The 53,971-nt window shown below is 69.6% G+C and carries 51 protein-coding genes, 1 tRNA gene, 1 pseudogene and 1 riboswitch; of the genes and pseudogenes, 29 read left to right on the top strand and 24 right to left on the bottom strand.

What is annotated here, in order from left to right; translation table 11 throughout:
- Positions 1–122: 122 nt before the first annotated feature.
- Positions 123–527: a hypothetical protein gene (locus ACZ6SA_RS40700; protein ID WP_465834290.1), complete on the bottom strand. Its 405-nt coding sequence runs from the start codon at positions 525–527 to the stop codon at positions 123–125.
- Positions 528–781: 254 nt separating this feature from the next.
- Here ACZ6SA_RS40700 and ACZ6SA_RS40695 point away from each other — a divergent pair, with 254 nt between their 5' ends.
- The gene (locus ACZ6SA_RS40695; protein ID WP_347645920.1) at positions 782–1,321 is read left to right on the top strand and encodes a peptidylprolyl isomerase; all 540 of its coding nucleotides are present in this window, start codon (positions 782–784) and stop codon (positions 1,319–1,321) included.
- A 178-nt stretch (positions 1,322–1,499) separates the two neighbouring features.
- Entirely contained in the window at positions 1,500–2,363 is an 864-nt protein-coding gene (locus ACZ6SA_RS40690) for a rhomboid family intramembrane serine protease (protein ID WP_347645921.1), read from the top strand.
- A gap of 35 nt (positions 2,364–2,398) precedes the next feature.
- On the opposite strand, the gene ACZ6SA_RS40685 is transcribed toward ACZ6SA_RS40690, so the two are convergent.
- Positions 2,399–2,644, bottom strand: coding sequence for a cell division protein CrgA (locus ACZ6SA_RS40685; protein WP_132590961.1), 246 nt, complete (start codon positions 2,642–2,644; stop codon positions 2,399–2,401).
- Positions 2,645–2,801: 157 nt separating this feature from the next.
- Between ACZ6SA_RS40685 and ACZ6SA_RS40680 the strand changes: the two genes are divergently transcribed.
- From ACZ6SA_RS40680 to ACZ6SA_RS40670, 3 genes are read left to right on the top strand one after another with little or no spacing between them, the layout of a single operon-like run.
- Positions 2,802–3,419: a class E sortase gene (locus ACZ6SA_RS40680; RefSeq protein WP_347645922.1), complete on the top strand. Its 618-nt coding sequence runs from the start codon at positions 2,802–2,804 to the stop codon at positions 3,417–3,419.
- Between the two features lies 1 nt (position 3,420).
- Positions 3,421–3,579, top strand: a complete 159-nt coding sequence (locus ACZ6SA_RS40675) for a hypothetical protein (protein ID WP_347645923.1) — start codon at positions 3,421–3,423, stop codon at positions 3,577–3,579.
- Entirely contained in the window at positions 3,576–4,148 is a 573-nt protein-coding gene (locus tag ACZ6SA_RS40670; protein WP_347645924.1) for an anthranilate synthase component II, read from the top strand. Before ACZ6SA_RS40675 ends, ACZ6SA_RS40670 begins: the two co-directional genes overlap by 4 nt.
- A 138-nt stretch (positions 4,149–4,286) precedes the next feature.
- On the opposite strand, the gene pknB is transcribed toward ACZ6SA_RS40670, so the two are convergent.
- From pknB to ACZ6SA_RS40635, 7 genes are all read right to left on the bottom strand, one after another.
- Positions 4,287–6,152, bottom strand: a complete 1,866-nt coding sequence (gene pknB, locus ACZ6SA_RS40665) for a Stk1 family PASTA domain-containing Ser/Thr kinase (RefSeq protein ID WP_465834286.1) — start codon at positions 6,150–6,152, stop codon at positions 4,287–4,289.
- 83 nt (positions 6,153–6,235) lie between these two features.
- The gene (locus tag ACZ6SA_RS40660; RefSeq protein WP_347645926.1) at positions 6,236–7,606 is read right to left on the bottom strand and encodes a protein kinase domain-containing protein; all 1,371 of its coding nucleotides are present in this window, start codon (positions 7,604–7,606) and stop codon (positions 6,236–6,238) included.
- Positions 7,607–7,627: 21 nt separating this feature from the next.
- Positions 7,628–9,088, bottom strand: coding sequence for a peptidoglycan D,D-transpeptidase FtsI family protein (locus ACZ6SA_RS40655; protein ID WP_347645927.1), 1,461 nt, complete (start codon positions 9,086–9,088; stop codon positions 7,628–7,630).
- Positions 9,085–10,503, bottom strand: a complete 1,419-nt coding sequence (locus tag ACZ6SA_RS40650; RefSeq protein ID WP_347645928.1) for an FtsW/RodA/SpoVE family cell cycle protein — start codon at positions 10,501–10,503, stop codon at positions 9,085–9,087. The genes ACZ6SA_RS40655 and ACZ6SA_RS40650 overlap by 4 nt, the downstream gene beginning before the upstream one ends.
- Positions 10,504–11,802, bottom strand: coding sequence for a Stp1/IreP family PP2C-type Ser/Thr phosphatase (locus ACZ6SA_RS40645; protein ID WP_465834283.1), 1,299 nt, complete (start codon positions 11,800–11,802; stop codon positions 10,504–10,506).
- On the bottom strand, positions 11,799–12,269 hold the full coding sequence (locus tag ACZ6SA_RS40640) for an FHA domain-containing protein FhaB/FipA (RefSeq protein WP_132590700.1): 471 nt from the start codon (positions 12,267–12,269) through the stop codon (positions 11,799–11,801). Before ACZ6SA_RS40640 ends, ACZ6SA_RS40645 begins: the two co-directional genes overlap by 4 nt.
- Positions 12,270–12,286: 17 nt before the next feature.
- A complete protein-coding gene (locus ACZ6SA_RS40635; RefSeq protein ID WP_132630681.1) occupies positions 12,287–13,027 on the bottom strand; it encodes an FhaA domain-containing protein in 741 nt (246 codons plus the stop codon).
- Positions 13,028–13,226: 199 nt separating this feature from the next.
- Between ACZ6SA_RS40635 and ACZ6SA_RS40630 the strand changes: the two genes are divergently transcribed.
- A tRNA-Leu gene (locus tag ACZ6SA_RS40630) sits at positions 13,227–13,309 on the top strand.
- 417 nt (positions 13,310–13,726) lie between these two features.
- Here ACZ6SA_RS40630 and ACZ6SA_RS40625 read toward each other — a convergent pair.
- Both ACZ6SA_RS40625 and ACZ6SA_RS40620 read right to left on the bottom strand, forming a co-directional pair.
- Positions 13,727–14,743, bottom strand: coding sequence for a hemolysin family protein (locus tag ACZ6SA_RS40625; protein ID WP_347645930.1), 1,017 nt, complete (start codon positions 14,741–14,743; stop codon positions 13,727–13,729).
- Positions 14,740–16,086 carry a hemolysin family protein gene (locus ACZ6SA_RS40620; RefSeq protein ID WP_347645931.1) on the bottom strand — a complete coding sequence of 449 codons (1,347 nt, stop codon included), beginning with the start codon at positions 16,084–16,086 and terminating at the stop codon, positions 14,740–14,742. Before ACZ6SA_RS40620 ends, ACZ6SA_RS40625 begins: the two co-directional genes overlap by 4 nt.
- 292 nt (positions 16,087–16,378) lie before the next feature.
- On the opposite strand from ACZ6SA_RS40620, the gene ACZ6SA_RS40615 reads away from it, so the two are divergent.
- Positions 16,379–17,644 (top strand): LCP family protein, encoded by a 1,266-nt coding sequence (locus ACZ6SA_RS40615; protein WP_347645932.1) that lies wholly within the window; start codon positions 16,379–16,381, stop codon positions 17,642–17,644.
- 5 nt (positions 17,645–17,649) lie between these two features.
- Here the strand turns inward: ACZ6SA_RS40615 and ACZ6SA_RS40610 are convergent, their stop codons facing one another.
- Positions 17,650–18,312, bottom strand: a complete 663-nt coding sequence (locus tag ACZ6SA_RS40610; protein ID WP_347645933.1) for a GOLPH3/VPS74 family protein — start codon at positions 18,310–18,312, stop codon at positions 17,650–17,652.
- A gap of 23 nt (positions 18,313–18,335) precedes the next feature.
- On the opposite strand from ACZ6SA_RS40610, the gene ACZ6SA_RS40605 reads away from it, so the two are divergent.
- Both ACZ6SA_RS40605 and ACZ6SA_RS40600 read left to right on the top strand, forming a co-directional pair.
- Positions 18,336–18,941, top strand: a complete 606-nt coding sequence (locus ACZ6SA_RS40605; protein WP_347645934.1) for a TenA family protein — start codon at positions 18,336–18,338, stop codon at positions 18,939–18,941.
- Positions 18,942–18,987: 46 nt separating this feature from the next.
- Positions 18,988–19,866, top strand: coding sequence for an Fpg/Nei family DNA glycosylase (locus ACZ6SA_RS40600; RefSeq protein ID WP_347645935.1), 879 nt, complete (start codon positions 18,988–18,990; stop codon positions 19,864–19,866).
- 57 nt (positions 19,867–19,923) lie between these two features.
- Here the strand turns inward: ACZ6SA_RS40600 and ACZ6SA_RS40595 are convergent, their stop codons facing one another.
- The gene (locus ACZ6SA_RS40595) at positions 19,924–21,441 is read right to left on the bottom strand and encodes an MFS transporter (RefSeq protein WP_465834278.1); all 1,518 of its coding nucleotides are present in this window, start codon (positions 21,439–21,441) and stop codon (positions 19,924–19,926) included.
- 75 nt (positions 21,442–21,516) lie between these two features.
- Here ACZ6SA_RS40595 and ACZ6SA_RS40590 point away from each other — a divergent pair, with 75 nt between their 5' ends.
- From ACZ6SA_RS40590 to ACZ6SA_RS40570, 5 genes are all read left to right on the top strand, one after another.
- Positions 21,517–21,951, top strand: coding sequence for a winged helix-turn-helix transcriptional regulator (locus ACZ6SA_RS40590; protein ID WP_347645937.1), 435 nt, complete (start codon positions 21,517–21,519; stop codon positions 21,949–21,951).
- A gap of 198 nt (positions 21,952–22,149) precedes the next feature.
- Entirely contained in the window at positions 22,150–22,473 is a 324-nt protein-coding gene (locus ACZ6SA_RS40585; RefSeq protein WP_347645938.1) for a rhodanese-like domain-containing protein, read from the top strand.
- Positions 22,474–23,192: 719 nt separating this feature from the next.
- Positions 23,193–23,636 (top strand): peptidase inhibitor family I36 protein, encoded by a 444-nt coding sequence (locus ACZ6SA_RS40580; protein WP_465834275.1) that lies wholly within the window; start codon positions 23,193–23,195, stop codon positions 23,634–23,636.
- Between the two features lie 72 nt (positions 23,637–23,708).
- Entirely contained in the window at positions 23,709–24,551 is an 843-nt protein-coding gene (locus tag ACZ6SA_RS40575; protein ID WP_465834273.1) for a hypothetical protein, read from the top strand.
- A 330-nt stretch (positions 24,552–24,881) separates the two neighbouring features.
- Positions 24,882–24,994: riboswitch (TPP riboswitch) on the top strand.
- On the top strand, positions 24,985–26,319 hold the full coding sequence (locus ACZ6SA_RS40570; RefSeq protein ID WP_465834271.1) for a purine-cytosine permease family protein: 1,335 nt from the start codon (positions 24,985–24,987) through the stop codon (positions 26,317–26,319). Its footprint overlaps the riboswitch before it by 10 nt.
- On the opposite strand, the gene ACZ6SA_RS40565 is transcribed toward ACZ6SA_RS40570, so the two are convergent.
- The gene (locus tag ACZ6SA_RS40565) at positions 26,282–26,857 is read right to left on the bottom strand and encodes a methylated-DNA--[protein]-cysteine S-methyltransferase (protein WP_347645942.1); all 576 of its coding nucleotides are present in this window, start codon (positions 26,855–26,857) and stop codon (positions 26,282–26,284) included. The genes ACZ6SA_RS40570 and ACZ6SA_RS40565 overlap by 38 nt on opposite strands.
- A 96-nt stretch (positions 26,858–26,953) precedes the next feature.
- Between ACZ6SA_RS40565 and ACZ6SA_RS40560 the strand changes: the two genes are divergently transcribed.
- Positions 26,954–28,834: a sensor histidine kinase gene (locus ACZ6SA_RS40560; protein ID WP_465834269.1), complete on the top strand. Its 1,881-nt coding sequence runs from the start codon at positions 26,954–26,956 to the stop codon at positions 28,832–28,834.
- Positions 28,835–28,947: 113 nt separating this feature from the next.
- Positions 28,948–29,391 carry an ATP-binding protein gene (locus tag ACZ6SA_RS40555; protein WP_443154406.1) on the top strand — a complete coding sequence of 148 codons (444 nt, stop codon included), beginning with the start codon at positions 28,948–28,950 and terminating at the stop codon, positions 29,389–29,391.
- Here ACZ6SA_RS40555 and ACZ6SA_RS40550 read toward each other — a convergent pair.
- From ACZ6SA_RS40550 to ACZ6SA_RS40540, 3 genes are all read right to left on the bottom strand, one after another.
- Positions 29,375–30,016, bottom strand: a complete 642-nt coding sequence (locus ACZ6SA_RS40550) for a YidC/Oxa1 family membrane protein insertase (RefSeq protein ID WP_465834266.1) — start codon at positions 30,014–30,016, stop codon at positions 29,375–29,377. The genes ACZ6SA_RS40555 and ACZ6SA_RS40550 overlap by 17 nt on opposite strands.
- Positions 30,017–30,097: 81 nt before the next feature.
- The gene (locus ACZ6SA_RS40545) at positions 30,098–30,298 is read right to left on the bottom strand and encodes a DUF6412 domain-containing protein (protein WP_132505839.1); all 201 of its coding nucleotides are present in this window, start codon (positions 30,296–30,298) and stop codon (positions 30,098–30,100) included.
- 4 nt (positions 30,299–30,302) lie between these two features.
- Positions 30,303–30,476 carry a hypothetical protein gene (locus ACZ6SA_RS40540; RefSeq protein ID WP_161714338.1) on the bottom strand — a complete coding sequence of 58 codons (174 nt, stop codon included), beginning with the start codon at positions 30,474–30,476 and terminating at the stop codon, positions 30,303–30,305.
- A gap of 94 nt (positions 30,477–30,570) precedes the next feature.
- Here ACZ6SA_RS40540 and ACZ6SA_RS40535 point away from each other — a divergent pair, with 94 nt between their 5' ends.
- Positions 30,571–31,269, top strand: a complete 699-nt coding sequence (locus tag ACZ6SA_RS40535; protein WP_347645946.1) for a response regulator transcription factor — start codon at positions 30,571–30,573, stop codon at positions 31,267–31,269.
- Positions 31,269–32,402, top strand: coding sequence for a sensor histidine kinase (locus tag ACZ6SA_RS40530; RefSeq protein WP_347645947.1), 1,134 nt, complete (start codon positions 31,269–31,271; stop codon positions 32,400–32,402). Before ACZ6SA_RS40535 ends, ACZ6SA_RS40530 begins: the two co-directional genes overlap by 1 nt.
- Positions 32,403–32,414: 12 nt before the next feature.
- On the opposite strand, the gene ACZ6SA_RS40525 is transcribed toward ACZ6SA_RS40530, so the two are convergent.
- On the bottom strand, positions 32,415–32,696 hold the full coding sequence (locus tag ACZ6SA_RS40525) for a hypothetical protein (RefSeq protein WP_347617572.1): 282 nt from the start codon (positions 32,694–32,696) through the stop codon (positions 32,415–32,417).
- A 312-nt stretch (positions 32,697–33,008) separates the two neighbouring features.
- Here ACZ6SA_RS40525 and ACZ6SA_RS40520 point away from each other — a divergent pair, with 312 nt between their 5' ends.
- The 3 genes and pseudogenes from ACZ6SA_RS40520 to mptB form a co-directional block, all read left to right on the top strand.
- Positions 33,009–33,356: an STAS domain-containing protein gene (locus tag ACZ6SA_RS40520; protein ID WP_132328427.1), complete on the top strand. Its 348-nt coding sequence runs from the start codon at positions 33,009–33,011 to the stop codon at positions 33,354–33,356.
- A gap of 30 nt (positions 33,357–33,386) precedes the next feature.
- Positions 33,387–34,115 (top strand): glycosyltransferase family 2 protein, encoded by a 729-nt coding sequence (locus tag ACZ6SA_RS40515; protein WP_347645948.1) that lies wholly within the window; start codon positions 33,387–33,389, stop codon positions 34,113–34,115.
- A gap of 91 nt (positions 34,116–34,206) precedes the next feature.
- Positions 34,207–35,052, top strand: a pseudogene (gene mptB, locus ACZ6SA_RS40510) (polyprenol phosphomannose-dependent alpha 1,6 mannosyltransferase MptB); the annotation flags it as partial.
- A 559-nt stretch (positions 35,053–35,611) separates the two neighbouring features.
- Here the strand turns inward: mptB and ACZ6SA_RS40505 are convergent.
- Complete coding sequence (locus ACZ6SA_RS40505) at positions 35,612–37,885, bottom strand: hypothetical protein (RefSeq protein ID WP_465834262.1); 2,274 nt, start codon at positions 37,883–37,885, stop codon at positions 35,612–35,614.
- A gap of 473 nt (positions 37,886–38,358) precedes the next feature.
- Between ACZ6SA_RS40505 and ACZ6SA_RS40500 the strand changes: the two genes are divergently transcribed.
- The 4 genes from ACZ6SA_RS40500 to serS all read left to right on the top strand — a co-directional run bounded on the left by ACZ6SA_RS40500 (position 38,359) and on the right by serS (position 42,352).
- Positions 38,359–39,549, top strand: coding sequence for a glycosyltransferase 87 family protein (locus ACZ6SA_RS40500; protein ID WP_465834260.1), 1,191 nt, complete (start codon positions 38,359–38,361; stop codon positions 39,547–39,549).
- Between the two features lie 22 nt (positions 39,550–39,571).
- The gene (locus ACZ6SA_RS40495) at positions 39,572–39,991 is read left to right on the top strand and encodes a DUF4446 family protein (protein ID WP_465834258.1); all 420 of its coding nucleotides are present in this window, start codon (positions 39,572–39,574) and stop codon (positions 39,989–39,991) included.
- 68 nt (positions 39,992–40,059) lie between these two features.
- Positions 40,060–40,980: a prephenate dehydratase gene (gene pheA, locus ACZ6SA_RS40490; RefSeq protein ID WP_347645952.1), complete on the top strand. Its 921-nt coding sequence runs from the start codon at positions 40,060–40,062 to the stop codon at positions 40,978–40,980.
- A 109-nt stretch (positions 40,981–41,089) separates the two neighbouring features.
- The gene (gene serS / locus ACZ6SA_RS40485; protein ID WP_347645953.1) at positions 41,090–42,352 is read left to right on the top strand and encodes a serine--tRNA ligase; all 1,263 of its coding nucleotides are present in this window, start codon (positions 41,090–41,092) and stop codon (positions 42,350–42,352) included.
- 9 nt (positions 42,353–42,361) lie between these two features.
- Here serS and ACZ6SA_RS40480 read toward each other — a convergent pair whose 3' ends face one another.
- The 3 genes from ACZ6SA_RS40480 to ACZ6SA_RS40470 all read right to left on the bottom strand — a co-directional run bounded on the left by ACZ6SA_RS40480 (position 42,362) and on the right by ACZ6SA_RS40470 (position 45,288).
- The gene (locus ACZ6SA_RS40480) at positions 42,362–43,525 is read right to left on the bottom strand and encodes an FAD-dependent monooxygenase (protein ID WP_443154401.1); all 1,164 of its coding nucleotides are present in this window, start codon (positions 43,523–43,525) and stop codon (positions 42,362–42,364) included.
- 71 nt (positions 43,526–43,596) lie between these two features.
- The gene (locus ACZ6SA_RS40475) at positions 43,597–44,922 is read right to left on the bottom strand and encodes a hypothetical protein (protein WP_465834255.1); all 1,326 of its coding nucleotides are present in this window, start codon (positions 44,920–44,922) and stop codon (positions 43,597–43,599) included.
- A 162-nt stretch (positions 44,923–45,084) separates the two neighbouring features.
- Complete coding sequence (locus ACZ6SA_RS40470; RefSeq protein ID WP_043619750.1) at positions 45,085–45,288, bottom strand: cold-shock protein; 204 nt, start codon at positions 45,286–45,288, stop codon at positions 45,085–45,087.
- A gap of 250 nt (positions 45,289–45,538) precedes the next feature.
- Between ACZ6SA_RS40470 and ACZ6SA_RS40465 the strand changes: the two genes are divergently transcribed.
- A complete protein-coding gene (locus ACZ6SA_RS40465) occupies positions 45,539–46,309 on the top strand; it encodes an HAD family hydrolase (RefSeq protein WP_465834252.1) in 771 nt (256 codons plus the stop codon).
- Here ACZ6SA_RS40465 and ACZ6SA_RS40460 read toward each other — a convergent pair.
- Together ACZ6SA_RS40460 and ACZ6SA_RS40455 are read right to left on the bottom strand one after the other, a co-directional pair.
- Positions 46,300–46,818, bottom strand: a complete 519-nt coding sequence (locus ACZ6SA_RS40460) for a bacterial proteasome activator family protein (protein ID WP_132505806.1) — start codon at positions 46,816–46,818, stop codon at positions 46,300–46,302. The genes ACZ6SA_RS40465 and ACZ6SA_RS40460 overlap by 10 nt on opposite strands.
- A 5-nt stretch (positions 46,819–46,823) precedes the next feature.
- On the bottom strand, positions 46,824–47,780 hold the full coding sequence (locus tag ACZ6SA_RS40455; RefSeq protein ID WP_347645957.1) for an NAD(P)H-quinone oxidoreductase: 957 nt from the start codon (positions 47,778–47,780) through the stop codon (positions 46,824–46,826).
- 114 nt (positions 47,781–47,894) lie between these two features.
- On the opposite strand from ACZ6SA_RS40455, the gene ACZ6SA_RS40450 reads away from it, so the two are divergent.
- The 3 genes from ACZ6SA_RS40450 to ACZ6SA_RS40440 form a co-directional block, all read left to right on the top strand.
- Positions 47,895–50,078 (top strand): MinD/ParA family ATP-binding protein, encoded by a 2,184-nt coding sequence (locus ACZ6SA_RS40450; protein WP_465834249.1) that lies wholly within the window; start codon positions 47,895–47,897, stop codon positions 50,076–50,078.
- 94 nt (positions 50,079–50,172) lie between these two features.
- Positions 50,173–53,724: a DNA polymerase III subunit alpha gene (gene dnaE, locus ACZ6SA_RS40445; protein WP_347645959.1), complete on the top strand. Its 3,552-nt coding sequence runs from the start codon at positions 50,173–50,175 to the stop codon at positions 53,722–53,724.
- 122 nt (positions 53,725–53,846) lie between these two features.
- Positions 53,847–53,971, top strand: a 125-nt coding sequence (locus tag ACZ6SA_RS40440; protein WP_465834387.1) for a TrfB-related DNA-binding protein, incomplete at its 3' end; no start/stop codon positions are given.

The raw sequence follows: 53,971 nt of genomic DNA, 5'->3' as shown, positions 1-53,971 counted from the left end.
TCTTCGACGATCGTGGCGACGGCGCCCTCCCACGCGAGGTCCATCCCGCCACCCCCCCCCCCCCCCCCCCGCCACCCCCCCCCCCCCCCCCCCCCCCACCCCCCCCCCGCTTCCCAGCGGGATCAGGACATCTTGCGAGACGCCTCATCCGCCTTGTCGGACGCCTTCGTGGCCATCCGGTCCGCCGACTCCGCGGTCTTGTTCGCACTCTCGTTGACCCAGCGTGACGCATCGGAAGCGGAGTCCTTCATGTGTTCGGTCCACTGCTGGGCGTTTCGGCGGTAGAACATGTAGCCGATCGACCCCACCGTGAGGCCGGTCAGCAGCATGAGCATCGGCCATCGCCGCGACCGCTCGGGCTTGGGGTCGATCTTCCTGGCCGCCGTGGTCAGCATGTGGCTGACCTTGGGGGCGAGTTGCTCCTCGAACCCGTGTGCCGCGGACTCCAGCCGCGGCGCCGCCCAGTAGCGGGCGTCCTCGATGCGCCGGGCGGTGACCACTCTGGCCTGGTCCGCCATCGGCGCCATACGGTGGCCCGTACGGACGGCCTGGGCCCGCATTCGGCCCACCCATGTGGCGGGAATCTCCACTACCACGCGGCGTCTTTTCATTGTCAGGGACACGTCAACCTCCCCTGTCGTTGGGTGCCCGAGCCTGACCTTCCCTGGACAAGGCGGCTCAATCATTGCCGTCCGTGGGAGGATGGCCCGGAAAGGCCGTACGGCCATAGTCCTCAGAACATGACGAATCGACCCTGTACATAGAGGGGGGCAGCTGTCTCGTGGCTGAGAAGCTGATCGCTAACCTGCAGACCAATCGCGGCACCATCAAAATAGAGCTCTTTCCCAACAAGGCCCCGAAAACGGTGCGAAACTTCGTCGAGCTCGCCGAGGGCACGCGCGAGTGGACCCACCCGGGCACCGGCGAGAAGGGCGTCGGCCCCTACTACGACGGCACGATCTTTCACCGGGTGATCTCCGGCTTCATGATCCAGGGCGGTGACCCGCTGGGCCAGGGCGTCGGCGGCCCCGGCTACGAGTTCGACGACGAGATCCACCCCGAGCTCCTCTTCGACCGCCCCTACCTGCTGGCCATGGCCAACGCGGGCATCCGCTTCGGCAAGGGCACCAACGGCTCGCAGTTCTTCGTGACGGTCCACGCGCCGTTGCGGCACCTCAACGGCAAGCACACCATCTTCGGCGAGGTCGTCGAGGGCCGGGACGTCGTCGACGCCATCTCGAAGACCCGCACCGGCGCCAACGACCGCCCCGTGGAGGACGTCGTCCTGGAGTCGGTCACCATCGACCGCGTCCCGGCCTGACCCAGCACCATGCTCCGGCGCTCCGAGGCCGCCCGATCCGCGGCGGCCTCGCCGGGGTTCGGGCCCCGCGGCCGGCTGCATGCCCGCACCGGCCTCAGCCCGGCGGCCGCACGGCACGTCCGCACCGGCCTCGGGCGGCGGTCACGCGGCATCCCCGCACAAGCCATAGGCTTCGGTCATGACCAGCCAGCCGCCGAGCCCGCCCCCGCAGCCCGAGCAGCCTGCTGAGGCGGTGCCCACCTGCTTCCGGCACCCCGACAAGGAGACCTGGGTACGCTGCCAGCGGTGCGAGCGTCCCATCTGCCCCGACTGCATGCGTGACGCGGCGGTCGGCTTCCAGTGCCCCGAGTGCGTGGCCGAGGGCAACAAGGGCATCCGCCAGGCCAAGTCCACCTTCGGCGGCGGCATCGTGCGCACGCCGATCGTGACGTACACGATCCTCGTGATCAACGTCCTGGTCTTCGGCGCCCAATATCTCACCGACACGGTCACCAGGCAGCTGGCCATGTGGCCCGCCGGCGTGGCCCTGCTGGACGAATATCACCGCCTGCTCACGGCGGCGTTCGTGCACAGCGGCGTGTTCCACATCCTGTTCAACTGCTGGGCGCTCTATGTCATCGGCCCCTACCTGGAGCGCGCCTTCGGCCATGTCCGATTCGTCGCCCTCTACCTGATCAGCGCGCTCGGCGGCTCGGTGCTCGGCCTCTGGATCGACCCGATCGCCCAGCCCACGGTCGGCGCGTCCGGAGCCATCTTCGGCCTGTTCGGGGCGGTGTTCGTGGTGGGCCGCAAGCTCAACATGGACGTGCGCGGCATCGCCGTGCTCATCGTGATCAACCTGGTGATCACCTTCGTCTTCCCCAACATCAGCTGGACAGGACACATCGGCGGGCTGATCACGGGCTCGCTGCTGGCGGGGGCGCTGGCCTACGCCCCCAAGAACAACAGGACCCTGTGGCAAGGGCTGGCGATCGGCGGAGCGCTGATCCTGCTGGCCGTGCTCGTGCTGGTCAGGGTGTCGGCCATCCTGGCCATGAGCTGAGCTTCCCCAGGCTGTGGAAAAGACTGTGGAAAGAACTAACGCCAGCGGGTGGAAAGCACCACACCGAAGATGATGAAAACAAACCCGATCAGCAGATTCCAGTTCTGGAGGTCGCCGATGAAGGGCGTCGTCGGTGCGACGTAATAGACGGCGATCCACAGGATGCCGATGATCCACGCCGTGACCATGGTGGGCGCCAGCCAGCGGGGGCTGACCTTGACCTGCTGGGACCTCTGCGGCGGGGTGTAAACCGCCTTCTTGCGAGCCTTCGACTTGGGCACTGGGTAACTCCTGCTGAGGGCCTGGGCTTCCGGATCGTCCACAGGCCTTTCGGTAAGCGTAGTTCAAGCACAGTAGTGCGAGCGTGCCAAGGATAGTCGCCACGCGCATGACATGGCGATCCCTGGAGCCCGCATCGTCCAGGAATACCCTGATCGCATGCGGGCCATGCTCCGGGCCGTGGGGGAGACGAGCATCACCGCGGGCCTCATCCTCATGTTGTTCTGCGCCTACCTGCTCTGGGGCACCGGCGCCTACACCCAGAGGCAGCAGCTGCTGCTCCAGCGCGAGCTGGCGGCCGACCGGGCGGCGCAGGAGCGCCTGCGCACGGTCAGCCCGGGCCAGGCCCTCGCCGTGCTGCGCATCCCCCGGCTGGGCCACGACTACGAGTACGCCATCGTCGAAGGCGTCGGCGCCACCCACCTGAAACGCGGCCCGGGCCACTACCCCGACAGCGCCATGCCCGGCCAGGTCGGCAACTTCGTGCTGTCGGGACACCGCACCACGTACGCGGCCCCGTTCAACGAGATCGACGAGCTCGAACGCGACGACGAGATCGTCGTGGAGAGCCGCGAGGCCCGCTACACCTACCGCGTCACCTCCCAGGACATCGTGCGGCCCGACGAGGTCGACGTGCTCGCCCCCGTGCCCGGCAAGCCCGGCATCCGCCCCGTGCGCGCCTTCATCACCCTGACCACCTGCCACCCCGAATACTCGGCCGCCGAGCGCCTCATCGTGTACGGCGTGCTCAAGGAGACCGAACCTAGAGAGGAGTGACATGTACGCCTGGCTCTGGCGCAAGTTGCCCGGCACCCCGCGCACCAGGGTGCTGACGGCCCTGGTGCTGGTCGCGGCGGCGGTGGCCGTACTCTGGTTCGTGGTGTTCCCGCTCTTCGAGCCCGTGGTGACGCTGGACGAGGTGACCGTCAGAAGATGACCCGTGTGCTGGTGGTGGACAACCACGACAGCTTCGTCCACACCATCGTGCAGTACCTGCGCGAGCTGGGCGCCGACTGCGACGTGCGGCCGCGCGACGACGTGGACGTGAGCGACGCCGACGGCTTCGACGGCGTCCTCGTCAGCCCTGGCCCCGGCACGCCCGAGGCGGCCGGCGTGAGCGTTCCTCTGGTCCGACACGCGGTCGAGCGCGGCCTGCCGCTGCTCGGCGTCTGCCTCGGCCACCAGGCCATCGCCATCGCCTGCGGCGCCACCGTGGCCCGCGCGCCCGAGCTCTTCCACGGGCAGACCAGCGCCGTCGTCCACGACGGCCAGGGCGTGTTCGAGGCGCTGCCCTCCCCCGTGCGGATGACCCGCTACCACTCGCTCGCCGTGCTGCCCGCCACGGTGCCCGACGTGCTCGACGTGAGCGCCCGCACCGGCGACGGCGTCATCATGGGCCTGCGCCACCGCCTGGCGCCCGTCGAAGGCATCCAGTTCCACCCCGAGTCCGTGCTGTCGGAGCACGGCCACCGCCTGCTGGGCAATTGGCTGCGCCGGATCCTGTAACAAACCTCTCGCGGCGAGCGACAGACAAGTGAGCGTCCCCGCCGTTGCCCCCGAGCGGCGGGGGCGTTCTTGCGTGCGCGACATGACGAAGGGCCGTCCACCCCCCACGGGGATGGACGGCCCTGTCACGTGCGAGGCTCAGTTGAAGCCGCCGTCGCCGATCGGGTTGTCGTCGGCCGGCGGCTCGTCCTCTGTCGGGAAGTCGTCGGTCGGCGCGTCGTCCGTCGGGACATCGTCCGTCGGGAAGTCGTCCGTGGGCGGCGCCTCGTCGGTGACCGAGGGACCGGTGGACACCACGATCGTGATCGTCGTGTCCTGCGGCAGCTTGGTGCCCTCGCCCGGGTTCTGCTGGATGACCGTGCCCTCGGGCTGCTCGTTGGGCTGCTCGGAGACCTTGACCTTGAACCCGGCGCCCCTGATCTGCTTGGTCGCGTCCTCCTGGGTGAGCCCGATCACGCTGGGCACCTCGGCGAGGTCCTTCGGCACGTAGAGGGTGACGGTGCCGCCCTTCTCCAGCGACTCGCCGGCCTTCGGCCTGGTGTCGATGACCGTGCCCTGCTCCTTGGTGGAGTTTCGGGTCTTGACCGTGCCGCGCAGCCCCGCCGCCTCCAGAGCCGCCATGGCATCGGCCTGCTGCTGGCCGACGAGGCCGTCGGGCACCTTCACCCGCTCGGTGCCCTTGGACACGAACAGCTGGACGCTGGAGCCCTTGTCGACCTTGGTGCCGGGGGCGGGCTCCGTCCTGATCACGGTGCCCTTCTCGACGTCGGAGCTGAACTCCTGCACCGTCTGGACGGTGAGCCCCAGACCCTTGAGCTGTTGCTCGGCGAACGTGCCCTTCTGCGTGGTGAGCTCGGGAATCGCCACCTGGGTCTCGGCCGGTGTGTCCTTGGAGCCGAACACCAGGTAGCCGGCCGTGATGAACCCGCCGATGATCAGCAGCGGAATGATGATCCACATCGCGGTCTTGACCGCGTTGCCGCCACCGCCGCTGGAAGCCCTGCGCCGGCCGCCCCGGCCGCCGCCGTCGCCGTCGTCGTACTCGTAGGGCGGAATGGCTCCGCTGCGCTGCGTGGCCGGCCCGCCGGACGTCTGGGGCGAGGCCATCATGCGCGTGCCCTGGCCGTAGTCGCCGGTCATCGCCATCGTCTGGGCGTCGACCGGCATGCCGGACATCGCCCGCTGGATGTCGGCCCGCATCTCGCCCGCGCTCTGATAGCGGTGCGCAGGATCCTTCGCCATGGCCTTCAGCACGATCGCGTCGGCCCACGGCGGGATCTCGCGGTCGATCTGGGAGGGCGGGATCGGCTCCTCGCGCACGTGCTGGTAGGCGATCGCGACAGGCGAGTCACCGGTGAACGGCGGCTGGCCCGTCAGCAGCTCGTAGAGCACGCAGCCGGTGGAGTAGATGTCGCTGCGGGCGTCGACCCGCTCGCCCCGCGCCTGTTCGGGCGAGAGGTATTGGGCGGTGCCGATCACCTGGGCCGTCTGCGTCATGGTGGCCGCGGAGTCGGCCATGGCCCGCGCGATGCCGAAGTCCATCACCTTGACGTCGCCCGCCCTCGTGATCATCACGTTGGCCGGCTTGATGTCGCGGTGCACGATGCCGCCGCGGTGGCTGTAGTCGAGGGCCCGCAGGATGCCGTCGACCAGCTCGACCGCGCGCTCGGGGAGCAACCGCCGATCCTGGCGCAGCAGGTCGCGCAGCGTCCGGCCGTCGACGTATTCCATCACGATGTACGGCACGGGGGTGCCGTCGGTGACGTCTTCGCCGGTGTCGTAGACGGCGACCACGGCAGGGTGGTTGAGTGAGGCCGCCGACTGCGCCTCACGGCGGAATCGGGCCTGGAAGGTGTGGTCGCGAGCCAGGTCGGACCGGAGCGTCTTGATCGCGACTATGCGGTCCAGCCGGATGTCTCGGGCGCGATACACCTCGGCCATGCCGCCGCGCCCGACGACACCGTCGAGCTCGTAACGACCTCCGAGTAGCCGAGGCTGAGTCATTTCCTGCACTGTCCCTTACCGTTCATCTTGGGTACCGGCCTGCTCGGGGGGCCGCCGGTGTCCATCATCGACCCCATTGCGCGTCACGTCTGCTCCTTGGGTGGGTTTGTCTCACCCGGGTCCGGCGAGGCGGTGGGTGTCGGGGTAGTGGGTGTGGTGGTGGGCGTCGGGGTTGGCGTGGGCGTAGGGGTCCGCGTCGTCCGTGTCGGGGTCGGTTTCGGCGTCGGCTTCTTGCTGGGAGTTGCCGACTTGCTTACGGTAGCCGACCGAGAGGGTATAGGCCGCTGCGACTTCACCGGAAGCGCCGGTGGCCGCTTGGTGCGCTTTTTCTTCGTGGGCTCGGCCTGCTGCGGCGTCGGCGGCGGCGACTCGCGCGGCTCGGCCACGTCAGGCGTCGGCGCGGGCGGCGGCCGGTTGGCGAAGGTGACGGCGCTGAGCCCGACCGCGGCCGCGCAGCCCGCCGTGGCGACCACAACCAGCGCCCTGGCGCCCTTACGGCGCCTGCGGGCCGGCGGGGCATGGGGCTCGGTGGCCGGGGCGATGCGGTCGGTCGCCTGCTGGTCCTCGGGCTCAGGCTCGCGTACGCGGAAGCCGCCCGGGTCGGTCAGCATGCTGAGGTCGGCGCCGGACCGGGCGCCGGACCGGGTGCCCGCCAGCGACTCGCGCAGCGCATGGGCCCGCTCGGCCAGCTCGAGCGCCGTGGCCGGGCGCTGGCCCGGCTCCTTCGCCAGCAGCGCCATGACGAGCGCGCGCACCTGCGAGGGAACGTCCACACCGAGCGGCTGCGGTTGCTCGTTGAGGTGCTGCAGGGCGATCGCCACCTGGGTGTCGCCGCGGAACGGCGTGCGCCCCGCCAGGCACTCGTAGGCCACCACGCCGAGTGAGTAGAGATCGGTGGCGGGCGTGAGCGGGAAACCCTGCGCCTGCTCGGGGCTGACGTACTGGGCGGTGCCCACCACCGTGCCCGTCTGCGTCACCGGCGCCGCCTCCAGCGCCCGCGCGATGCCGAAGTCGGTCACCTTGATGGAGCCCTCGGGCGTGACCAGCAGGTTGCCGGGCTTGATGTCGCGGTGGATGATCCCGGAGGAGTGGGCGGCGTGCAGCGCCCTGGCGGTCTGGTGCACGACGTCGAGCGCCACCTCGGCCCCGAGCGCGCCGTTGCGCGCCAGGATGGCCGACAGCGGCTCGCCCTGCACCAGCTCCATCACCAGATAGGCGAGGTCGCTCTCCTCGCCGTAGTCGAAGATCTGGGCCACCCCGGGGTCGGCCAGCGCCGCGGTGAGCCGCGCCTCGTTGCGGAACCGCTCGCGGAAGGTGGGGTCGGCGTGGATGTGGCTGCGCAGGATCTTCACCGCGACCTCGCGCCCGAGCAGCTCGTCGCGGGCACGCCAGACCTCTCCCATACCGCCGGTGGCGATGCGGGAGATCAGGAGGTAGCGGTTACGGAGCCGCATGGTCCAGCAGGTTACCGTCTCTCACTTGTTCAGCACCGCCTCCATCACGGCCTTGCCGATCGGCGCGGCGGTGCCGCCGCCCGTGGCCTCCGCGCCGACGTTGGCCGCACCGGACTCGACGATGACCGCCAGGGCCACCTTGGGATCCTCGGCCGGCGCGAAGGAGATGAACCAGGCGTGCGGAGGCTGGTTGTCGGACGTCTCCGCGGTGCCCGTCTTGCCCGCTACTTGGACGCCCGGCACCTGCGCCCGGTTGGCGGTGCCGTTGCTGACGACGCTCACCATCATGTCGCGCAGCTTGGCCGCCGTCTCGGTGCTGACCGCCTCGCTCAGCTCTTCCTGCTCGGCCTCTTCGATCGAGTCGCCCTGGGCGTCGGTGACCTTCTTCACGAGGTACGGCTTCATCACCGTGCCCTCGTTGGCGATGCCCGCGGAGATCATGGCCATCTGCAGCGGCGTCATCTGGTTGCTGCGCTGCCCGATGGAGGCCATCGCGACGGCCGCTTCGTCCTCACGGGGGCCGAAGTCGCTCTGGGCCACGGGCATCGGGATCGCGAGCTGCTCGCCCATGCCGAACTTGACCGACTGCTCCTGCACCTTGTCGTAGCCCAGGTCGATGCCCATCTTGCCGAACGGCGTGTTGCACGACCTCTCCAGCGCGAAGACCAGCGTGACCTGGCCGCTGCCGCAGGCGGCGCCGCCGTAGTTGGGCAGGCTGATGTTCGTGTTGGGCAGCGGGAGCCGCTGCGGCGCCTCCACGGTGGTCTGCGGCCCCCGTGAGGTGTCGTCCTCGAGGTAGGCCGCCATGGTCACGACCTTGAACGTCGAGCCGGGCGGGTAGGTGCGGTCGATGGTGCGGTTGAGCAGCGGCTGGTTCTTCTGCTTGGCCAGCTCGTCGTAGCGCGGGAAAACCTTGCTCTTGTCGGTCAGCGACAGCTCGGCGGGGTCGTAGGTCGGCAGCGACACCATCGCGAGGATCGCGCCCGTCTTCGGCTCGAGCGCGACGACGGCGCCGCGCTTGCCGCTCTGGCGCAGCGCGTCGTAGGCGGCCTTCTGCACCTTGGGGTCGATCGTGACCTCGACGTTGGCGCCCTTGGTCGGCTCGCCGGTGAACAGGTCGATGCTCCGCCTCAGCAACAGGTCGGCGCTGGAGCCGTCGAGCAGCTTGTTCTGGGTGCCCTCGATGGCGCTCGCGCTCTCCGGCGAGAAGAAGCCGGTGACGTGCGCGTAGAGCTCGCCCTCGGGGTATTTCCTGACGAACCTGAACCGCGTGCTGTCGGTCTCGACGGACTGCGCGATCACCTTGCCGCCGGCGGTGATGCGGCCGCGCTCGATGGCGTAACGGTCGTAGTAGTTACGGGTGTTACGGGCATCGGTGCTCAGGCCTTCTGCCCTCACGGCCTGCAGGTAGTTCACATTGATCATCAGAAGCGCGAACATGGCCAGGCAGGCCACGGCCGTGCGCTTGAGCGTGCTGTTCATCGCTGGAACACCTGCGTCATCCCTTCGTTCTGGATCGCCTGAGGAGGAGGCTTACGCGCCGCATCAGACATGCGTACCAATAGCGCGATAAGGATCCAGTTAGCCAGCAGCGCCGAGCCACCCTGCGACATGAACGGCGTCACCAGGCCGGTCAGGGGAATCAGGTTGGTCACGCCGCCCACGATGATGAACACCTGCCAGGCGAGGATGAACGACAGGCCGCCCGCGAGCAGCTTGGAGAACGGGTCACGGGCCGCCAGCGAGGTGCGCAGGCCCCGCTGCACCACCAGGGCGTAGAGCATGAGCAGCGCCATCAGCCCGGTCAGGCCCAGCTCCTCACCCGTCGCGGCGAAGATGAAGTCGGAGAACGACAGCGGGATCAGCTCGGGATGGCCCTGCCCCAGGCCGGTGCCGAGGATGCCGCCCGCGCCGAACCCGAACAGGCTCTGCATGATCTGGTAGCTCTTGCCGCACATCGCGTCGCTCGGCGGATCCGTCTGGCAGACGGCGTCGTTGCCGTAGTAGATCGGGTTGGCCGGGTCGAGCCACGAGTCGAAACGCGCGCCGACATGGTCGAAGACCTGCCCGGCGAGGAAGGCGCCGCCGACGAAGAGCAGGATGCCGATCAGGACCCACGACGTGCGCTGGGTGGCGATGTAGAGCATCGCGACGAACGTGCCGAACAGCAGCAGCGACGTGCCCAGGTCCTTCTCGAAGACCAGGACGAGCAGGCTGAGCACCCAGGTGGCGAGGACGGGACCGAGGTCTCTCGCCCTCGGCAGGTCGATGAAGAGCAGTCGCCGGCCGGCCAGGGCCAGCACGTCACGCTTGGCCACCAGATAGCCGGCGAAGAAGACGACCAGCGCCAGCTTGGCGAACTCGCCCGGCTGGATGGAGAAACCGCCGATGCGGATCCAGATCTTGGCGCCCTGCACCTCGCTCAGCGAGCCTGGCAGCACCGCCGGGATGGCGAGCAGCACCAGGCCGACCGCGCCCGCGGTGTAGGTGAGGCGCTGCAACATGCGGTGGTCACGCAGCACGATCAGGGTGGCCGAGAACATCACGACGCCGAGGCCCGTCCACATGATCTGGCTGGTCGAGGACGCGCCGCCCATGCCGGCGGACTCCAGCCGGTAGATCATCGCCAGGCCCAGGCCGTTGATCACCGTCACCAGCGGCAGGATCAGCGGGTCGGCCCACGGCGCGAACTTCGCCAGCACCGCGTAGGCGGCCAGCATCAGAGCCCCCAGGCCCAGCCCGTACGTCAGCATGCCGGCCGGGATCTGGCCGTCGACCGCCAGGCCCACGTTGGCGTACGCGCCCATGACGATCAGCACCGCGAGAGCGAGCATGACCAGCTGAGCCCCGCGGCGCTTGGCCGGCATCGGGACCGGTTCGGCGGCGACTTCGCTCATCTACTGCTGCTGTTTCGTCTTGGTCGCGCTCGCGGTCGGCGTGGGCGACGTGGTGGCTGACGGGGACGTTTCGCTCTGCTGGTCCTCGGAGAACTTCAACGCGTTGATCCTCGTGATGCCTTCGTCGACGGTGGTGACGGGGAAGGTGCTCTTGATGAGCTCCTGATCCGCCTCCGACAGCTGGGAGAGCTGCCGGCCAGTGGGCCGCGAGACCTCGAAGAGCTGGAAGGGGCCCACCTCGACCTTGATCCCCTGGAACACGACCACCTCGTCGCCCCTCGCACCGACGAAGAACTGGTCCTGGGTCCACTGGTATCCAAAGTAACCGCCGACACCGACGGCGAGCGTTCCGATGCCGAGCACGGTGACCAGCACGGGCCACAGACGACGGCGGCCCGACCGGCGGGTCGCCTGCGCGACCGGCTCGTCGAAGTCACCGTCGTCCGCGATCACCGGCTGGGGTGCGGTCACCGCGCTGGCTCGCCCCGGCGGTTCCGCCTCCTGCGCGGCGCCCCGCAGGCGGTTCATGCCCGCGGCGCCCACCACGGCGGCGTCGGCCGGCACCTGCTGCCCATCGGTGATCTCGAGCACGTCGGCCAGCACACACGTGATGTTGTCGGGCCCGCCGCCTCGGTTCGCCAGGTCGATGAGCTGGCGGACGACCTCTTCAGGATCGTCGATGTTGGTGAGCGTGGCGTGCATCGTCTCCGCGCTCACCACGCCCGACAGGCCGTCGGAACACAGGAGGTAGCGGTCGCCCACCTGCGCCTCGCGGAGCGTGAGGTCGGGATCGACCTCGCCGCTGCCGTCGAGCGCGCGCAGCAGGATCGACCGCTGCGGGTGCGTGGCCGCCTCCTCCGGCGTGATGCGCCCGTCGTCGACGAGCTGCTGGACCAGGGTGTGGTCATGGGTGATCTGGTAGAGCTCCCCGCGCCTGAGCAGGTAGGCGCGCGAGTCGCCGACGTGCACCAAAGCGACCTGGGTGCCGTGCCAGAGCATGGCCGTGAGAGTCGTGCCCATGCCTTTGAGGCTGGGATCCCGCCCCACCATCTCGTGCAGCTTGCGGTTGGCGTCGCGTACGGCTGCCTCGATGGCGTTGAGCAGGTCACCCCCCTGTTGAGCCTCTTCCAGAGAGGCCATGGCGTCGATGGCGACTGAGCTCGCCACCTCGCCGTGTGCGTGCCCGCCCATGCCGTCGGCGACGGCGAGCAGGCGGCCGCTGGCGTACGCCGAGTCCTCGTTCCCTTCACGGAGGAGGCCGACGTCCGAGCGGGCGGCGTAGCGGAGTGCGATGGTCATTTGCGCAATTCAATGACTGTCTTGCCGACGCGGATCGGAACACCGAGCGGCACCGGGGTCGGGCGGGTGACTTTCGAGCGGTCGAGATACGTGCCGTTCGTCGAACCGAGATCTTCCACGATCCACTGACCGTCCTGAGGGAAGAGCCGGGCATGCCGGCTGGATGCGTAGTCGTCGCTGACTACCAGCGTGGCGTCGTTCGCCCGGCCAATGGTGATGGGCGTCTCCGTGAGGTTAATGGTGGTGCCTTGCAGGGGGCCACCGGTAACGACGAGCTGGCGTGGCTCACCCTTCTTGCTCTTGGGCTTGGCCACGGGTTTGGCGGGTTTCACGCCCTTGCGTGGGCCCGCGGGAGCCGTGCGTGAACCGAACAAGTCAGTCCGGATCACGCCGACTGCGGCAATGACGAAAAACCACAGCACCGCCAGGAAGGCGAGCCGGATCAGCAGCAGCGTGAGCTCGGACATGGACCGTCTGTCTACCTCTAATCGCGCCGGAACACCAGAGTCGTGCGCCCCAACGTCACTCGCGTGCCGTTCTGGAGCTCGATCCTGCGTACCGGCTGGCCGTTGACAAAAGTGCCGTTCGTCGACCCGAGATCGACGAGAGCCACGAGCTGGCCCTCGACACGCAGCTCCGCGTGATGACGCGAAACGCCCGGATCGACCAGACGAAGATCGCAGTCGGTGCCCCTGCCTAGCAAGGTCACCGGAGTGGTGAGCTCGTAGGAACGGTCGCCCTGCGGGTCGTCCTGGGTGGAGACGAGCAGCCTGGGCCGCCCCTGGAACGCGTGCGGCCTCGACGGAGGCAGGTCGCTCGCCGGGTGGCGAATCTCGTCCTGCTCCACCGTGGCGCCGCGGATGACGCCTGACCTGATGCGGAACAGCCCGACAGCCAGGTCGCCGGCCGTCTCGAAACGCACCCGGACCGGTCCCACGAAGGAGTAGCCCTGCTCCTTGGCGTACTCCCTGGCGAGGTTGGCCAGTTCGTGGCTGATGCTGTCGGCGTAGACCTCAAGCCGCTCGCTGTCGGTCGTGGACAGCTCAACCACGAAGTCGTTGGGCACGAGTGTGCGGCCTTGGGCGACGATCGCCGCACGCTCATCCATCTCCCGCTGAACCGCGCTGGCGACCTCGACCGGCTGAAGGTCAGATTTGAACGCCCGCGCAAAGGCTCCCTCAACCAAGCCTTCGAGCCTTCGCTCGAAGCGCTGAAGGACTCCCACCGGGTACCTCCCTTCCTCCGTGCATATGATCGCGGCCCCCAGGCGCCCGTGGCGCCCGGTCTCCGCTCGTTCCACTTCACGGCGTCCCTGGCGCTCGTCAGCTGTCGCGCCCAGCTCCTCCGCTCCCGTGTCTTATGCGATCGTATCCGGGTTCAGTACCAGTGACTGTTCCGTGCTACTGTTCTTTCCGCACCCACAAGGGCGGGTGGCGGAACGGCAGACGCGCACGGTTCAGGTCCGTGTGTCCGAAAGGACGTGAGGGTTCAAATCCCTCCTCGCCCACTCGTTGACAGGGGATCCTTGGTCGCAAGCCTTTCAGGCGTTGCTCCCTGGGGTCCCCTCGTCGTGTCTCCCGGGGGATAACCCCCGGACCCCCAGGCAGGTCGCTGGCGCTCCCGGGGGAGACCCCCGGGCCCCCGTCACAACCCCGTTGTGGCTGGTGTTCGACCAGGGCCTTTTGTGGTGGTGTCGGACCTTTCCCCTCGTGGGTGGTGTTCGGCCTTCCCTCTGTGGGTGTCCGGTGGTGTTCCTGGGTTCTTTTGTGCAGACCCACATTGGCGAAGCTCGTTGCGGATCGCAAGGGTCGGGGTCTTCCTTTTCGAGAATCTGTCGGTGATGGGGGCTCTCGGGACCGTACGCCTTGGTGGTTGCAAGATGCTTTCTGGTCGCTTGACCGTTGGTGTGTGTTTTAGTTCACAGTCAGGCTGCTTTGGTTCTGGTGTCCAGGAGTTCGCCCACCAGGTCCGTGAGGCTCACCATCCCGATGACCGCGTCCTGCTGGTCCGTGACCAGGGCGAGGTGGGCTCTGGCCTCCTGGAGGGCCGTCACCGCCTCGGGGATCTGGGTGGTGCTGCGGAGCCTCGGCACCTCCCTGGCCAGCTCGCGTGCCGTCTTGCCGGGGTTGAGAAGGGCGTCCCTGGCGTGCAGGGCGCCTTCCAGGGCCGACTCGTTCTCCACCAGGAGGCGCAGGTGGTTCGTGGCCACCGCTGTCTGCTTGATCTCAGAAGCGCTGGCCGTGGGGGCGACCTTGGCCGCTTGGGCGATGGGGGTCATCAGGCGTTCGATGCCTTCGTCGTCCAGGCGCAGGGCTCGGGTCAGGAGGTCGTGCTCCTCCCTGTCCAGCAGGCCCATGCGGCCCGACTCGCCCACCAGCATGGCGAGCTGGCGCGGCGTCCTGGTCGTCGCCAGTTCGTCCCTCGGCTTGACGCCGAAGAGGCGGAGTATGACGTTCGTCAGGCCGTTGAGCGCCGAGAGCAGAGGGCGCATCAGCCACGTGAAGCCGCGGAACGGCAGGGTCAGCAGGAGCGCCGCGCGCTCCGGGTGGGTCAGCGCCCAGGACTTGGGGGCCATCTCGCCGATCACCATGTGGAGGAACGTCACCAGGGCCAGGGAAAGGGTCAGGGCGATCGGGAGGCGCAGGCCCTCAGGGACGCCCGCCATGGCGAAGACAGGCTCCAGATAGTGCTCGATCGCCGGCTCGGTCACCTGACCCAGGCCCAGCGTGCACAGGGTGATGCCGAGCTGGGCGCCGGCCAGCATGAGGGAGAGCTGGCGGCCGCCGCGCACCGCCGACTTCGCGGTGAGCCTGACCAGGCGGTTGCCGCCCGAGGCCATCTCCTCGAGGCGGTGGCGGCGCGAGGAGACGAAGGCGAACTCGGCGGCCACGAACAGCGCGTTGAAGGCCAGCAGCGCCAGGCTCAGAATGATCATGCTCATCGGGCGGCCTCCGCGTGTCGCGCAGGAGCCAGCCGCACCCACTCCGGCACTCTGCGGTTGAGTGACATGACCGTGAGCTCCGCCAGGTGCTCCTCGACGTCCTCGGTGAACGGGTCGGTGTCAGGCTTGATCGGGACGGTGACCGTGTCACCCTGTTCGGGCATCCTGCCCAGCTTGGCCAGCACCAGCCCGGCGAGCGTGTCGTAGTCGTCGCTCTCCGGCAGTGCCACGCCGGTGGCCCGCTCGACCTCGTCGAGCCTGAGACTGCCCGGCACCTCCCAGACGCCGCCCGGGTGTTCGAGGGCGCCGACCGGCTCCGGGTCGTTCTCGTCGACGAGCTCGCCGACCAGCTCTTCCGCAAGGTCCTCGACGGTGATCACGCCTGCCAGGCCGCCGTACTCGTCGATGACGCAGGCGACGTCGTCCTTGGCCACCCGCATTCTCTCCAGTACGGCGGGCAGCGGCACCGAGGCCGGCACCAGCAGCGCGGGGCGGGTGATCGTGGAGATCGAGCCCTCCTCCAGGCCGGAGGTGAGCAGCTCGCGCACGCCCGTCACGCCGACGACGTCGCCGTCCTCGGCGAGGACCGGGTAGCGGGAGTGACCGCACGCGCGCATGGCGTCGAGCAAATCGGAGATGGGCTGTCCGTCGCGCAGCGCGACCACGCGGGGCCGCGGGACCATGATCTCCTCCGCGCTGCGGTCGCCGAACTCCAGCGCCCGTTCGAGCAGCTCCGACAGCTTGGGAGGCAACTCGCCCGCCTGGGTCGACTCCGCGATGATGCGCGAGAGCTCCTCGGGCGTCACGCCGTGCTCGACCTCCTCCACGGGCTCGATGCCGACCCGCCTGAGCAGCCCGGTGGCGGCCGAGTCGAAGAACCGGATCACCGGGCCCACCACCGTGAGGTAGGCCAGCGTCGAGCGGGCCAGGAACTTGGCCACCGCCTCCGGCCTGGCGATGCCGAGGTTCTTCGGGGCCAGCTCGCCGAGCACCATCTGCACCACGGTCGCCACGAACACGCCCATGGCCACGGAGACGCCGGTCATCATGCCGTCGGGAAGCCCCCAGTCGGACAGCCACGGGCGTACGATCACGGCGATCGCCGGCTCGGCCAGGAACCCGACCAGCAGCGCGGTGACCGTGATGCCGAGCTGCGCGCCTGAGAGCATGAAGGAGAGGCGGGACGTCACCTGGAGGGCCCTCTCGGCGGCGGTGTCACCGGCGGAGGCCTGCTCGCGCAGGATGCCGCGGTCGGCGGCGACGAAGGCGAACTCCTGGGCGACGAAATAGCCGGTCGCCGCCGTGAGGAGGATGAGGGACAGCAGCCCGAGATAAGCGCTCACCGCAGTGAGCCTTCAGGGGAACCCGTGCCTGAGCACGGGCAAAGACTCCACGAGTCCGGAGCGGACACGATCATCCCTTCGATAGAGGTCGTCCCTAACCGTAACGATGCCGATGGCCTCTATGTTTCCCGAGCCCGCGCAAGGACCCGTCGCCGGTTTGGCGGCGGCCCGGCTCCACCGTTACGGTCGGCTGGTTCTGTGTACTTTTCCGTGGGAAATCCTTGACCGAACGCCTTCACTGCCGGGGGGTTGGACGTAGCGTCTATGTACGAAGCAAAGGGGAGAAGGCGAAGTGTCTGAGGACGACCGTACGCGGGCCATGCGCTCGCCGGGCGACGGCCGCCCGCTGCCACCGCGGCCCAACGACGTCCCGCGCTCAGGGGGCGCTCCCGCGCACCGGTTCCCGGCGGGCGGGCCGGGCGCGCCCACCCACAAGCTTCCTGCCGCCTCCCAGATCCCCGAGCCGCCGCCGGGCCCGCCCGGCTCCGAGCCGCGCCGGTCGGGCGGGCGCGTGTACGGCAGGCAGCGCTCCGGCGGCGGGGGCGGTCCCGTCCGGCCGTTGAGGTCGAGGGGCGGGCAGGAGCCGAGGGAACCTCGCAAGAGGCTCTCGGGCAGGACGATCGTGAAGATCGTCGCGGGGCTCCTGGTCGCGCTGCTGGTCGCGGCCGTCGGCATGTTCTTCTGGATCGACTCGAGGCTGGGCGGCATCGACGACGTGCTCGCCGACTACGAGGAGCGCCCCCCTGACGGCCCCGGCACCAACTGGCTGCTCGTCGGCTCCGACAGCCGCAAAGGGCTGTCGAAGGCCCAGCGCAAGAAGCTGGCCACGGGGCGCGCTGTCGGGCAGCGTACGGACTCGATGATGTTGTTGCACATCCCCGACACCGACGACCCGCCCACGCTGGTCAGCCTGCCGCGCGACCTGGCCGTCACCATCTACGGCAAGCAGCGCGACAAGCTCAACGCCGCCTACAACGGCGGGCCGCAGCTGCTGGTCCGCACCATCGAGACGGTCACGGACCTGCGCGTCGACAACTACATGGAGATCGGGTTCGCCGGGTTCGTCGACATCGTGGACGCGGTGGGCGGGGTCGAGATGAACGTGACGGCCGCCGTGAACGACCCCAAGGCGGGGCTCAAGCTGAAGAAGGGCAAGCAGGTGCTCGACGGCGCCCAGGCCCTGGGCTACGTACGCACGCGCAAGGGCGGCGCGCTGCCCGACTACGAGCGCACCAAGCGGCAGCGCCAGTTCCTCGCGGCGGTGGTGAAGAAGGCGGCCAGCCCGGGGGTGCTCATCAACCCGTTCACGTCGATCCCGCTGGCGATGAGCGCCACGGACGCGGTGACGGTCGATTCGAGCACCGGCGCCTTCGACCTGCTCTCGCTGGGGCTCGCCATGGGCGACAGCCCGGTGACGACGGTGGTGCCGTTCGGCGGCAACGAGAACCTCCCCAACGGCGGCGTGGCCGTCAAGTCCGACCGGCAGAAGGCGCTGGCGCTGTTCAACGCGCTGAAGGAGGACAAGCCGGTGCCGAAGAGCGTGCTCGACGCCCGCTGACGCCGTCAGCCGCCGCTGGCGCTGCCGGCAGCGCCAGCGGCGGTCGCGGCGCTGATGGCGGCCATCGTGGCCGCGTTGATGGCGGCGATGGTCTTGGCGACGGCGTCGGCCGTCCACGCGCCCTCGGAGATCTCCTTGATCCGCTGCTTGTCCGCGTCGGGGAAGACCTTGCGGTCCAGCCTGGCCGCGTGCGCGATCGCGATCAGCACCGCCGTGCGGGGGTCGGGGGTGGCGCCCGCGAGCACGGCCGACACCCGCTCGCGCACGTCGGCCTCGACACCGGGGTGCGCCTCCGGCCAGCGGGTGACGGGGAAGATGCCGAGGGCCCTGCCGCGCTCCTCGGCCAGCACGCCCGATTCCGCCAGCTTGGTCAGCAGGCGCGTGCGCAGCTTGCCCGTCTTCAGCCGCTGCACCCACCAGGCGGGTTTCCTGGCCTTGCCCTCGGTGGCGATGCGGGTCAGCGTGGCGTCCAGCTCCGCGTCGCCGAGCGGGCTCGGGTCCGTGACCGCCACCTTCTTGTCGGACAACTCGAGCCGCCCGGCCACGGCGAGCTCGGCGAGGAGCGCGCCGGCGAGCGCGGAGTCGAGTCGCGTGGAGTCGATGAGCGGGGTGCCCTTGTCGTCCCGGTAGGACAGCAGGAGGAACTCTTCGGCGATCGTCACAGTCATCTTCCGACACTAACCTCCCAGCCATGAGCATTTCGGAGAAGTTGCACGCCATCGGCCGTCCCTTGCTGCAGGCGCAGCTCGACCATCCCACGGTGATCGGGATCGGCCGCGGCGACCTGGCGGAACCGGTGTTCAGGTCGTGGCTGGAGCAGGACTACCTGTTCCTGCTGGACTATGTGCGGGTGTTCGCGCGGCTGGCCTGGCAGGCGCCCGACCCGCATCTGGGCGACCTGGTGGACCTGGCGCACGCGACGTACCACGACGAGCTGAACCTGCACAGGTCGCTGTCGGCGGAGTTCGGGGCCGACCTGGAGGGCGCGGTGAAAGGGCCGGCGTGTGCGGCGTACACGGGGTTCCTGCTGGAGTCGGCGGCGTCGTACGGGGAGGGGTTGGCGGCGCTTTACCCGTGTATGTGGGGATATTCGACCCTCGGGCAGATATTGGCGGAGAATCCGCCTACTGAGCCGAGATATCGGGCCTGGGTGGACACGTACGCCGATCCCGGGTTCGCCGCGCTCGCCGTACGCATCGCCCAGATGATCGACGAGGCCGACCCGGACCCGGCGCGGGCGGAGGCGAAGTTCAGGGAGGGCATGGCGCACGAGCTGGCCTTCTGGAGCGTGCCGTAGCATCCACAGGCTGTGGACGGCGTGGCGCGGACCGTACCCTGGTGACATGCCGGAACTTCCCGAAGTGGAGTCACTCACCCACTTCCTGCGCGAGCGGGCGGTGGGCCGCACGATCGTGGGGGTCGACGTGGTCGGCTTCCAGGCACTCAAGACCTTCGACCCGCCCGCCACGGCGCTCGGCGGGCTGAGCATCACCGGCGTGGCGAGGCACGGCAAGTTCCTCGACCTCGACTGCGACGGCCTGCACCTGGTCATCCACCTGGCCAGGGCGGGATGGCTGCGCTGGCGCGACGACCTGTCGGGCGCCAAGCCCGTCCGCCCCGGCAAGGGGCCGCTCGCGTTGCGGGTCCGGCTCGCGCCCGACGACGAGGGGGCTGCGCCCGGCTTCGAGCTGACGGAGGCGGGCACACAGAAGCGGCTCGCCGTCTATGTCACGCGCGATCCGGGCGAGGTCCCCGGCATCGCCGCACTCGGCCCCGACCCCCTCGACCCGTCCTTCACGGTCGCCGCGCTCAAGCGCATCGTGGGCGGCAACCGCACGCAGATCAAGGGGCTGCTGCGCGACCAGAAGATCATCGCGGGCATCGGCAACGCCTATTCCGACGAAGTGCTGCACGCGGCCAGGATGTCCCCGTTCAAGATCGCGGCGACACTCACGGACGCCCAGATCGCCGACCTGCACGAGGCCATCGTCACCACGCTCGGCGAAGCGGTCGAGCGGGCGCACGGGCTGGCCGCGAAGGACCTCAAGGCGGAGAAGAAGTCGGGGCTGCGGGTGCACAACCGCGCGGGGCAGCCGTGCGACGTCTGCGGCGACACGATCCGCGAGGTGTCGTTCGCGGACTCGGCGCTGCAGTATTGCCCCACCTGCCAGACCGGCGGCAAGCCCCTCGCCGACCGGAGGTTGTCCCGTCTGTTGAAATAATCCATCTTTTACGGCACAGCCGGCGTCACCGCACGCGCCGACGCCGGCCGCCGTCTGTCATGGCCGGTCGTGAAGGCTCACGGGTTGCTCGCCGTGACGAGCGCCTCCTTGACCGTGTTCCGTGGTTCCCGCGCCTGCTTGGCCGTGTCCTGTGGGTTCTTCCGGCAGCCCGGCTGCCAGGACGTCGGTTGTCCTGTGGGGCCGCCTGGCGAGCAGGGCCGTTGCCGCGACGGCGCTGGCCAGGAGCGCGGCCGCCAGCGGGACCGCCAGGGCCGTGCGGAAGGCGGTCATCCCGGCCTCCTGCGTGGTCGCGCCGCCGAGTGCGGCCACGTTGACCGCCGTGACCATCGACACGCCCAGCGCGGCGCCGAACTGGAACGACGAGTTGATCAGCCCTCCGGCCAGCCCTTGCTCGCGGGCCGCGATCCCGTCCGTGGCGGTGATCATGAGCGGGCCGTAGGCGAAGGCGAACATCAGGGCGATCAGCACCATCGACGGCACCATCGCGGCGTAGGTCCAGTCCAGCCCGGCGCCCAGGAAGAGCACGTAGGCCAGCAGGCCCGACAGCAGGCCGCCGAGGACGACCTTGGCGCTGCCGTACCGGTTGACCAGCCACGGGGTGAGCGTCGGCGCGATCACGACGTCGGTGGCGGCCGCCAGCAGGGCGAGCCCGGTCTGCATGGGTGACCAGCCGCGCAACTCCTGCAGGTAGAGCGTGACCAGGAACTGGAAGCCGAAGAAGGAGGCCGTGAGCAGGACGGCCATCACGTTGGCGCGGACCAGCGCCGCCGACCTGAAGATGCCGAGGCGGACCAGGGGGTGCGGTGAGCGGCGTTCGACGGTCACGAACGCCGCCAGCAGTCCCAGGGCCGCGGCGAAGATCGCGAGCGTCAGCGGCAGGCCCTCGGACGGGTGCTCAAGGCGTACCACTCCATAGACCAGCAACATCATCGTGCCCGTCACGCTCGCCGCGCCCGCCAGGTCGAAACCGCCGGCCGGGCGCTCCTCCGCCGGCGCTCTCTCGATCAGCAGGCTCGCGGCGATCAGGACCACCAGCGACATCAGCACCGGGGCGAAGAAGACCCAGCGCCAGCCGAACGTGGTGAGCACCCCGCCGAACACCAGGCCGAGTGCGAAGCCGGCGGCGCCGGTGCTGCCGTAGATGATCAGGGCGCGGTTGCGGTCGCGACCCTCGGGGAAGCTCGTGGTGATCAGCGACAGCCCCGCGGGCGTCATGAAGCCGGAGGCCACTCCGGTGACGAACCTCGCCAACAACAACACCCAGCCGTCGTTCGCCACTCCGCCGAGCCCGGAGAAGGCCATGAACACCCCCAGCCAGAGCAGGAACATGCGCCGCCGGCCCAGCAGGTCGGCGGCCCGGCCGCCGAGCAGCACGAAACCGCCGTAGCCCAGGACGTAGGCGCTCACCACCCCGCTGAGCATGCTCGTGGGCACGCCGAGATCGGCCCGGATGGCGGGGAGGGCGACGTTCAGCATGGCGACGTCGATGCCTTCGAGAAAGATGGCCCCGCAAAGAACGATCAGTACGCCCCACGTACGAGCAGGGACAGGCATGACAACCCCCGGTTACGGAGAATTATGTTGGTTCCTTGTGGTAACCGTCCACATCATCGGCCACCATGAGACTTCATGGAAGAAGGCACTTCTGCGTCACTCGGTTACTCCGCAGGCACCATGGACGACGACTACGACGCGCGCCAGTGGGACACCCGTGAGGACTGCGAGGTGCGCCAGATCCTCGATCGCATCGCCGACAAGTGGTCGCTCCTCGTCATCGCCCTGCTCGACTGCGAGAGCCTGCGTTTCACCCAGCTCCGCCGTGAGATCGACGGCGTCAGCCAGCGCATGCTGAGCGTCACGCTGCGCCAGCTCGAACGCGACGGCCTGGTCAGCCGCACGGTCCACCCCGTCGTCCCGCCCAGGGTCGACTACGCGCTGACGCCGCTCGGCCGTACGCTGCACGAGACCATCAAGTCCCTGGTCACCTGGACCGAGGCCCACCAGGAGGAGATCGCCCGCGCCCGCGCCGCGTACGACGCCCGCGTTCAGGGCCCCACCTCGTAAGACGGGCGCGGTCGTATGCCGTCGCCTTCCCCGTCGCTCCTGCGTCGCTCCTCCTCCAGGCGACGGCACTCCCTCCCGTGTTCATGGCCTCACTTCGTGAGGCGGGCTCGGTCGCCTGGTGCCGTCGCCTTCCCCCGTCGCTCCTGCGTCGCTCCTCCTCCAGGCGACGGCACTCCCTCGCCGGGAGATGATGGGGTCATGACCGTTCCTGAGATCGAGCCGGGCGGCATCCCGGCAGACGCCTACCTTCTCGACGTCCGCGAGCAGGACGAATGGCGGGCGGGCCATGCCCGTGAGGCGGTGCACATTCCGATGACCCAGATCCAGGGCCGGGTCGAGGAGGTGCCGAGCGACCGGACGGTCTACGTCGTCTGCCGGGTGGGCGGCCGGTCGCTGCAGGTGGCGGCCTGGCTCAACCAGCTCGGGCGCGACGCGGTCAACGTCGGGGGCGGCATGCAGTCGTGGGAGGCGGCCGGCCGTCCGCTGGTCAGCGAGACCGGGGAGCAACCCTTCGTGGCCTGAGCCGGACGCCCCGCCGCCGCGCACCATAGGCGCTCGGGAGCAGACCAGAAGGGCTACCCATGGCACTCCATGTGCCGGAGCGTTCTCGGCTGATGGGCCGCATGTGCTGTGAGGCCGGGCGGTTGAGGCACCCCGGGCACACATGACAAACGCGACCCCTGGTGATCGTTGGGTTTCTACGCCAGCCGATCAGGAACAGGGGCCGCGTTCGCGTGCCATCATCCCGGTCAACGTGCTCACCCGCCACTTGGAGCACGTCACCCTCGCCGGCCCACCGACCGACCTGCCGGTTCTGGCCGAGGCGCTGGACACCATCCCCCGATCCGCGCAGCCGTCGAGGAGGCCGCTGCCGACTCGGCCCGCTGCCGGCGTGATCCCTACTCGCCGTGGACGTGAGGAACGCCGCACTCTCAAGGTCGTCACGGTCACGGGGGGACTGCGTTTCCGCACGCCGGGCAGGCGATGCCGGTCGAACGCCAGGTCAGGGACGGCACGACAGGAAAGTGGCGGACCGTGACCGTCTGTCCGCGACGCCACCCGCGGCCTCGCCGTTCCTTGCCTCACATGACCAAGAAAACGGACAAATATCCACTACGCCGGGGTCTGGCCCTGAAGTGGACTGTCTGCGCATAAGGCGTGGAATCTGGGCTATTTACGGCGCTGAAACGGGTCTGAAGACTGGGCTCGCCTCAAAAGAGATCTCAGGGAAAGGACTTGTGATGAGAGTGGAGCGTAAGGTCGCGCTGGCTGTCACGGCGGCCACGACGGTCGCCGTTCTTTTCGCCGGGGGAACACCCGCTGCCGCAGACTCCTTCGGCAAGTGTAGTGCTGGTTGGGTTTGCTTGTACGAGAACGAGGACTTCAACCAGGATAAGGGTGCGGACGGTGATCACTGGCGCAACTTCAAGAAAAGCAAGCCTGACCTCAGGAAGTACAATTGGCTGGACTATTACGGCGATGATAGTGGTGACGGGATGGACAACGAGACCAGCTCGATCAAAGTCAGAAAAGGGTGGTGCTGGGTTCAGCTTTATCAGGACGTCGGATACGGCGGAGCGATGAGCGTATTCGGGCGGGGGGTAGGTCAGCCTGAGGATGGCAAGTTGAAAAACGATGAGATCGGCGACAATCGGGCCAGCGCGTTGAAACTTGTTAACTGCTGAATCTCGCTGCGTATGGGGATCAAGCGAGCGTCGGCACGACGAACGAGTGCGCAAGGAAAGAATTCCTCTTTCTTGGCAGGGGCGGTCGTAACGCTGGTCGGCGTCGGCGTCGCCGCCTGTGCGGGCGCTGCCCAGAAGCCAGGCACACCGCCGTTCCGGGCGGCCTTCGCGCTGCCCTTCGACGCCTACCGGCTCAATGATGAAGACCTTGCCACGGTCACCGCCGCACGGACCAGGCTCAGACAGGAATGCATGGCCAAGAAGGGCTTCGTCTGGAGGAAACCGTCGGCTGCGGATGCCCACCCGCTCCTCAGCAAAAACGCCCGCCGCTACGGCCTTGCCGACTCAGAAGCCGCCCGGCGCTACGGTTACCACGTCCCTGACACGCCGCAAGAAGCACAGGCCCAGGCGGAGGAGGCAGCATGGGCCGGCCGTGCGAGCAAGGCCGAGCAGTCCGCCCTGCTCGGCCCGGGCGGGTGCGTGGACCAGGCGGATTCTGCCCTTTGGAAAGGCGTCCGCGACCGGGACTCCGCATGGCTTGTCGACCTGGAATACGCGGCGGTCGACCAATCCGCGGCAGACCCGGCGGTGGTCATAGCCACCCGGGCATGGAGCGATTGCATGCGCGACAACGGCTTCGACTACCAGACCCCACAAGCCGCGGTGGAGGACCGGCGGTGGAACCTCAACGTACCCAAGGTCTCACCGGCGGAACGGGCCGTGGCCGCCGCTGACGTACGCTGCAAGCAAAAGACCGATCTTGTCGCCGCTCGCGCCGCAGCGGAATGGCGAATTCAGACGAAGATGATCGAACAGCATGCCAGGCGGTTCGAGGCCCTGCGGAAGGCGAATCAGAGTTACCTCGGCAACGCACGACACACCCTTGACCGGCGAGCGGACAGCGAAGCACGGTGAAGGCGTCAATACTTCCGGCAGGAAGCCACGTAGCTCGGATCAGGTCGGGTCGCCCGAGGGGATCCCCCCTCGGGCGCCTTCGCCAGGGGCCTGCCGACCGTCGCGGTCATGACCCTGTGGGCGAGAACCTTGGGGCGGCCGGCTCTGTACGAGTTGCGGATGACGTCGTCGTTCTGTACAGCTACGCCCGCTGGGAGTGGTGCTGCCATGGCGGGCGCAGCCGCCACCACGGAGCCGGCCACCCGGGTCATGTCCCCCGGGCTGGCCGAACTCGGAGGGATGAGGCATCATGGGGCCCGCGGAACTTGGACATTCCGGCTCCGCACGTACAAATCAATCCGCGGGAGCTTGAGGCAATCAGGCTGAGAGGGCGACTACGGCTGTCGCCGACCGCATGAACCTGTCCGGGTAATGCCGGCGTAGGGAGTGTGCGATGTCGCACGTCGCCGACGAAGTTCCGCTGACTCTCGACGGTCAGCCCCCCAAGACCCTGGGCGTGCTCGATCAGGGCGCGCTCTGGGCCAACCTCGGTGTCAGCCTCCTCGGCTTCTCAGGGGCGCTGCTCCTGCTCAACCCGACGGGCGACGCGCCGCTGAGCCTGGCCGCCGCGCTGGTGGCGACGGTGGTCGGCAGCCTGATCGGAACGGCCATGGTGGGCCTGTCCGCCATCCCCGGCACCCGCACCGGCCAGCCCGCGATGGTGCTGCTGCGCGGCCTGTTCGGGGCCAGGATCTCCTACGCGCCCACGGTGCTGAACATCGTGCAGATGCTCGGATGGGGCGCTTTCGAGCTGTGGGTGATCGCCAAGGCCGCCACCGCTATCTTCGACGGGGTGGCGTACCCCGTGTGGGTGGTTCTGGCGGGCGTGCTGACCACCGCGCTCACGATCTGGCCGCTCGGCGCGATCCGCCTGCTGCGGCGGTACGTCACCGTCGGCGTGATCGTGTCGATGATCTGGTTCACCTGGTACTTCCTGTCCGAGGCGCCCGCCCCCGCCGGCGGGTCGTGGACCGGGTTCGCTCCGGCCGTCGACTACGTGATCGCGCTGTCGGTGTCCTGGGTGCCGCTGGCCGCCGACTTCGCCCGGCACTCCCGCTCCGGGCGCGCCGCGTTCACCGGGATCGTCGGCGGCTACACGGTGGCCCAGGTGGCCTGCCTCGGGCTCGGCGTCTACGCCGTGGCCATCGCCGGCGCCGCCGCCGTGAACGCCGACAACACGGCCGTGTTCAACCCGTTCGTGGCCGCGCCGCTCGGAGCGCTGTTCTTCGGCATCCTGGTGTTGCGCGAGACCGACCAGTCGTTCGCGAACGTCTACTCCACCACCATGTCGCTGCAGAACCTGATGCCGCGCGTCGACCGGCGGGTCATCTCGACCGCCATCGGCGTGTTCACGGTCGTGATCGCCCTGGTCGTCGACGTCACCTCGTACGGCGCGTTCCTGGGCGTGATCGGGGCGGTGTTCGTGCCGATGTTCGCGGTGCTGGCCGTCGACTATTTCGGGTTCGGCCGCTCCAACCGCTGGAACACCGACGAGGACGCCCCCTCGCGCTGGTCGATGCTGGTGCCGTGGGCGCTCGGCTTCGCCGCTTACTGGCTGACCACCTCGACGCCCACCATCGCGGCTTGGGACGGGTTCTGGGCGTCGGCCCGCGACGCCATCGGCTTCACCAGGCAACCGTGGATGAACGGCGCGCTCGGCGCGGCGGTGGTGGCGGCCCTCGTGACCGCGCTCATCGGCGTGTTGCGGAGGCGCGCTGTTCGACGTTGAGCAGGTGCTGCTTGGCGCTCGCGCCACCCGCGTAGTCTCCGAGCGCGCCGTCCTCGCGCACCACCCGGTGGCAGGGCACGATCACGCAGACGGGGTTGGAGGCCAGCGCGTTGCCGATCGCGCGCAGCGCGCGCGGCCTGCCGATGCTCTGGCCGATCTCCTCCAGCGTCGTGGTCGTGCCGTAGGGGACCGCCGTGGTCTTCTGCAGCACCGACCGGGCGAACGTGGTGGCCAGCGCCCAGTCGACCGGCGTGGCGAACGCGCGCAGCCGGCCGGAGAAATAGGCGTCCAGCTCTCTGCGCACCGGGTCGAGCCGCCGCGCGTCGTTGCCGATGAACGTGCCCACATGCCGGCTGACCAGCTCGAAGACGTCGTTTTCCGCCTCGAAGCTGCAGGCCGCGATGCCCTTGCCCGTCACGGCCAGCACCAGCCTGCCCACGGCGCCGTCGTAGGTGCCGAACGCGATGTCGGGCGGCGTCTCGCCGCGGTAGGTGCTGGAGGTCACCCGCAACAGGGCATCGAGATCACCGCTCGCCATTCGCCCTCACCCTCCACACCCGCCGAGATCGCCGTGACCGCAGCGTATCGGACGGATCGCCCGACGCACCTACCAAGCCACGTGCACTATGGAGGTGTGGGGGACGAATGGGCCGGTAGTGACGACGAGATCGCACGCGCGGTGCTCGCCGGTTCGCCCAACGCCGTGGTGGTGCTCGACCGTGACCAGAGCGTGCTGGTCTGGAACGAGGCCGCCGAGCGGTTGTTCGGGTGGCCGGCCGAGGACCTGCTCGGGCGGCGGGCGCCGATCGTGCCGGGCGAGCTGACCGCCGAGCTCAACGCCGTGCTGGAGCGCGTACGCACGGGCGAGTCCGTGTCGTTGCGCACCAAACGCCTGCGCAAGGACGGCGTCCCCCTCGACCTCCGGGTGGACATCAGCGCGCTGCGCCTGGGCAACGCCGTGGCCGGATACATCTGCGTGCACCATCCGGCGCGGGCCGACGAGCTGGCCAGGCACCGCATGGCGCGCAGGGAACGCCTCGTGCGCCGGCTGACGGACGTCGTCGGCGACATCAACTCCGAGCTGGAGCTGTCGGCCGTGCTCGACCGGATCTCGGCCAGCCTCACGGAGCTCACCGGCGCGGACGCGGGCGGGTTCGTGCTGATCGAGGGCGACCGGTTGCGGCTGGTCAGCACCTACCAGTTGCCCGAGGCGATCAGGGGCACCACCACCGACCTGCGTACGAGCCTGGTGGACAAGCTGTTACGCACCGGCAAGACCGTCATGCTGGAGACGAACGGGCTCGAAGAGCTGGTGTGGGCGCGGCTGGACGGCCTGCACACGATCACTCTGGGCCTGGCCGCCGTCGGAGGGCGCCCGTACGGAGCCCTCTACGCGCTCTTCGCCCGGCGTGTCCCCGGGCATCTCGAACTGGAACTGCTGGAGCTGCTCGCCGGGCATGCGGGCATCGCCGTGGGCAACGCGGTCGCCTACCAGGAGGCGGTGCGGCAGCGGGCCCACGAGCGGGCCGTCTTCGACGCCAGTGCCGACGGCATCGCCGTGCTCGACGGGACGGGCCGCGTGGTCCGCTGGAACCCGGCCGCCGCCGCGCTGACCGCGTTCTCGGCCGACGACGTCATCGGCGGGCCGCCGCCGTTCCCGCTGCCCGAGCCGGGGGAGAAGGTCACGTTCCAGCTGGAGACGGGCCGCTGGCTGGACGTGGTGAGCGCGCGGATCGAGGAGACCGGCGAGGTGGTCATCGACTTCCGCGACGTGACCGCGGCCAAGGAGCTCGAGGAGGCCAAGGACCTGTTCCTGGCCACGACCAGCCATGAGCTGCGCACTCCGATCACGATCGTGCGGGGGTTCGCCAGCACGCTGGACTCGCGCTGGGACAAGCTGAGCGACCCCGAGCGCCGTTCGGCCGTGCACACGATCGCCGAGCGGTCCAGGTCGCTCGGCCAGCTCATGGACCACCTGCTGCTGGGCTCCAGGGCGGGGGCGGACGAGCTCAAGGTCCGGATCGAGGAGTTCGACCTGGCCGAGCGGATCCGGGCCGCCACGCTCGGGCTCCCCGTGCTGTCGGACAGGCACCGGGTCGAGGTGAGGCTCCCCGACGAACTGCCGAACGTGCTGGGCGACGCGCTGGCCACGGACATCGTTCTGGGGCAGCTGCTGGAGAACGCCTTCAAGTACTCGCCCAAGGGCGGGTTGATCGCCGTGGAGGCCTGGCCCGAGGCCGGCAACGTCGTCGTGGTGGTCGACGATGAGGGCGTCGGAATCGCCCCGCCTGACCGGGAGCGGATCTTTGAGCGCTTCGTCCAGGTGGACAGCGGCGACCGGAGAAGGTTTGGTGGAGTAGGGCTCGGGCTCTACATCGTCCGCAGCCTCGCGAGGGCACAAGGGGGTGACGTGAGCGCCCATCCGAGACCGGGAGGTGGCACCCGCATGCGGCTGGTTCTGCCCTATCGGATCCGACACACCGATGCGGTAACGAGGCGGTCACAGTTGCGCTGATCTATCGTCCAATGTGTACAAGCTGTGATCGAGATGCGGTTTCTGGGGTCGGCTAACGGGGCATTTCGGTCGTACCGGGGAGTGTTCCCGTGGGGGGCACAGGGAACGGGGAGGTGGGTGTGTCAAGCGTGGTGCTGCTGCCGTACGCGCCGTCCAGCGTCGCCGTCGCCCGCCAGCGTCTGAGCACTGACCTGCAGGACGGCGGGGTTTTCTCCGCGGCGATCGACGACGCCGTGCTCGTGGTGAGCGAACTGCTGAGCAACGCGTTGCGGCACGCGCATCCGCTTCCTTCGGGCATGGTGCGGGTCGCCTGGCTGCGCAACGACGACCACATCGAGGTGGCGGTGAGCGACGGTGGAGCGGCGACGGAGCCACGCGCCGGCCGCCCGACCCTGTCCTCGCTCGGGGGCCGGGGGCTCGGCATCGTCGAATATGTGGCGGAAAGCTGGGGCGTCCGGCACGAGGGCGAGACGACGACGGTGTGGGCGATCCTGCCCGCGCCGCACGGCAACGGCTCGGTGAACGGGCAGGTGGCGACGCTCAGAGAGGCCGGCTAGCGAGCACGGCCCGCTCGCTCACGGCCCACGCCGTGGAGACGAGCAGATAGATCCCGGCCGCCAGCGGCAGCACGAGCGCGGCGAGCACGGAGCCGTACGGGAGCAGCGGCATGATCTTCTTCATCAGCTCCGGCTGCTCTTCGGTGATCTTGATCTGCCTCGCGGAGAACCACGCCACCGCTGCGACCAGTACGATGACCAAGAAGAAGACCAAAACCGGGGTGCTGACCAGACCGTAATTAGCGATCACGCCCGCCACCTGCTGCCCCAGCGGAGCCCCGAAGAGGTCATGCCCGGCCAGCGCGGTCGGATGCGTGGCCACCCGGTACATCAGCCACATGAACGGCAGCTGCGCCAGCATCGGCATGATTCCGGCGAACGGCGAGCTGCCCTCCTTGGCGTAGAGGGCGGAGACCTCCTTGGCCAGCCGCTCGGGATTGCGCTGGTGGCGCTTCTGCAGCGCGCGCAGCCTGGGCGCCAGCCTCTCCTTGATCTTGGCGGTGCGGGCCTGGCGCACGTTGAGCGGCAGCAGCAGAAGGCGTACGGCCAGCGTGAAGAGCACGATGCCGAGCGCGGCATGGCCCCCGGACACGGTGATGACGAACGTGACAAGAGAATCGATCATGAGCCCTGTTTCTGCGTGAGAGAGGAAGGGCTCACCCGGCCTGTGCCTGAGGAGCCCCGCTTGGCAGGAAGCGGGGCATGCCTAGGGCGCGCGCGGACGCGGGCGGCCGGCCGCGTCCGGGTCGCGCAGGCGCTGGAACGCCGTGCGCCGCGCGTAGGTCAGCGGGAAGCGTCGTGGCTCGCCGCCGAAGGCGGGCAGCAACGTGGCCGCCCATGTGACCAGCAGCAGGACCGCCACCAGGGTGATCCCCGCCAGCCACGGGTCGAACAGGAGCTGCGTCACCGGCTCAGTGCGACCGTGACGACTTGCCCATCACCGTGACCACGACGAAGACGAGCAGAGCGACCACGCCGATGATCAGGGCGACCTTGAGCAGCCCCAGCACCATCGGCAGGAGGAAGTTGAACAACACGAAGAGACCCAGCAGGGTCCCGAGAACGAGCATCACGACTCTACCCATGAGGCCACCGTACGTCCTCGTGGCATGATCCGCGACGCTTACGAAGTAATGACGTCCTTGCCACCTTCGCGAAGCCGGGCCGTACCGTGAAGTGGTGAACACCCGCATCCTGGTCGTGGACGACGATCCGACCGTCTCGGAGGTCGTTGCCCGCTATCTGGAGCGCGACGGGCACGAGGTCGAATGCGTGGGCGACGGCGTCGAGGCGCTGCGCAGGGCGCTGGCCCACCCGCCGGACCTGATGGTGCTCGACCTGATGTTGCCGAAGCTCGACGGGCTTCAGGTGTGCAGGAAGCTCAGGGAACGCTGGCCCGTACCCGTGATCATGCTGACCGCGCTCGGCGAGGAGATCGACCGGGTGGCCGGGCTCGAGACCGGGGCCGACGACTACGTGACCAAGCCGTTCAGCCCGCGCGAACTGGCGCTGCGCGTCCAGTCGGTGCTGCGCCGCGCCCGCGGCGCCTCCGTCACGGGCGGCACCGGCGTGCTCCGCGACGGGGGCCTGGTGGTGGACGTGGGCGCCCACGAGGTGCACCTGGAGGGTGGGGAGGTGCTGCTGACCGCGCGGGAGTTCGACCTGCTGGCCCACCTCATGCGCAACCCCCGCCAGGCTTTCAGCAGGTCCGCGCTGCTCAACCAGGTGTGGGGATGGTCGTTCGGCGACTCGTCCACCGTGACCGTGCACGTGCGGCGGCTGCGCGAGAAGATCGAGCCCGACCCCACCAGGCCGCGCAGGATCGTGACGGTGTGGGGGGTCGGCTACCGGTACGAACCTCTGGAAGACGGGCCCTGATGCCTCGGACGACCGCTCTGACGCAGCCGGCGGTGGCCGTCGGCGACCTGGCCATGGTCGTCGCCGTGACCGCCGGGCTCGGGCTGCTGATCGCGTTCGCGGGCGTGGCGGTGATGTGGCGGCTGCGCACCCGGTCGATCGGCGTGATGCTGGCCGTGGTCGTGGTCGTCGCCGTGGCGGCCACGCTGGCGGGCGTCGTGGCGATCATCATGAAGATGATCATCGCGGGGGCGGTCAAGGACTTCGTGCTGAGCGTGGTGACCGTGGGCGGGCTCGTGGGGCTCGGGGTCGCGTTCGTGCTGGCCAAGCGGGTTGTCGGGGAGAGCAGGCGGCTGGTGGCCGCCGTGCTCCATCCGCCCTTCGTGGCACCCGAGGGGCTGCCCGCCGAGCTCCAGACGATCGCCAACACCCTGGAGGAGGCGCACGCGCGCGAGCGGGCACTCGAAGGGGCGCGGCGGGAGCTGGTGGCCTGGGTGAGTCACGACCTTCGCACGCCGCTGGCCGGGATGCGGGCCATGGCCGAGGCGCTGGAGGACGGCGTGGTCTCCGACCCCGAGACGGTCGCGCGCTACCACGGGCAGATCAAGCAGGAGGTGGAGCGGCTCTCCGTGATGGTGGACGACCTGTTCGAGCTGTCACGCATCCATGCGGGCGCCCTGCGGCTGTCGCGGGCCAGGATCGGGCTGGCCGACCTCGTCGCCGACACCCTGGCAGGGGCCGAGCCGCTGGCCCGCGCGAAGGGCGTGGTGCTCACCGCCGAGGCGGCGGCGGTCGTGCCCGTGGAGGCCGATGCGGGGGCGCTGGGGCGGGCCCTGGGCAACCTGGTGGTCAACGCCATCCGGCACACGCCGTCTGACCAGACCGTGGTGCTGCGGGCCCGCGTGGACGACACGGGCATGGCATGCCTGTCGGTGACCGACTGCTGTGGGGGGATCCCCGAGGAGGATCTGCCCCGGTTGTTCGAGGTGGCCTTCCGAGGGGAGGCCGCACGCACCCCTACGGCCGACGGCGGGGCGGGGCTCGGGCTGGCCATCGCGCAGGGGATCGTGGAGGCGCACGACGGAAGGATCGAGGTGGTCAACGACGGGCCGGGGTGCCGGTTCGAGATCCGGCTTCCCCTGGTCGCCGGCTGATCCCTCGGGTGTTCAGGCGCTCTCCGGAAGGTCGACGTCGGAGCGGGGCAGTCCGAATGACTCCGACATCGCCCGGAAGGTCGGGCAAGGCCAGCGCCACATGCAGCTCCTGCACCGCAGGATCGGGTGGGCCGTGTCACTCGTGATGCCCCCCGCGTCCCTCGGCTGGTGGAGGTCGAGCAGCCTGAGCCCGAGCTCGGAGAACCTGAGCAGGTCGGCGCGCGCGCCGGCGAGGAAGTCGAGGTCCTCGATCGCGAGCCGGGTGCGGATGGGGACATAGCCTTCGTGGTTCACCAGGCCGCGGAGGCGTCCTGCTTCGTCATCCCATGAGGTGGCCTTCTCTGTGCGGATGAGGATGGTCTCCAGCCGTTCGCGGAGCCCCTGACGCTGAGGATCTTCAGGATTGTCTGCGTTCATCGATCCGGGGGCCCGCCGGACGTGCCCCAGCCCCTCCTTCGCCATGACGCGGTTGCCAGTTCCGATGTCACGCTGTCAAGCTTCGCGTACTCTCCGTTTCCATGGAGCCCAAACGGAGGACAAAAACCTGTGGTCGCCCTATCGGCGTGACAACGTGACCGGAAGCCTCCGCGCCGCTAGCCTGCCCATGTGGAGCTCAAGGTCTCGACTCGATCACAGGCCGGGTGCGCGCTCGTCGCCATCACCGGAGAAATCGACCTGTACACGGCGCCCCACCTGCAGTCCGAGTTCACTCGGCTCCTGCAGGAAGGGCCTAGCCGGGTGGTCATCGACATGTCCGCCGTGGATTTCTGCGACTCCACGGGGATGAACGTGCTGCTCTCGGCACTCAAGCGCATGAAAGAGCAGGGAGGGGCGCTCGACGTGGCCGCGCCGCGTCCCGCCGTACGCAAGATCCTGCAGGTCACGGGGCTCGACTCGGTGTTCACCGTGTACGACGAGGTGCCGCAGGAGTTTCTCATAGCCGAGGGATCATGACGGAAGCCGCGCGTGCGGAGGTGACGCTCGATGGGCGGTGACACGGCGGCCGTCATCCCGGCCGCCAACGAGGCGGACCGCATCGCGGCCACCGTCAGGGCGGCGGCGGCGCTGCCCGGCGTCGACCTCGTCGTGGTCGTCGACGACGGCTCGTCCGACCAGACCGGCCGGGTCGCCCGCGCGGCCGGCGCCCGGGTGGTGCGCCACAGCCGCAACAAGGGCAAGGCCGCCGCGATGGAGACGGGTGCGGAGTCCGTACGCCTCCTCGACGAGGACGCCGCTCCCCGGCATCTCCTCTTCCTCGACGCCGATCTGGGCGACACGGCCCAGGCCGCCGCTCCGCTCATCGAGCCCGTACGCGCGGGCGAGGCCGACATGACCATCGCCGTGTTCACCACCCGGGTGCGGCTCGGCGGCCACGGCTTAGTCGTCCGCCTGTCGAAAGAGGGCATCCGCCGGGCGACCGGCTTCGAGCCCGCCCAGCCGCTCAACGGCCAGCGCTGCCTCACGAGAGCCGCTTTCGAGGCGGCCAGGCCGCTGGCGCACGGGTTCGGCGTGGAGACGGCGCTGACGATCGACCTGTTGCGCAAGGGCTTCCGGGTCACCGAAGTCGAGGTCGACATGGCACACCGCGCCACCGGCACCGACTGGCGGGCGCAACTTCACCGGGCCGTGCAGTTGCGCGATGTGGCACGCGCCCTGGCCACGCGGGAGCCACTTGTCACGCAAAATCTGGACAAAGTTCGATTCAAGCGCTGACCATCTGCCGTACGGGAAACGTTCGCTCGGTGATCGGGAGAACGTCCGGCGTGAGGAGGTCTGACCTCGTCCGTCCGGAACCACCTGGCGAATGTGCTGGAATCTTCCGGTGACTTCGCAATCGTGGCGCGACAAGGCACGAGGCCGGCTCGCGTGGGCGGCCACGGCGGCGATCGGCGCCTCGATCCTGCTGACGCTCAGCATCGGCCTGCTCGGTCCTTCGCCGATGGTCCCCGTGTTGACCGGCGCTGCCTGGCAACCGCCCTACTCCTTCGAGGTCCGGCCCGACCCCCATCTCACGATCGCCATGGCCGCCGCCGCCCTCGTCCTCGGCGGCCTCGGCCTCCTGCTCGCCCTGTCCCTCATCCGCGGTCCCCGGGTCCCCTCTGAGCTCGCGCGCACGGCGGTCATGATCGGTTGCCTGGCCGCCGGCGTGCTCGCGTTCCTGCCTCCCTCGGGTTCCGGCGACCACCTCAACTACGCCGTCTACGGCCGCATGGTGACGCTGGGCGTCGACCCCTACACCCACGGCGCGGTGGATCTTCCCGGCGACCCCGTCGCCGATGCGGTCGAGGAGCCGTGGCGGGAGGAGCCGAGCGTCTACGGTCCGGTGGCGACGGCTCTGCAGGCGGTGGCGAGCTGGGCGGGCGGCGACTCGCTCCGGCTGACCATATTCGTGCTGGCCCTGTTCAACGCCGCCGCCTTCATCGTGACGGGCCTGCTCATCGACCGATTCGCCCGTGGCGACCCGGCGAGACGCCTGCGCGCCGCGTTGTTGTGGACCGCCAACCCGCTCCTGCTCTACCAGTTGGTGGCGGGCCTGCACGCCGACACCCTCGCCGTCGCCTGCATGGTCGCGGCACTGCTGTCCAGGGCCCGCCCGGCGGGTTCGGGTGTCCTGCTCGGCCTCGGCGTGGCCATCAAGATCAACGCCGGCCTCGTCGCCCTGGGCCCGGCCTGGGAGTTGCGACGGCGCCCTGCCCGGCTGGCGCTCATGGCCGGGTGCGCCCTCGCCGTCGTGGTCGCCGGTTACGCGATCGTCGGCACGGCGGCGATCGAGCCGATCACCCGCACCAGCAAGGCCGTCTCGCACGCCTCGTTCTGGAAGCTCGTCCAGGGCTGGCTGCAGTCCGTCGTGGGCACCGGCAGCGCCTACCGAGGAGAGATCCAGGTGGGCTCCCTCCTCGTGCTCGCACTCGTCGCCTGGTCCCTGTTCCGCCTCGCATCCGTTACGGCGTCGCGTGCCGGTTCTGTGGCCACGAACGGAGGAGGCCCGGAGGCTCCCGTCGTGGCGGCGGTGCTGGTGGTGGCGTACGTGTTCGCGACCCCCTACATCCTGCCGTGGTACGACGGGCTGGCGCTCGGCCTGCTGGCGCTCGTGACGGCGTCGGCGCTCGACATGTTCGTGGTCGCGCACCTGCTGGTCCTGTCGCTGGCCTACCTGCCCGCCAGGGTGGAGGGCCAGCCACAGGACCTCGTGTGGCTCAGTACGGAGCTCAGGCCCCGGCTCGCGTGGGCCCTGCTGGCCCTGACCGTGGCACTGCTGGTGTGGGCGTGGCGAGCTGCAGGGCGCGCACGCACGCGGCCAGCGTCAGCGGCACGGCTACCGTCAACGCCATAGAGGGGATGGCGATGCCCGAGTCGTTCATGAGGAAGGCGACGAACGCGCACGCGAGCGTACCGAAAAGGCCCGCCCTGAGCACCGGGGCCAGCGCGTAGACCTGGCCCAGCGCGGAGGCGCCCCAGCGTGACGGGCGGGCGAGCACCAGGAAGAGGAAGGCCAGCGCGACCACGGAAAGGAGGGTCAGCGACCAGTTGCCGACGGTCACGCCGACCATGGCGGTGAGCTTGCGCCCGACCACCGTCCACGCCTGGCCGTCGATGATCTGCTGCACGAAGGTGCCCAGGTGGGTGCGTTCAGGCTCCGGCCGCAGCCAGTCGAACACCGACAGCGTCCCCACGAGCAGCGCCCCCGCCAGGCCGACGAGCGCCAGTTTCAGCAGTGACACGCGCCGGCCCGACAGGAGGATGAGGAAGACGGCCAGCCCGATCACGAAGGCCGGCACGCCGCCGAAGTCGGCTCCCCACGACGGCCATCCGTCCGCGAAGACGGCCAGCCCTCCATAGGCCGCGCACGCCGCGACGACCACGACCCTGGACGTCCTCTTGCCGAGCAGCCACTGGGCCACTCCGGCCAGGCCGAGCAGGGTGCCGGTGGCGTAGACGGCGAAGGCGATGTTGCTGAAACCGTAGAACCGTCCTCCGGTGACGGGCTCGTAGCCGGTCACGGCGTTCACCTGGAGCTTGGAGCCGGTCATGACGTCGAGGAGGAGCGCGAGCGAGGTGACGGCGGCGACCACGGTGAGAGGGCCGAGCACGTGGGAGCGCCACGGCCCCGCGAAGGCCGCGGCGGTGATCAGGGCGGCGATGGCGACGATCGTCACGATCACCGACGCCATCGGGACCGGCAGCGTCCACCAGGGCACCAGCTGGGCCAGGAAGGTCGACACCGGAATGGCGCCGCTGACCACCGCGACGACCTGGACGGCGGCGAGCAGCCTGGACGCGCTCGCCAGGCCCGCGGCCGAGCCGTCCGCCGGCGGTACGACCGCGGAGGTGGCCGGTGTTTCCGGCGAGGAGGGGGGCGGCGGGGTGCCGTTCTTGAAGCGGCGGCGCAGAGCCAGGGCGGCGAGGGCGTAGAAGAGGAGCTGCACCGTCACCAGGACGGTGAAGAAGGGGCCGCGTACGTCGCGTAGCACCTGGCTGGCCAGGTCGGCGTCGGCCAGGTCCGCCACCGTGCCGGCCGGGTCGGGCGGGGCGGCGTCGCCGGAGCGCCACGGGCGGCCGACGACCTCGCGGGGCGCCGGCAGGCCGAGGAGCTGGACTGTGGTGGCGGTGAGGTCGGTGATCGTGACCAGGGAGTCCTGGCGGGTGGAGGTGGCCGTGAGGCGGCCGTGCGGGAACGGCGGGCCGCCGGGAGCCGACGGGCCGGCGGCGATGGCCACGTGGAGGTGGGCGTTGGGCGTCACGTCGGAGACGCCGGCCAGCAGGACGGAGGTGCCGGCGGGCAGCTTGCCGAGAAGGGCGCCGATCTGCCGGTCGGCCCGGGCCACCGCCGCCTTCCTGGCCTCGGCGGGCATCGGTGCGGGGACTCCGTACTCGTCCAGGGGGCGGGCGGCCCAGGCGGTCGCCAGGTCAGCGGCTTCGAAGACGACGAGGTCGTAGGGGGTCAGGTCGGCGGCCGAGCCCAGGTCGGGGGCGTAGGCGGCGACGTCTCCCGAGGCGTCGGCCGCTGCGAGCGCCGCTCCGGGGCCGATCGCGGCCACCTTCCCTCCGCCGTCCCCCACGGCCCGGCCCAGGGTGCCCAGCCGGGCGTCGAAGCCGGTCTCGCCCTGGTGGGCGCTCAGCGCCTCCCATCCGGGGATCGTGGCGCCCTGCCCCGACTGCCGGGGCGCGGGGGCCGGGGTGCAGCCCCTGCCCGGCGTACCCGCTCGCTGGCCTGCCGAGACGGTCAGCCAGCCCGCCGTGGGGCAGGTGATGCCCCGGTCGGGGGGCGGCACCGTACGGGTGGAGAGCGAGGCGGAGGAACCCCTGCCGACGAGGTCCCACAGGTGGGGCGTGCGTGACCGGTCGAGGTCGCTCCACTCCAGGCCGGGCACGCCGACCAGGGCCACGCGCCCCCCGACCGCCCGCTCCTGCGTCGGATCCGCGCCCGCCGCCGCGGGCGCGACGGCCGCGGCCAGGGCGATGCCCAGCAGCAACGTCAACACGCGGCGGAGGGAACGGCCTGATCGCACTCGCCGTCGGCCGCGCGACTCGTGCCCGCCGTCGTACGGGTCCGGCCTGGCGTCGTTGGGCATGTGCGGGAGCTCCAGCGTTTCGGGGAAGGATGTGCGTCCGATCGTAGATGCTGAGCGCGGGCGGGCCGGGTCGTCGGCACGGCGCGGGCCGAGGCCCCGGGCGCGGGCAAGGCGGCGGCCGGGACGGCGTGCCCGGCACGGTACGCTGCTCGGTCATGAGGTCCGTGAGTACGTGCCACCCCCGAGGGGCGGGAACCGTGCGGCGAGCAACACTCCGTTGACCCTTGGCCACGTCAAGCCCCGATCCCGAAGCGACTCCCGGCCCGGCAGCCTCCGGCGGGCCGGCGGCCACGCCTGCGCGATCACCGGAAAAGACCACCCGTGAGCGCCCAGCCGGCGATCCGCCCGCCGCGCGACGCGGGGGAAGCGACGGAGCAGGTCCGATGACCGGGGGCGTGGGGCGGCGGCAGTGGTGGGCGTGGGCGGTCGTCGTGCTCGTCGTCGCGGCGGCCGTGACCCCGCTGGTGCACACATGGCTCACCAATGCGGACGATCAACGCCTGGTCGACCTGGACGTCTATCGCACCGGCGGGCAGATGCTCCTCGACGGGCGGCCGGTGTACGACTACTTCACCCCCGCGCCGCAACTGCTGCCGTTCACCTACCCGCCCGTCGCGGCGATGCTGGCCGTCGGGCTGGCCGGGATGTCCTGGGGCGTCGCGCAGTGGGTGTGGACGGCCGGGATCTTCGTGGCGCTCGCCGTGACCGTGGGCTTCGCGTTCAGGGGCGCCCTCGGCACGTGGCGGAACTACGCGCCGTGGGCCTTCGCCCTGTTCATGGTGGCCTGCGCGTACATGATGCCCATCCGGGACCAGGTGCGGTTCGGCCAGGTCGACATCCTGCTGGTCGCGTTGTGCCTGGCGGACTGCGTGGCCAGGAGGCCGTGGTGGCCGCGGGGGTTCCTGATCGGGCTGGCCACGGCGGTGAAGCTGACGCCCGGAGTCTTCCTGATCTACCTGCTGGTCACCCGTCAGTGGCGGACGTTCTTCATGGCGGCGTTCGCGGCGGCGGTGCTCACGCTGCTGCCGTTCGCGGTGATCCCGCAGGACGCGGCCGGCTTCTGGTTCTCGGCGCTGCTCGATCCCGAACGCCTCGGCGCCAACGCGGCCACCACCAACCAGTCGATCCGCGGCATGCTGATCCGCCTCTACCTGCCCGACCTGCTGACGTCCGCGATCTGGCTGGTGATCGTGGCGGCGGTCGGCTGGTACGGGTTCCGCGGCGCGCGGGACGCCTACCAGGCGGGCGACTCCATCACCGCGGTCGCGCTCGTCGGGCTGATGGCCGTACTGCTCTCGCCGGTCGCCTGGATCCACCACCTGGCCTACGTCGTCGTGGTGCTCGGCGCGATCGTCGGCGACGGCCGCGATCCGGTCAGGCTGCGGGTGGCGGCCGGGGTGTGGCTCTATTACGTGGTGCCCGTCCCGTGGTGGGGCGTATCGCTGAAGGCGGCCGACATCCCGGGCGTCAGCCTGGTGCTCGGGAAGATCGTCCAGAACGGGTTCGGGTTGGGTGCGCTGGCCCTGGTGTGGCTGCTGGCGTCCTGGGTGCCGAAACGCCGGATGCTTGCTTGACCCGGCCATTACGCTATGTGTCGTGCTCGTTACCGCATGGGTCTTCGTGGGCGTTCTGGCCGGGGTCAGCGGCGTGCTCATCGGCTGTCTGGCCCTCCGCCGGGCGCAGGCCACGGTGGAGGACTGCCGGCGGCTGCTCGCCCGGCAGACGCACGAGGGCGGGCGCGATCTCAAGGCCGTCAGAGACGTGGCCGTCTGCCGGTACGACGCCCTCGCGGAGATGACCGGGCGGCTGTCGTTCTCGGTGGCGATGATCAACGGGCTGGGTGACGGCATCGTGCTGACCTCGATCAACGGGCGCAGCGAGACGCGTACGTACGTGCGGTCCGTGGTGGGAGGAAAGGGCGAGCAGGAGCTGTCGCCCGAAGAGGAGGAGGCCGTGCGCGCGGCCCGCCTGGGGCTGGGTCCGCTGATCACGGCGCGGGCTTCGTGGCAGCTGTAGCCGGTCGTCCACCACGCGCTCGGCCGAATGGTCACCATGCGCTGTCCACCTGCGGATATTCTGGACTCATGCCCCGTCTCGCCTATCTCGGACCCGAAGGCACCTTCACCGAAGAGGCCCTGCGGCTCCTCGACCCCACCGCCGAGCGCCTGCCCTGCGCCAACGTGAGCGCCGCGCTCAACGCCGCCCGCGCGGGCGATGCCGACGGCGCCGTCGTGCCGCTGGAAAACTCCATCGAGGGCGCCATCACCACGACGCTCGACGAGTTCGCCTGGGGCGAGCCGCTGCTGATCACGGCCGAGCTGCTGCTGCCCGTGCAGTTCTCGCTGCTGGCCCGGCCCGACACCGAGATGGCCCACGTCAAGCGGGTCTACACGCATCCCGCTGCCATCACCCAGTGCCGCGCCTTCATCTCCCGCGAGCTGCCCGACGCCGTCGTGGTGGCCGCCCCGTCGACGGCGGCCGCGGCCCAGGAAGTGTCGCTGCCCGGCTCCCCCTACGACGCGGCCATCGCCGCCCGCATCGCGGGCGAGCACTACGGGCTGGTCGAGCTGGCCTCCGACATCGGCGACAGGTCCGACACGGTGACCAGGTTCGTCCGGGTCGGCCGCCCTCAGCCGCTGCCCGCGCCGACCGGTTCCGACCGCACCACGCTGGTGGTCTTCCTCGCCGACGACCACCCGGGCGCGCTGCTGGAGATGCTGACGGAGTTCTCCGTACGCGGGGTCAACCTGACGCGCATCGAGTCGCGGCCGACGGGCGACGGCATCGGCCGCTACTTCTTCCACTTCGACTTCGAGGGGCACATCGCCGACGCCCGTGTCGGCGAGGCGATCGCGGGGCTGCACCGCGTCTGCGGCGAGGTGCGGTTCCTGGGGAGCTATCCGCGGGCCGACGGGGTGACGCCGCTGATCAGGCGCGGCACGTCCGACGGCGCGTTCGGCGAGGCGGCCGAGTGGCTGGCGCGGGTCCGCTCCGGCCAGGTCTGAGTACGCTGGCACGTGCGGCGGCTCGTGACGCGGGGTGGCGGCGGCGGGCGGCGGCGACTCGGCGTAATAGAGGGGCGGGCCGCGGTCCGGCGCCGGTAGCCTTTTCCTTGTGATTGACCTGCGTACCCTTCGTGAGGATCCCGACCGGCTACGGGCGTCGCAGCGTGCCCGCGGTGAGGACGACTCTGTCGTCGACACGCTGCTCGACCTTGACGGACGCCGGCGTTCCGCGCTGACCGCGTTCGAGTCCATGCGGGCCGAGCAGAAGAGCATGGGCAAGTCGGTCTCCAAGGCGCAGGGCGAGGAGAAGGCCGCTCTGCTCCAGCGGGCCAAAGACCTCGCTAGCCAGGTCAAGGCCGCGGAAGCCGAGGCGGAGAAGCTGGGGGCCGAGCTCGACGAGGTGCTCCAGACGGTGCCCAACATCGTCGATGAGGGCGCGCCCGAGGGCGGCGAGGACGACTACGTCGTGCTGGAGACCCATGGCGAGCCGCGCGCGTTCGACTTCACCCCCAAAGACCACCTGGAGCTGGGGGAGGCGCTCGGGGCCATCGACATGGAGCGAGGCGCCAAGGTGTCCGGCTCGCGGTTCTTCTTCCTCAAGGGCGTCGGCGCCCGGCTGCAGCTCGGCCTGCTCAACATGGCCATGCAGCAGGCGATCGAGGCGGGGTTCACGCCGATGATCACTCCGGTGCTGGTCAAGCCGGAGACCATGCAGGGCACCGGCTTCCACGTGGCCCACGACAAGGAGATCTACCGCCTTCCTGAGGACGACCTCTATCTGGTCGGCACCTCAGAGGTGTCGCTGGCCGGCTATCACGCGCAGGAGATCCTCGCGGCCGACGACCTGCCGCTGCGCTACGCGGGGTGGTCGTCGTGCTTCCGCCGCGAGGCGGGCTCGTACGGCAAGGACACCAGGGGCATCATCCGGGTCCACCAGTTCGACAAGGTCGAGATGTTCTCCTACGTGCGTCCCGAGGACGCCCAGGAGGAGCACCGGCGGCTGCTGGCCTGGGAGAAGGAGATGCTGGCCAGGATCGAGGTCCCCTACCGCATCATCGACACGGCGGCGGGCGACCTCGGCATGTCGGCGGCCCGGAAGTTCGACTGCGAGGCGTGGATCCCGACCCAGGGCCGCTACCGCGAGCTGACCTCGACCTCCAACTGCACCGAGTTCCAGGCGCGCAGGCTCGCCGTCCGCTATCGCGACAAGGACGGCAAGCCCCAGCACCTGGCCACGCTCAACGGCACGCTGGCCACGACCCGCTGGATCGTCGCGATCCTGGAGAACCACCAGCAGGCCGACGGCTCCGTGGTGGTCCCGCAGGCGCTGCGCCCCTACGTCGGCCTCGACGTGCTGGAGCCGGCCAAATAGCGACCGCCGTCAGCGCCCGAACCCGAAGAGCCCTCCGACCCGCCCGGCGATCCGGTCGAACTGGTAGTAGAGCGCCGGCGGCACGAACGGCTGCATGACCGAGTGCCGCTGGCCCAGCAGCGTGATCACCTGCATGGGCGAGCGGTCGATGTAGCGCGGGAGGTTCTCGAACCACCGGGCGCTGTTGCGGGCGGCCCTCTGCGGCGAGCGGAGCTTCGCCTTCGACTCGCGTTCGTAGGCGGCGAGGGCCGTTTCGAGATTTTTCTGCTGGTAGAGCTCCTTGGCCAGGACGGAGGCGTCCGCCAGGGCCAGGGCGGTGCCCGCGCCGATGGAATAGTGCGTGGTGTGCGCGGCGTCCCCCACCAGCACGACGTTGCCGTGGTGCCACGTGCGGTTGGTCAGCGTGCGGAAGTGCAGCCAGTGCGCGGTGCCGTCGGCCTGTGCCCGCCCGATCAGCGGGTGCCCGTCGAGGATGTCGGCGAAGAGCTTCTCCAGGATGGCCAGGCTGTCGGCTTCCTTCCCCTGGTCGAGCCCGAGCCCCCGCCAGGTTTCCGGGGTGCACTCGATGACGCAGGTGCTGTGCTCCTTGCTGTACTTGTAGCCGTAACACCAGATCCAGCCGTGCTCGGTCTCCACGAAGGCGAAGACGAACGCGTCGAAGACCTTGGTGGTGCCGAGCCAGATGTAGATGTTCTGGCCGGTATGGAACTCGGGGCCGAAGTGCTCGGCGTGGCGGTCGCGCAGCCCGCTGTTGACGCCGTCGCCCGCCACGACGAGGTCGGCGTCGCCGAACTCGTCCTCGTCGGTGATCTCCCGCTCCCACTCGATGCGTACGCCGAGCGATTCGGCGCGTTCCGCGAGGATGCCCAGCAACCTGCGCCGGCTGATGCCGTAGCCGGCCTCCCCTTGCTCGACCGTCACCGTGGCGCGTTCGCGGATGTCCGCGACCCAGGAGTCCCAGCGGACCGAGCTCTCGCTGATGGCCCGCGCGGAGTCGGCGTCGGCCCGGTGGAGATCGTTGAACAGTTCGTCCCAGTAGGTCACGCCCCAGCCGTATGTCGAGCCGGCCGGGTTCCGTTCGTAGATGGTGATGTCGTGGGACGGATCCACACGTTTCATCAGGATCGAGAAGTACAGGTTGGCGGGTCCACCGCCGACGCAGGCGACTTTCACCAGAGCCCCCATTGTGACGCAAAGTAATCAATCTATGCCACAGAGTAGCAGAGGGGCAGAGGGGTCCCAGGTCACGGGCCGGAACGGCTCGCGTCGTTCCTGATGAGGGCGGCGCCCGCCACCAGCACGAGAACGGTGAGCGCCGCGGCGATCGCGACGGCGGCCTCGTACGCCTCGGGCGTGCCGCCGGCCCAGCCGTCGAAGGGCAGATAGACGGCCGCGTAGAGGAGCGGCCCGCCCACGACTCCGACCGCGGCCGTCACGGGACGCGCCCGGCCCGCGAACGCCAGCACGAGGCAGACCAGGGTGCCGAGCACGGCCGCGACGACGCCGAGCGCCACCAGGCCGAGCGCGTCATGACCCAGAAGGGCGGCCTCGGCGACCATGGCGAAGAAGCCCAGGCAGGCGAATATGGCGAAGCCGGTGTAGACGCGGTGGAACTGGCGCATCCCCGCTCCGACGCCGCCGAAGAGCATGCAGGCGGCCAGGAAGAGCGCCACGCTCCGCTCCAGGCTCACGTCCACGGCCGGGGCCTGCTCCGTGGCCGAGCCGGGCCAGCCCACCCGCCGCCACGTCCCCTGGACGTCGCGGACCAGGATGCCGTCCCGGCCGTTCGCGACGACCACGTCGTGCCCGCCGGGCCGGGGCACCACGGCCAGGCCCATCGGGTGATGCCCGTGCCCGCCGGAGTAGGTCCTGCGCAGCCGCTCGCGGTCGTCGCCGGACGTGGGCCACGACGGCCGCCACGTCTTGCCGCCGTCGTCGGACTGCTGCACGGCCATCCGGTCCGGCACCACCCGGTAGCACCGGGTCGCCTGCCTGGGCACGCACGCGGCGCTCTGCGGCCTTCTGGGCTCGTCCGCCATCACCCGGTCGATCTCCGACCACGTGGCTCCGCCGTCGCGGGAGATCCAGTCCTGGCCGCTCGAAACGTGGACGACGATCCGGTCGCCGTCCACCTCGACGGACTCCGCGGCGGGCATGTGGTCGGCCGACGTGGCGGCCACCGCCAGCACGGTCAGCGGCATCGCCGCGACGATCCGCCATCTGGAGGAGCGGGTACGGAGGCTGCGCCCGCGTACCCACCAGGCCAGCGCGAGCGCGGGGAGGGCCAGCAGGTCCGTGGGATCGGCCAGGACGCGCGACGGGCCCGCCACGAGGCTCCAGACCTGGGAGGCGACCTCAGCGCCCGTCTCCGTCGATTTCACGAGCGTGAACAGCGCCCCCGCGAGCGCGGTGGCCGCCAGATCGGCCCGCCGCCGGAAGAGCAGGGCGAGCAGGGCGGGCGCCACCACGAGACCTGCCACGTCGCTGAGCTTGCCCGTGACGAACCCGGGCCAGGCCTGCTTGAGCAGGTGGTCGTTGACCAGTAGTACGAAGACCCCGGCGACGGTCACGGGGTGACATGACCACGCATACCTCATATAGAGGTCGATGTATGGGAGGGTCCGGCGGTTCAACGGCTGTGTGAGTCGAGTCACAGCCGTGACCTGGCCGACACATGCGAAGACCGGAGCCCGCTGGAATGCGGACCCCGGTCTCTCTCTCGCTGCTACAGGTCAGATGGCTCGGACCTGCGAGGCCTGCGGCCCCTTCTGGCCCTGCGTGATCTCGAACTCGACCCGCTGGCCGTCTTCAAGGCTGCGGTAGCCGTTGCCGACGATCTCGGAGAAGTGCACGAACACGTCCGGCGCACCGCCGTCCGGGGCGATGAAGCCGAAGCCCTTCTCGGCGTTGAACCACTTGACGGTTCCCTGAGCCATAAAAGCTCTCCCTCAGGATGTGAATCTATGGGACCCACACCTCGTGGATCCCGGTGTGTCGTACAGCAAGCACCCGGGGTGGCTCAGACAAAGTCATGCTGGTTTTCACTACGGGATCAGCTAATACAACGCCATCACATCTAACACCATTCTGGCGCGTTGGTGTTCCCGTCCCTAGGAAGATTTCTGTCAGGCGGCATCACCAGGCAAACTGGAACCTGTTATGCAGAGCCTTCCCGCACCCCGTCTAGTGGCCACCGACCTCGACGGCACCGCGTTGCGCACCGACGGAACCGTGTCTCCCCGCACGGCCGCGGCCTTCACCAAAGTCGAGGAATCGGGGGCGGCGCTAGTGTTCGTGACAGGGCGGCCGCCGCGCTGGATGGGCGGCGTCGCGGGTGCGGTGCGTCACCACGGGCTCGCCATCTGTGCGAACGGGGCACTGATCTACGATCTCCATACCGAACGGATAGTGGAATCTCACCTGATCACGGTGGATGTACTCGAGGACGTCGTGGCTCAGCTAAGAGCGAACGTGGCCGATCTCGCATTTTCGGTCGAGTATGAAGCCGGTTTTGCGCATGAGTCGGATTTCCTCCTCGGCGCCCTTGACAAGGCCAAGGGGAGCGCCCGCGCCGGCTCCCTCACGGCACGTCCGTGCGCCAAGCTGCTGGCCCTGCACCCGGGCATGGGCCCGGACGAACTCCAGGCCACCGTGCACGAGCTGGTGGGGCACCTGGTGACCGCCACCCACTCCAGCCGCAGAGGCCTGATCGAGATGAGCGCCCAAGGCGTCACGAAGGCCAGTGCCCTGGCGGCGCTGGCCGCACAGCACGAGATCAAACCCGCGCAGGCCGTGGCGTTCGGCGACATGCCGAACGACCTGCCCATGCTGAGCTGGGCAGGCACGGCGTACGCCGTCGCCAACGCTCATCCCACCGTGCTGGCGGCGGTCGATCACGTGACCGCGAGCAACGACGACGACGGCGTCGCGCAGGTGATCGAGAAGCTCTACAGGTAGGGGCCGGAACCACCGGGCGGCCGCGGCTGCGGCTCCTCGCCGTGCGGCACGCCGGGCAGCGCCCTGCGCATCTGCTCAAGCTGGGCACGGGCGGCCATCTGCTGCGCGAACAGCGTGGTCTGGATGCCGTGGAACAAGCCTTCGAGCCAGCCGACGAGCTGGGCGTGCGCGATGCGCAGCTCGGCCTCGCTCGGCGGCGTGCCGGTCTCGTCGGTGAACGGGAGCGACAGGCGTTCCAGCTCGTCGACCAGCTCCGGCGCCAGGCCGTCCTCGAGCTCCTTGATGGACGACTCGTGGATCTCCTTCAACCTCTTACGGCTGGCCTCGTCGAGGGGAGCCGCGCGGACCTCCTCGAGAAGCTGCCTGATCATGCTGCCGATGCGCATCACCTTCGCGGGCTGCTCGACCAGGTTGGTGACCGACCGATCGTCCTCGCCGCTATCGCCCTGACCTTGGAAGTCGGGGCCCACCACCACGATGTGGGGGGTGTTGTTGTCCTCAGCATTCATAACTCTCACCGTACTAGCAGGATCTTGCCGATGTGCTCCCCGGAATCCAGCATTCGGTGAGCTTCGGCGGCGTCCGCCATGGGCACCTCCGCGTGGACCACGGGACGCACCGCACCGGCCCCGACCAGCGGCCAGACGTTGTCGACGACGCTGCGGACGATGGCGCCCTTCTCCTCCACGGGACGCGAGCGCAGCCCCGTCGCGTGCACGGCCGCGCGCTTGGCGAGCAGGGCGCCCAGGTCGAGTTCGGCCTTGCGGCCGCCCTGGAGCCCGATGATCACCAGCCGGCCGCCGGTGCGCAGCGCTTTGACGTTGCCCGCGAGGTATTTCGCGCCCATGATGTCGAGGATGACGTCGGCGCGTACCTTGTCCGCGAAGTTCTCCTCGCGGTAGTTGATCACCTCGTCGGCGCCGAGCTCCTTGACCCGCTCGGCCTTCTCCGCCGTGCCGACCGTCGCGACCACGTGGGAGCCGAGCGCCTTGGCCAGCTGCACCGCGAACGTCCCGATCCCGCTCGCGCCGCCGTGCACGAGCAGCGTCTCACCCCGGCGCAGCCGCCCGACCATGAACACGTTGGACCAGACGGTGCAGGCCACCTCCGGCAGCCCGGCCGCCTCCCGCGGCGACACGCCCTCGGGCAGCGGCATGACCTGTTGCCAGGGCACGGCTACGCGCTCGGCGTAACCGCCGCCCCCGAGCAGCGCGCACACCGCGTCGCCCGGCTTGAACTGCTCGACGTCGGCGCCCACCGCGGCCACCACGCCCGAGGCCTCCAGCCCCGGGTAGGGCGACGTTCCGGGAGGAGGATCGTAGAACCCCTGACGTTGCAGGACATCGGCACGATTGACCGCGGAGGCGGTCACGTCGATGAGCACGTCTCCGCGCCCCACCTCGGGATCCGGCACCTCGTGCCACTCCAGCACCTCGGGGCCGCCCGGCTCGGTGATCTCAATGGCTCGCATGCGAACCACGGTAGCCGGGCAAAGAAGTTCTGGGTTGCCGGGCTGCGTAGGAGCAGGTGGCGTTAATCTGCAAGGTATTTGCTGCCCCTTTAGACCCACCCGAGGGGGAACACGGTGGCAAGACACGATCGAGAAGAATCTCTCGAGGAACAGCTGGCCTGGCTTGACGCGATCAAGGAGACGGAGGAGACCCCCGTCTCTGTCAGCGTCTCGACTGCGTCCGCCGACGAGCCGGTCGCCTCGCCGTACCCCCAGGACCCGTGGTCGCTCGTGCCCCAGCAGCACGAGACGCCGACGCCGCCGCTGTTCCGCGCGGCGGTCGACTCCGTGTACGGCACGGCCGCGGCCGAGGACGTACCCGAAGGGGAGAGCGAGGCGGGGGAGTGGCTCGGCGAGGCCGGAGCCGCCAAGAAGGAGGAGCCGGCCGCGCCGCCCGCGGACGACCCCTTCAACACCCCGCTGAAGCCGCTGCCGCGCCCCGACGACACCGAGACCTTCACGCTGTCGTTCGCGCCGCCGGAGACGGCCGACAAGGACAAGACGGCGGAGCCGGCGGACGATCCGTGGTCCACGCCGCCCGAGTGGCCGCCGCCCGCGGAGCCGTCCGCGTCATCCGCGTCCCAGCCCCCGTCCCAGCCCTCGTCCCAGCCCTCGTCCCAGCCCTCGGCCGCGTCCATCCAGCCGGCCGAGGGATCGGCTGTGGAGGATCCGCTGACGGCCCGGCAGCCGGCCGTGGCCGAGGAGACCGCACGCCCGGAGGAGCAGACGGAGAAGCAGGCGGAGGAGAAGCCGGCCGACGAGGAGAAGCCCACCTGGGAGAGCACGCCCCCCAAGAGCGAGCCCTCGCAGTGGCCCTCCGGATCCGACCAGACCCTTCCCGGGAACGAGACCCCGCGGTGGACAGGTTCCGACGAGACCCTGCCGCGGAACGAGCGCCCGCGGTGGGCCGATTCCGGGCCGCAGTGGGCGGGCCCTGAGCAGCGGGGTGATTCCGGTCCCCAGTGGGCAGGCTCCGAGCAGCGGGGTGATTCCGGGCCGCAGTGGGCGGGCCCCGAGCGGCGGGTCGAGCCCGAGCAGCAGCGGGAGGAGCGTCCGCAGCCCGATGAGCGCTCTCCGTGGTCCGAGCCGGTCCAGGAGGACCGCCACCAGGACCGCCCCCTGCGGCTGGAGCGCTCCCAGCGCCAGGACCGCCCGCCCCACGACGACCCGCCGCGTGAGCGTCCCGCCGGGCAGGAGGGTTCTCCGTGGGCCGACCAGCCCGAGTGGCGCCCCGCGGACCGGGACATCCCTCCGGCGCCGCCGCGCCGCCGACCCGCCCCGGCGCCCGTCTTCAGCGCCCCGCCAAGACCCCCGGTCACCGGGAGGCCGACGGCTGAGAGCCTCGACCCGGAGTCCCTGCTCCGCGGACGGCGTAACGCTCCCTCCAAGGGGTGGCGCCGCGTGGTCTACAAGGCGTCGGGCGGCTGGATCAAGCCGGGCGAACCCCCGGAGGTGCGCCGCCGCCGCGAGCTCGTGACCAGGGCGCGCACTCCGGTGACCGCCGGGCACCACCGCGTGGCCGTGCTGAGCCTCAAGGGCGGAGTGGGCAAGACCACGACCACGGTCGGCCTGGGCGCCACCCTCGCCCAGATCCGCGGCGACCGCGTGATCGCCGTGGACGCCAACCCCGACAGGGGCACGCTCTCCGACAAGCTCGTCCTGGAGACCTCGGCGACCGTGCGTGACCTGCTCAACGAGCGTGACCAGGTCAAGCGTTACGTCGACATCAGGGCGTTCACCTCGCAGGCGCCGTCGCGGCTGGAGGTGCTCGCCTCCGACCGTGACCCGTCGGTCTCCGAGGCGTTCAGCGGCGACGACTACCAGGACGTCTCCCAGGTGCTGGAGAACTTCTACTCCATCTGCATCACCGACTGCGGCACCGGCCTGCTCCACTCCGCCATGGGCGGCGTGCTCGGGCTCGCCGACCAGATCGTGCTGGTCAGCTCCCCGTCCGTCGACGGCGCCAGGGCGGCTTCGGCGACGCTCGACTGGCTGGAGGCGCACCAGTACGGCGACCTGGTCAAGAACGCGACCGTGGTGCTGTGCAGCGTCAGGCCGCGCTCGAAGTCGGCGGTCGACATCAAGAAGCTGGAGGCCCATTTCGCCGCCCGATGCCGAGCGGTGATCCGGGTGCCGTACGACCCGCACCTGGAGGAGGGCGCGGAGATCGATCTGGACCGGCTCCAGGAGCCCACCAGGGACGCCTATCTGCAGCTCGCCGCCAGCGTGGGCGACGGCTTCGCGGGCGTCCCCGAGTGAGGCCGCGGGCGCGGGCCTAGCGGCAGGCGTCATCAGTCCCGCGAGACGCAATAAGCTCAGGCGACAGGTCGGGCGAAGTGGGATCGGGGGACGGGTGAGCAAGTCGTTCGTGCACCTGCACGTGCATACCGAATACAGCATGCTGGACGGAGCGGCCAAGATCAAACCGCTGTTCAAAGAGGCAGCGCGGCTTGATATGCCGGCCATCGCCATGTCGGATCACGGCAACATGTTCGGTGCGTACGAGTTCCAGAAGGTGGCGAAGGACAGCCCGGTCAAGCCGATCATCGGGATCGAAGCGTACGTGGCGCCAGGATCCCGGTTGTTCAAGAAACCGGTCTTCTGGGGTTCTCGCGCGGAGACCGGTGTCGCGGACGGCGAGGGCGGCAAGGACGTCTCCGGCGGCGGCCGGTTCACCCACATGACCATGTGGGCGAAGGACGCGGACGGGCTGCGTAACCTGTTCCGGCTGTCGTCGCTGGCCTCGGTCGAGGGCTACTACGGCAAGCCCCGCATGGACCAGGAGCTGGTCTCGCAGCACGCGGCCGGGATCATCGCCACCACCGGCTGCCCGTCCGGCGCGGTGCAGACGCGCCTGCGGCTCGGCCAGTACGACGAGGCCGTCAAGGTCGCCGGCGAATACCAGGAGATCTTCGGCAAGCAGAACTACTTCCTGGAGTTGATGGACCACGGCATCGACATCGAGCGGGAGGTGCGGGCCGACCTGCTGCGGCTGGCCAGGCAGCTCGACATCCCGCTGCTGGTCACCAACGACTCCCACTACGTCACCGAGGACCAGGCCGACGCCCACGACAGCCTCCTGTGCGTCGGCGTCGGCAAGAACAAGGACGACCCCAACCGGTTCCGGTTCAACGGCTCCGGCTACTACCTCAAGCCGGCCGACGAGATGTACGCGCTGTTCTCCGAACTGCCGGAGGCGTGCGACAACACGCTGCTGGTCGCCGAGATGGTCGGCGACTACAGCGACGTGTTCGCACAGGTGGACCGGATGCCCGACTACCCCGACGTGCCCGAGGGCGAGACGCAGGAGTCGTGGCTTCGCCAGGAGGTGGAGCGCGGCCTGGAGATGCGGTACGGCGCCCCGGTCCCCGCCGAGGTGATGGAGCGGTACGAGACCGAGATGAAGGTCATCGGGCCGATGGGCTTCTCCTCCTACTTCCTCGTGGTGGCCGACATCTGCCGCTACGCGCGGGACAACGGCATCCCGGTCGGTCCCGGCCGCGGCAGCGCCACCGGATCGATCGTCGCCTACGCCACGCGGATCACGGAGCTCGATCCGCTGGAGCACGGCCTGCTGTTCGAGCGGTTCCTGAATCCGGAGCGGATCAACCCGCCGGACGTCGACCTCGACTTCGACGACCGCCACCGGGACCGGATGGTCAACTACGTCACCGACAAGTACGGCAGCGCCATGACCGCGCAGGTCAACACGTTCGGCACGATCAAGGCCAAGGCCGCCGTCAAGGACGCGTCGCGCATTCTCGGCTATCCGTTCGCCGTCGGCGACAAGATCACCAAGGCGATGCCGCCGGACGTCATGGGCAAGGGCGTCCCCCTGGCGGACATGTTCAACGAGGATCACCCGCGCTACAACGAGGGCGGCGAGATCCGCGCGCTGTACGAGAGCGACCCGGACGTGAAGAAGGTGATCGACACCGGCCGCGGCATCGAGGGACTGATCCGCGGCACCGGTGTGCACGCGGCCGCGGTCATCCTGTCCTCGGCGCCGCTGATGGATCTGATCCCCCTGCACCGGCGGGACAAGGACGGCGTGATCATCACCGGGTTCGACTACCCGTCGTGTGAGGACATGGGCCTGGTCAAGATGGACTTCCTGGGGCTGAGGAACCTGGGCATCATCGACCACGCCATCAAGATCATCGAGCAGAACCGGGGCATCACGCTCGACACCCTGACGATCCCGCTCGACGACGCGAAGACGTACCAGCTCATGGCGCGCGGGGACACCCTGGGCGTGTTCCAGCTCGACGGCGGGCCGATGCGCCAGCTGCTGAAACTGATGGAGCCGACCCGGTTCGAGGACATCGCCGCCGTACTCGCCCTGTACCGGCCGGGCCCGATGGCGGCCAACGCGCACACCAACTACGCGCACAGGAAGAACGCCCGGCAGGACATCGAGCCCATCCACCCGGAGCTGAAGGAGGCCCTGGAGCCGATCCTCGGCCCGACGTTCCACCTGCTCGTCTACCAGGAGCAGATCATGGCCGTCGCCCGCGAGCTGGCCGGCTACACCCTGGGCGGCGCCGACCTGCTGCGCCGCGCCATGGGCAAGAAGAAGAAGGAGATCCTGGACGCGGAGTTCGCCAACTTCCAGAAGGGCATGCGCGGCAACGGCTACAGCGACGACGCCATCCAGGCCCTGTGGGACGTCATGCTGCCGTTCTCCGGCTACGCCTTCAACAAGTCCCACACCGCCGGATACGGCCTGGTCGCCTACTGGACCGCGTACCTGAAGGCCAACTACCCGGCCGAGTACATGGCCGCGCTGCTGACCTCCGTGGGAGACGACAAGGACAAGGCGGCCGTATACCTCGCGGAGTGCCGCAAGATGGGCATCCAGGTCCTGCCCCCTGACGTCAACGACAGCCAGCTCGACTTCGTCGCGGTCGGCGACACCCAGGTGCGGTTCGGCATGGGCGCGGTCCGCAACGTCGGCGAGAACGTCGTCGAAGCGATCGTGAAGGCCCGCAAGGAGAAGGGCCTCTACCAGGACTTCAACGACTTCCTGGGCAAGATCCCGCTCACCGCCTGCAACAAGCGGGTCATCGAATCGTTGATCAAGGCAGGGGCGTACGACTCGCTCGACCACCCGCGCAAGGGCCTGCTCATGGTTCACGAACAGGCCGTCGACCAGGTCAGCGGCATCAAGAAGCAGGAAGCGCACGGCCAGGACTCGCTGTTCGGCGGGCTGGCCGACGCGGGCGCCGACGATGCCTTCACCGTCACGGTCCCCGACACGGAGTGGGACAAGAAGACCAAGCTCGACTTCGAGCGGGAGATGCTCGGCCTGTACGTCTCCGATCATCCCCTGGCCGGCACGGAACGGCTCCTGGCCAGGAACCGCGACACCACGATCGCCGACCTGCTCGAATCCGGCCGCGACGACCGCGGCGACGTGAGCGTGTGCGGCCTCGTCACCAAGGTGGACAAGAGAGTCAACAAGGCCGGCAACCTCTGGGCGATCGCCACGGTCGAGGACATGGACGCCGCCGTCGAGTGCCTGTTCTTCCCCAAGAGCTACGTGCTGTACGCCGACTCGCTGCGTGAGGACAGCGTGGTGGCCGTCCGCGGCCAGATCAACAACCGGGACGGCGCCATCAGCATCTTCGCGACGGACCTCACCGTGGTCGACGTGTCCGGCGTCAACAGCGACGGCGCCCCGATCACCCTCCTGCTCAGGGAGGAACGCGTCACCCCGCAGTTGCTGGAGGAGCTCCGGCAGGTGCTGAAGCTGCACGAGGGCAAGGTTCCGCTGCACATCAACCTGAAGCGCCCGGCGGGGAAGACCATGGTGCTGGCGGTGCCGGACTTCCCCGTCAACGCGGAGCCCAGCTTCGCCGCCGATGTGAAGGCGCTGCTGGGGCCGGAGGCCATCACGCTGTGAACCAGCCGGTCGTCACCTGGCGGAGGGTGTGGTGTGCTGGTTCAGGACATAGGAAACCCATGTCGCAGGACATAGGAAACCTCGGCCGAACGTGTCTCGGGACATAGGCAACCATCGCGATCATGAGCCTTGGCTGTGTGTCTAAGGCCAGAATTGTTATCACCGCCGTTGTCGTCGAGGGACGGTCCCAGGCAGAGGTCGCCCGCGCCTACGGAGTCTCCAAAGGCTGGGTCTCCAAGCTGGTGGC

The organism is Nonomuraea sp. NPDC049378 (assembly GCF_055586745.1).
The sequence above is the reverse complement of the archived record's forward strand: the minus strand, read 5'-3'. Positions and strand labels throughout refer to the sequence as shown.

Excerpts from the sequence above, each read along its gene's own strand:
- ACZ6SA_RS40700 (WP_465834290.1), bottom strand. The coding sequence starts at position 527 with ATGGCGCCGATGGCGGACCAGGCCAGAGTGGTCACCGCCCGGCGCATC.
- ACZ6SA_RS40690 (WP_347645921.1), top strand. The coding sequence starts at position 1,500 with ATGACCAGCCAGCCGCCGAGCCCGCCCCCGCAGCCCGAGCAGCCTGCT.
- ACZ6SA_RS40680 (WP_347645922.1), top strand. The coding sequence starts at position 2,802 with ATGCGGGCCATGCTCCGGGCCGTGGGGGAGACGAGCATCACCGCGGGC.
- ACZ6SA_RS40675 (WP_347645923.1), top strand. The coding sequence starts at position 3,421 with ATGTACGCCTGGCTCTGGCGCAAGTTGCCCGGCACCCCGCGCACCAGG.
- ACZ6SA_RS40670 (WP_347645924.1), top strand. The coding sequence starts at position 3,576 with ATGACCCGTGTGCTGGTGGTGGACAACCACGACAGCTTCGTCCACACC.
- pknB (WP_465834286.1), bottom strand. The coding sequence starts at position 6,152 with ATGACTCAGCCTCGGCTACTCGGAGGTCGTTACGAGCTCGACGGTGTC.
- ACZ6SA_RS40660 (WP_347645926.1), bottom strand. The coding sequence starts at position 7,606 with ATGCGGCTCCGTAACCGCTACCTCCTGATCTCCCGCATCGCCACCGGC.
- ACZ6SA_RS40655 (WP_347645927.1), bottom strand. The coding sequence starts at position 9,088 with ATGAACAGCACGCTCAAGCGCACGGCCGTGGCCTGCCTGGCCATGTTC.
- ACZ6SA_RS40650 (WP_347645928.1), bottom strand. The coding sequence starts at position 10,503 with ATGAGCGAAGTCGCCGCCGAACCGGTCCCGATGCCGGCCAAGCGCCGC.
- ACZ6SA_RS40645 (WP_465834283.1), bottom strand. The coding sequence starts at position 11,802 with ATGACCATCGCACTCCGCTACGCCGCCCGCTCGGACGTCGGCCTCCTC.
- ACZ6SA_RS40640 (WP_132590700.1), bottom strand. The coding sequence starts at position 12,269 with ATGTCCGAGCTCACGCTGCTGCTGATCCGGCTCGCCTTCCTGGCGGTG.
- ACZ6SA_RS40625 (WP_347645930.1), bottom strand. The coding sequence starts at position 14,743 with ATGAGCATGATCATTCTGAGCCTGGCGCTGCTGGCCTTCAACGCGCTG.
- ACZ6SA_RS40610 (WP_347645933.1), bottom strand. The coding sequence starts at position 18,312 with ATGACTGTGACGATCGCCGAAGAGTTCCTCCTGCTGTCCTACCGGGAC.
- ACZ6SA_RS40605 (WP_347645934.1), top strand. The coding sequence starts at position 18,336 with ATGAGCATTTCGGAGAAGTTGCACGCCATCGGCCGTCCCTTGCTGCAG.
- ACZ6SA_RS40600 (WP_347645935.1), top strand. The coding sequence starts at position 18,988 with ATGCCGGAACTTCCCGAAGTGGAGTCACTCACCCACTTCCTGCGCGAG.
- ACZ6SA_RS40595 (WP_465834278.1), bottom strand. The coding sequence starts at position 21,441 with ATGCCTGTCCCTGCTCGTACGTGGGGCGTACTGATCGTTCTTTGCGGG.
- ACZ6SA_RS40590 (WP_347645937.1), top strand. The coding sequence starts at position 21,517 with ATGGAAGAAGGCACTTCTGCGTCACTCGGTTACTCCGCAGGCACCATG.
- ACZ6SA_RS40585 (WP_347645938.1), top strand. The coding sequence starts at position 22,150 with ATGACCGTTCCTGAGATCGAGCCGGGCGGCATCCCGGCAGACGCCTAC.
- ACZ6SA_RS40580 (WP_465834275.1), top strand. The coding sequence starts at position 23,193 with ATGAGAGTGGAGCGTAAGGTCGCGCTGGCTGTCACGGCGGCCACGACG.
- ACZ6SA_RS40570 (WP_465834271.1), top strand. The coding sequence starts at position 24,985 with ATGTCGCACGTCGCCGACGAAGTTCCGCTGACTCTCGACGGTCAGCCC.
- ACZ6SA_RS40565 (WP_347645942.1), bottom strand. The coding sequence starts at position 26,857 with ATGGCGAGCGGTGATCTCGATGCCCTGTTGCGGGTGACCTCCAGCACC.
- ACZ6SA_RS40550 (WP_465834266.1), bottom strand. The coding sequence starts at position 30,016 with ATGATCGATTCTCTTGTCACGTTCGTCATCACCGTGTCCGGGGGCCAT.
- ACZ6SA_RS40540 (WP_161714338.1), bottom strand. The coding sequence starts at position 30,476 with ATGGGTAGAGTCGTGATGCTCGTTCTCGGGACCCTGCTGGGTCTCTTC.
- ACZ6SA_RS40530 (WP_347645947.1), top strand. The coding sequence starts at position 31,269 with ATGCCTCGGACGACCGCTCTGACGCAGCCGGCGGTGGCCGTCGGCGAC.
- ACZ6SA_RS40515 (WP_347645948.1), top strand. The coding sequence starts at position 33,387 with ATGGGCGGTGACACGGCGGCCGTCATCCCGGCCGCCAACGAGGCGGAC.
- ACZ6SA_RS40500 (WP_465834260.1), top strand. The coding sequence starts at position 38,359 with ATGACCGGGGGCGTGGGGCGGCGGCAGTGGTGGGCGTGGGCGGTCGTC.
- pheA (WP_347645952.1), top strand. The coding sequence starts at position 40,060 with ATGCCCCGTCTCGCCTATCTCGGACCCGAAGGCACCTTCACCGAAGAG.
- ACZ6SA_RS40470 (WP_043619750.1), bottom strand. The coding sequence starts at position 45,288 with ATGGCTCAGGGAACCGTCAAGTGGTTCAACGCCGAGAAGGGCTTCGGC.
- ACZ6SA_RS40460 (WP_132505806.1), bottom strand. The coding sequence starts at position 46,818 with ATGAATGCTGAGGACAACAACACCCCCCACATCGTGGTGGTGGGCCCC.
- ACZ6SA_RS40455 (WP_347645957.1), bottom strand. The coding sequence starts at position 47,780 with ATGCGAGCCATTGAGATCACCGAGCCGGGCGGCCCCGAGGTGCTGGAG.